Source organism: Brevundimonas sp. (assembly GCF_046299535.1).
Classification (GTDB): Bacteria; Pseudomonadota; Alphaproteobacteria; order Caulobacterales; family Caulobacteraceae; genus Brevundimonas.
Genome location: NZ_JBKBIB010000003.1, coordinates 217,604 through 271,174 on the forward strand (window position 1 = coordinate 217,604; position 53,571 = coordinate 271,174).

Sequence of the window (53,571 nt, forward strand, 5' to 3'; positions counted from 1 at the left end):
CATGCGCGGGCCAATGCGCTGGACGTGGCGGGGGTGACGCTGGAGGACGGTCGGCGGGTCACCCTGGCAGCGGACTGGGACGGCGAGGGTCCGGCCGGGCGCCAGGGCTCGGTGTTCCTGCGCCGGCTCAGCCGGGGCGCCTGTCAGGTGTTCTCGACGGTGCTGGGGCCGGAATACAACGCCGCCCACGAGGATCATCTGCATTTCGACGGGGCTGACCGGGGCTTTTGCCGCTGAAACGGGTGTGTCGTTTCCCGGTTGACCCCTTTGGACAGACAGGTGAGAAAGTTGGCGTGATCCGAGATTGCGCGTGGTCGACCGCGCGTGATCACCCGTTCACCTGAACGGGTTCTCGTGATCGGATCGCCGTGCGCTCCGTCGGGGCGTACGACTGGAAGAAGCGCCATTACGGAGTGCGCAACATGGCGACCGGCACGGTCAAGTGGTTCAACCCCACGAAGGGCTTCGGCTTCATTCAACCTGAAAACGGCGGCAACGACGTGTTCGTTCACGTCACCGCGGTGCAGAAGGCGGGGTTGCAGGGTCTCGATGAGAACGCCCGCATCGAGTACGAACTGGAGGAGCAGCGCGGCAAGACCGCCGCGGTGAACCTCAAGCTTCTCTAATCCTTCCGGCCGGAAGGCCCCGGATTTGAAGACATGACGGGCGCGGGATCCATGGATTCCGCGCCCGTTTGCCGTTCCAGGGCGGCGGGCGGGCGGCCGCGCGCCGACCAATGAGCCAGCAGCACGGCGGACAGCACCAGGGCGCCGCCGGCCATCTGGACGGCCGTCATGGTCTCGCCGAAGATCAGCCAGCCCAGGATCGCCGCCGCCACCGGCTGGATCAGGATGACCACGGCGGTCATGGCGGCCGAGACCCGGCCCAGGGCCCAGGCCACCCCGCCCTGCCCCGCCACATGCATGACCCCCAGACCCACGCAGGCGGCCCATCCGGCGAGGGTGGCGGGAATGATCTCCTCGCCCAGCACCAGACAGGCGGCCAGCATCAGGGGAATGGGTATGGCGGTGCTCCACAGCATGACCCGCACCGCGCCTGCGGTGGATCGGGCCGCTTTCACCGCCAGAAAATAGCCCGCGTACCATAGCGCCACCGACAGGGAGAGCAGGTCCCCCAGCAAGGGGTCAGTCCCCTGCCCCCCGTCCGCCCCCGCCGCCATGGCGAAGGCGCCGGTCATGGCGAAAGCGAGGGCCAGAACGAACACGGCGCGGGGCCGCCGTTTCAGCACGATCCAGGCGAACAGGGTGACGACGACGGGGGTGAGGTTGCACAGCACGGTGGCGTTGGCCACGGAGGTCATGACGATCCCGTAGTGCCAGAACGAAAGGTCCAGAAAGAAGAACAGCCCCGCCAGCGCCATCCATCTCGAGGGCCGTCCCACGCCCTCGCCGCCCGGCCGGTGGGTCAGGAGGAACAGCAGCGGCAGGGCGAAGATGAATCGCCACAGCCCCGCCGCCGCCGGCCCTGTCTCGGTCAGCCGCACCAGAATGGGCGCCAGGCTCAGCACCACCGCGGAGCAGACCAGCACGAGGAGAGGGAGAAGGGCGGAGACGCGGGGCGACATCATGGCTGGCTCATACATCTCCCTCCCCGTCTCGGGGAGGGAGAAATCCGGACCTAATCGAACCCCATCTCCGCCCTCAACCGCTTCACCGTCATGCCGCCCGCGCGCAGTTCAGCCAAGGTCTGTGACCGGTCACGCTTGGCGTAGCGTTTCCCGTCCGGCCCCATCAGCAGTCGGTGGTGGCGATAGACCGGCGCGGTCCAGCCCATGAGGGCCTGGATAAGGCGTTGGATATGGGCGGCCTCGAAGAGGTCGCGGCCCCGGATCACATGGGTGACGCCTTGCAGCGCGTCATCGTGGGTCGCCGCCAGATGATAGGCCACGCCCGCGTCCTTGCGCGCCAGCACCACGTCGCCCGCCGTCTCGGGACGCGCGCGGATGACGCCGGTCTCGCCATCGGGTCCGGCGCCCTGTTCAACGAACGCGAGGTCGTCCCAGGCCGGGCCCAGCGCCTCGCGCGCCCGGTCCAGCGACAGACGCCAGGCGAAGGGCCGGCCCTCATCCAGCAACCGCGCCTCTTCGTCCGGCGCGTGGGGTCCTGGGCGCACCGCCTCGGCCGAGCCATGGGGCGCCTGGCCGATGCCCTCCATGATCTCGCGGCGGGTGCGGAAACATCGATACAGCAGGCCCCGCGCGTTCAGGTGCTCGATGACAGCGGCATAGTCGTTCAGATGATCGGACTGGCGCCGCACCGGCGTTTCCCAGTCCAGCTCCAGCCAGATCAGATCCTCAAGAATCGCCTCCTCGTATTCCTGGCGGCAGCGGGTCTGATCGATGTCCTCGATGCGCAGGATGAACCGCCCTCCCGCTTCACGGGCGGCCTTATGTGCGGTCAAGGCGGAAAACGCGTGGCCCCGGTGGAGCAGGCCGGTGGGGGATGGCGCGAAGCGGGTGACGAAGCTCATGGGCAAAGCATAGCCGACTCGCGGTTTGCGGACCCGGTCAAACGCGGCGGCTTCCCCCTACGCTCAGGACAGGCATAGTGCCTGCATGATCCGCGCCCCCGATCCCGAAGCCATCGCCGCCGCCAGGACCGCTTTGGCCGAGACCGACCCGGCCCTGTCGCGCGCCCATGCGACGACGCCCACGTTTGAATGGCGCCTGCGGCCCGGCGGGTTCGAGGGCCTGTTCCGCATGATCGTTGAGCAGCAGGTGTCGGTGGCCGCCGCCGCCTCCATCTGGCGACGTGTGGGCGAAGGGCTGGGAGAGATTACGCCGGAAGCGGTGCTGGCCCGGAACATCGAGACGCTGCGCACCTTCGGCCTGTCCGGCCAGAAGGCGAAATACGGCCAGGAGATCGCCCGCGCCCAGGCCGAGGGCCGCATCGATCTGGAGCACATGCAGACCCTTGGCGACGACGAGGCGATCGTCGCCCTGACCGCCGTCAAGGGCGTCGGCAAATGGACGGCCGAGACCTATCTGATGTTTTGCGAAGGCCGGCTTGATGTGTTCCCTGGCGGCGATGTGGCCTTGCAGGAAGCCATGCGCTGGGCCGATGCGGCCGAGGACCGTCCGAACGAGAAGGCGGCCTATGTGCGCGCCGAAATCTGGCGGCCCCATCGGGGTGTGGCGGCGCATCTGCTGTGGGCATGGTACGGCGGGGTCAAGCGCGGCGAGATCGTGCTGGAGGACGCCGCATGACCACCCGTTCGATCCTGGGCCTGACCCCGCCCGACCTGCCCATCGCCGAGATCGCGCCCCTGGCCGCGCTGGACCTCATTGGCGTGGCGGTGTTCGCCGCCACCGGCGCCCTGGCCGCCGCGCGCGACCGGCACGATCTGGTCACCATGACCTTCTTCGCCGCCGTCACGGGCGTGGGCGGCGGCACCCTGCGCGACCTGCTGATCGGGGCCCCGGTGTTCTGGGTGGTGGACTGGCGCTACATCGCCATGTGCATCGCCGCCAGCGTGGCGGTGTGGCTTCTGGGGGCGCGGCCCTGGCGGTTCCGCCTCTTGCTGTGGCTGGACGCCTTCGGGCTGGCGGCCTACGGCGTGATCGGCGCGGCCAAGGCGGAGGCCTGGGGCGCCACGCCCCTGATCTGCATCGTCATGGGGGCCCTGACCGCCTGTTTCGGGGGCGTGGTGCGGGACCTTCTGGCGGGCCAGCCCTCGGTGCTGCTGCGTCGCGAGATCGTGGTCTCGGCAGCCATCGCCGCGGCCACGACCTATGTGGCCCTCAAGGCGCTGGACGTGGGAAACTGGCCGGCCGCCGCCATCGCCACCACAATCGGCTTCGCCCTGCGCGCAGGGGCCCTGCGCTGGGGCTGGAGCCTGCCCGCTTTCCCGCCGGCGCCGCTGCGGCCCTGACGGGCGGTGTCGTGAAATGGGAGAAATGGTGGACGCGACAGGGATTGAACCTGTGACCCCCTCGATGTCAACGAGGTGCTCTCCCGCTGAGCTACGCGTCCGCCCTGACGTCCCCGGCGCATGCCCGGGGACGGGAAGGCGCGGTCTATAACCCGTGACCGACGCCGACCGCAAGTCTCAAACCGCAGTCGGAAGCGCGCCGTCGGACCTTTAACATCTTCATCCATGCCCAGGCTGCCTAGGGCCCCTCTTCCTCCGGAGCCGTTCCGTCCGGATCCGCAGCGGCGCCGTTGGGCACGCCGGTCAGGTCCGGTCCCGTGGGCGGCAGGGCGTAGGCCACCAGATAGTCGCCTTCCTTCGTCTCGAAACGGGCGTGGCCGGTCACGGTGATGGCGATGTACTGGCGACCCTGATGCTCATAGGCCATGGGGCCGGCCTGCGCGCCGGCAGGCAGACGCGCTTCCCACACCAGTCGGCCCGTGGCCGTCTCAAAGGCCCGCAGGAAGTTGTCCTGGGCCGCGGCGATAAAGGTCAGCCCTCCGGCGGTCACCAGCGGACCGCCGAGATTGGGCGTACCCATGGCGATCTTCAGGCGCGTGGGGATGCCAAGGGGTCCCATGTCATAGCCGGTGCCCAAGGGCCTGGACCACACCAGTTCGCCGGTATCGATATGGGTGGCGGCCACATAGCCCCAGGGGGGCGCCAGGCAGGGCACCCCCAGCGCCGACAGCCACATCGGCCGCGTGACGCCAAAGGGCGTGGAAGACTGGGGCGCGATCGCCTGATCCGGCCGCGTCCCGCCCGAGCCCGCTGACCGGTCCTGCACATCCTGACGCGGATGCATGTCCACGATGTTGGGCAGGCGCGAGTGGTTCGAAATCACCAGACGCCGCTCGGGATCGAACCCGAGGCCGCCCCAATTCATGCCGCCCACGGTCCCGGGCAGCAACACCATCCCCTTCTGGTCCAGGGTGGGCGGGGTGAAGGCGCCTTCGTAGCGGCGTTGATGGAACTCAATCCGGCACAAGGCGGCGTCGATGGGCGTCAGGCCCCAGAGGTGGCGCGCGTCGATACGCTCGGGCTCGGGGCCCGGAACGCCGCTGAGGTTCGGATAGAAGACCGAGCGGGGCTGCACCGGCGACAGCCGCTCGCCGGGCAACAGCCCCCCCTGGGGCGTCGGCCGCAGCTCGACGGGGCGCAGAGGTTCGCCGGTAAGCGCGTCCAGCACGAACAGATCGCCCGCCTTGGTGCCCTGCAGGATCGCCCGCCGGCTCTGGCCGTCGATCTCCAGGTCCAGCACCATGGGCTGGGCGCCCAGGTCGTAGTCCCACAGGTCGTGCAGAACCGTGGTGAAGACCCAGCGCGTCGCGCCCGTGGCCAGGTCGACCGCCACCACCGCCGCAGTGAAGCGATCCTCGGTCTCCGTGCGGTTGCCACCCCAGTGGTCGGCGCCCGGATTTCCGGTGCCGAGGAACGCCAGTCCCAACTCCTCGTCGGCAGAGATGACATTCCAGACGTTGGGGGTGCCGCGCGGATAGATGTCGTCGGGATCGAGGGCCGCCTGCGCGTCGGGACGCAGCGCGTCCCACGCCCAGCGCAGGTCGCCGGTCATGGCGTCATAGGCGCGCACCACGCCCGACGGGGCATCGCGCCGCTGATTGTCGCTCACCTGCTGACCGACCAGAAGAAGTCCGCCGGCGACGGTGGCCCCCGAGGTGTTGGAGGCGAAGCCGGGCTCGCGGAGCCCCATGCCCAGCGTCAGGTCCACGACCCCGTCCTGGCCGAAGCCGCGGCACACGTAGCCGCCCACCGCGTCCAGCGCGATCAACCGTCCATCGGCGGTCGCCACATAGACGCGCCTTTCACATCCGCCGCCCGTGCGCGATATGGCCGGCGTGACGCCCGGTACGGCGGGAATGCTCGGAATCGAGCCGCTCACGCCGTTGTCGAAATAGGCGACCGTCCGGCAGGCGACGCTGAACAGTTGCTCCATCGCCTCGGGCGGCGTCCCGGGGTCGTGACGCCAGCGGACATAGCCGGTCGTCGGATCCAGGGCGAAGACCTGGGCGCTGCTTGTGCAGGTGAACAGGCTGTCGCCGACCTTGATGGGCGTATTCTGCGAGGAATAGAAGATCCGGCCCGGAGCGGGGCTGGCGTCCCCGCTTCGGAAGGTCCAGGCCACCTCGAGTTCGCCGACGTTTCCGGCATGCACCTGACTCAGGCCGGAGTATCGTCTTCCCCCCGCCGTGCCGCCGAAATGGGTCCATTCTTCCGCTGAATCACCGGCGACGTCTGCGCGTGCAGACGCCTGCACAAGGCCGGAAGGGTCTTCGGTTCGTTCCCAGAATCCCAGGATCAGCCCGACCGCGATCACCGCCGCGCCCCCGACGCCCGCCAGCGCCGCCAGACTTCCGCGACTGCGGATCGAGGTGCGCCAGAACAGGTACGAAAGGGCGGTCGCGCCGACCAACCCGGCGATCACCCCGACACGGCCTGCAAGGTCCAGCCCCCACGCCGGAAGCCAGCCCTTGCTCCCGACCTCGATCAGCGCCCAGATCACGGTGATGAACAGCGCCAGCGCCATGGCGCCCAGTCCCGCCAGGGGGCGCCCCAGGAAGGGCAGAACGCCCCCGGCCACGAGGAGCAGGCCCGCGCCGAGGTAATAGGGCGTTCCGCCCAGGACCAGCAACCAGCCCCCCAGCACAGCCATGGCGAGGCCCATCAGCGCTACCAGGGCAGCGAAGATCAGATAAACCCATCGCCACGCTGTGTGGCCCCGGTGCGAGTCCGTCATTGTCCGCCCTCCCTTGAACCAGCGCCTGGCGCACGCCTCCGAGCGCGCTGCCGTCTGATGCCGTTCAACACGCAACGCGCTAGCTTGGCCGGAGTTCAGGGAAATCCGGAAGGCGGCCCGGCGCAAGCGGCGCCCTCGCTCGGGGAAGCCGGATCACCCGAAGGGGAGAAAGGCGGCGCCGGGCGCGGCCCTGGTCTTCACGCTGCGACCATGCGCTCCACTTCGGCGACCAGATCGCGCAGGTGGACGGGCTTGGACAAGACCTTGGCCTGGGGGGCGGACTGGGCCGCTGTCAGGGCTACGGCGGCGAAACCGGTGATGAACATGATCCGCAGGCCCGGCTGGCGGGCGGCGGCGATACGGGCCACCTCGATGCCGTCGGCGCCGGGCATGACAATGTCGGTGAGCAGCAGGTCCCAGGGACCGTCTTCAAGCGCGTCCACGGCGTCGTCGCCGTTCTCGCACGCCGTGACCTGATGCCCCGCCCGTTCAAGGGCGCGGGTCAGGAACCCGCGCAGGGAGCCGTCGTCTTCCGCAAGAAGGATTCGCGCCATGGATGCCGCCCCGTTGTTCCTGACCGAACCTAGAACCGGGACGGTAAACCGCCCATGAAGGCCGGGGAGTCATCCACAGGCGTGTGAAATGCGGTATGGCTTGGCCATGGCGCCGCCCCCCGTGTTCACACTCGATCCTGCTGACGCCTTGGACGCGGCGCAGGCGCCCGCGTCGCCGCTGGTGTTCGCCTCGCCCCACTCGGGCGATGTGTATCCGGACGACCTGGGCGCGCGCTCCGGTCTTGCGGCCCTGTCGCTGCGCAGCGCGGAAGACGCGCTGGTGAACCGGCTGGTCGCCCCGAACCCGGAACAGGGCGTTCCCCTGATCGCCGCGCGGCTGGGCCGGGCCTATGTGGATCTGAACCGAGACCCCGGGGAGCTGGACCCCCAGGTGGTCGAGAGCGGCGGGGTGGCCTCCCCACGGGTGGTCGCAGGGTTCGGAGTCATTCCGCGCCTGACAGGCGACGGTCAGACGATCCGGGACCACGCCCTGACCCATGAGGAGGCTCTGGCCCGCCTGGCGTGGGCGCACCGGCCCTATCACGAAGCGCTGGAGCGCCTGATGCACAGGGCCCGGGATCGGTTCGGGTTCGCTGTTCTGGTGGACTGGCACTCCATGCCTTCCCGCGCCGTGGGCCGACCGGCGGGAGTGCGCGGGCCTGATGTGGTGCTGGGGGACCGACATGGCTCCGCCTGCTCTGCGGAGGTGACGCGTCTGCTGCGGGGATTGTTCGAGCGGCCGGGTTGGCGGGTGGCGCTCAACCGGCCCTATGCGGGCGGTTGGTCCACACAACTCTGGGGGCGACCGGCGGAAGGATTTCACGCTGTGCAGGTGGAACTGAACCGGGCGCTGTACCTGGATGAGGAGACGCTGGAACCGGGCCCCCACTTCGCCATGACGCAAAAGGTCATAGGGCGGGTCACAGTCGCCATGGCGGCCTATGACTGGTCCGGACTGCGGCCCCACGCACAGGCTGCGGAGTAGAAAGCCGGGCAAAAAAAACCGCGCCCGGAGGCGCGGTTTGAAAGTCTATAGGGAGGAAACGCCCAGGAAGGGCAAGACGCTCGAAAGCGTCAAAATGAAGCTACGTTGCGATGCACAATCCGTCAAGCGGCTATTTCGCACTTGCGATCACATGCCGTAACAGAAAACCGTTTCCACGACGGGACGGCCAAGCGTCGCTATTTCGCGGATGCGAGATTATTGACCCTCCGTCAACATGGCCCGGGCCTTTCGGATCGCGCGGGCGGCGGGCGAGCCCTTCTGGCGCCAGAGCAGCAGGCTGAAGGCCGCCGCCACCCCCAGCGCCAGCCATAATGGACCGAACAGCCAGGCCGTCGCCGCCAGGGCGAAGTAGTAGGCCCGCACGCCGCTGTTGAAGGCGACCATGGCGGGGTTCAGCAAGGCCCCGGCAGCCCTGGCGTAGGCGCCACGGTCCAGGGTGGTCTCACCCTCCGGGGTCGCGCCGATCAAGGCCAGGGTGTAGTTCATCTGGCGGATCGACCAGATGAAATCCAGCAGTCCCCGCGCCAGACACAGGGTGATCAACCCCAGCTTGCCTTCCAGCAACTCCAGGGAGGCGGTCTCCGCCCCGCCGATGTCGGCGCCCACGGCGGCCACGCCCCTCAGCGCCGCCTCCCCCCCGAACAGCACCCCCGCCACCGCCGCGATCAGCAGCAGATTGGCCGAGGCGAAGAAGGAGGCGGAGTTGATGGAATGGCCCATCAGCTGGCTGTCCACGAGACGCAGCTCACGCACCGCCATCTGGTTCATCCACCCCTGGCGCACGGTGAGCATGTCGTCGTTGAGCACGCTGCCCTTGCCGGCCAGCAGGTGAAGCAGCGGGCCGTAGCCCAGCCAGCAGACGAAGAAGAGCGCCAGCGCCCCCCAGTCCCAGTGTGTCATGGCCGGATCCTCTTTTCGCGAACGCATCCCATGCTGCGATGCAACGCTCATATTGTGCAAGAGCATGGTCGTTTCCGCCGGAACCGCACGCGGTTCCGGCGGAAACGTGAATCATGCTCTCGCATTAATCTGGAGCCTGAATCACGGCTTCAGCGGAATCGCGAAGCGATTCCACTTCAACCGATCAGGCTCTAGGCGCTTGCGGCGCGGACGGGCGGAGCTTATCACGCCGCCCTCCCCGAGTTTCGCCTGAAGCCCACGAAAGAGACCGTCATGAAGCTGGACGCCGTTCCCGTCGGACCCAACCCGCCTTGGGACATCAACGTCGTCATCGAGATCCCGCAGGGCGGTCTGCCTGTGAAGTATGAGATGGACAAGGCCTCCGGCGCCCTGTTCGTCGACCGCTTCCTGCACACCGCCATGTATTATCCCGGCAACTACGGCTTCGTGCCGCACACCCTGTCGGACGATGGCGATCCCTGCGATGTGCTGGTGATCAACCCGACCCCGGTGGTTCCCGGCTGCGTCATCCGCGCCCGGCCAATCGGCGCCCTGATGATGACGGACGAGGCGGGCGGGGATGAAAAAATCCTGGCCGTTCCGGTGGACAAGCTGAACCCGTTCTACTCGGACGTGGCCAGCTATCGCCAGCTGCCCTCCATCCTGATCGAGCAGATCGAGCACTTCTTCACCCGCTACAAGGATCTGGAGAAGGGCAAGACGGTCAAGGTTCACCGCTGGGCTGATGCGTCCGAGGCCGCCGAACTGATCCGTCAGGGCATGGAAGCGCACAACGCCAAGAAATAGGCTCTTGCGCGTTCCACTGTAACACCGTAGTGAAACGGGCATGGCCTATCAGGACGTGCCCAGGGACAAGGACGCCCGGACCGCGCTTTTCGACGCGATCCTGAGCCTCCGCACGCGCGAGGAAGTGGAAGCCTTCCTCGCGGATCTCTGCACGCCCTCCGAAATCCGCGCCTTCGCCGAACGGTGGGAGGTTGCGCGCCTGCTGGACGCGGGCGGCAAGTCCTATCGCGAGATCGCCGAACAGGCCCACGCCAGCCCCACCACCGTGGTGCGGGTGGCCCGCTTCCTCAGGGAAATGCCCCACCAGGGCTACCGGCTGGTGCTCGACCGCATCAAGCGCCCCCGACACTAAGGTAAAATCACATGAGTACTGCATCCGGGCGACTGCGCATCGCGGTCCAGAAATCCGGCCGTCTGGCCGACCGTTCTCTCGAGCTGATCCGCGACGCGGGCCTGCGCGTCATGAAGGGCGCAAACGATCTGCTGTACCGGGTGGAGAACCACCCCATCGATCTGCTGCGCGTGCGCGACGACGACATCCCCACCTTCGTGGCGGACGGGGTCTGCGACCTGGGCGTGGTGGGGCTGAACGTGCTGGAGGAGCAGAAAAACGGGGGGCCGAACGCCGAGATCATCATGCCCCTGGGCTTCGGCCGCTGCGAGCTGAAACTGGCCGTGCCGCCGACACTGGAGTACGCCGGGCCCGCCTCGCTGCAGGGCAAGCGCGTGGCGACTTCCTATCCCAACATCCTGCGCCGGTTTCTGGCCGAACAAGGTGTCACGGCCGACATCATCACCATGCGCGGAGCCGTCGAGGTAGCGCCGCGGCTCAAACTGGCCCACGCCATCTGCGATCTGGTGTCCACCGGCGCGACGCTGGAGGCCAACGGCTTGCTGGCCCGTGAAAGCGTGCTGAAGTCCGAAGCCGTGCTGATCCGCTCGCCCCGGGCGCCCGAACCGGAGCTGGCGGGCCTGCTGGAAAGCATCGTCGAGCGGATCTCCGGCGTGGTGGCGTCCCAGGGCGCCAAATACGTCATGCTGAACGCCCCGCGCTCGGCCCTGGCCGAGATCACCGCCATCCTGCCTGGCGCGGGCGCCCCCACCGTCACTCCGCTGGCGGGCCGCGACGACGCCGTGGCCGTCCACGCCGTATGTCAGGAGTCCGTGTTCTGGGAGACGCTGGAGAAGCTGAAGGCCGCCGGCGCCTCGGCCATTCTGGTCCTGCCCATCGAGAAGATGATGTGATGCGCACCCTCGACTGGTCATCCCTGGACGAGGCCGGGCGGCGCGCCGCCCTGGCGCGTCCCGCGCGACGGACGGACGCCGCCGTCAGCGACGCCGTGCGCCGCATCTTCGACGACATTCAGGATCGCGGCGAGGCGGCCCTGAACGACTGGTGCGTCAAGCTGGATGGCGCCCCGCCCCGGCGTGTGGCCATCACGCCCGAAGCCGTCGCAGAGGCCCGCGCCGCCGTGACGCCCGAGGACGAGGCCGCGCTCAAGACCGCCGCCGACAACGTGCGCCGCTTCCACGAGGCGACGAAACCCGCCGACAGCGACTGGATCGAGACCACGCCGGGCGTCCGGTCGCGCCGCGTCTGGCGGCCCATCGAGGCGGCGGGGCTGTATGTGCCCGCCGGCACCGCGCCCCTGTTCTCGACCCTGCTGATGCTGGCCATTCCTGCTGCGGTGGCGGGCGTGCCGGTGCGCGCCGCCGTGACGCCGCCGGGCCCGACCGGGCAGCCGCACCCCATGATGATCCTGGCCGCCGATCTGGCTGGACTGGATGCGCTGTGGATCGTCGGCGGGGCCCAGGCCATCGCCGCCCTGACCTTCGGCGTGGGGGGACTGCCCAGGGCCGACAAGCTGTTCGGCCCCGGCAACGCCTATGTGGCCGAGGCCAAGAAGCAGGCTGCGGCCCTCCCCGGCGGCCCGGGTCTGGACATGCCCGCCGGTCCGTCCGAGCTGATGGTCATCGCCGACCGGCAGACCAATCCGACCATCGCCGCCGCCGACCTGCTCAGCCAGGCCGAACACGACGCGGACGCCCAGGTGATCCTGGTCAGCGATGACGACAAGCGCATCGACTACATCCTCGAGGAAATCGACAAGCAGCTGGCCGACCTGCCCCGCGCCGCCATCGCCCGAGCCTCCCTGAACGAGGGCCGGGTCATCCGGGTGCGCGACACGGCCGAGGCCGCCGAGGTCGCCAACCTGTACGGGCCCGAGCACCTGTCCATCCAGACCACCGACGCGGACGCACTGGTCGATCGCATCACCGCCGCCGGGGCCGTGTTCGTGGGCACATACGCCGCCGAGACCCTGGGCGACTACGCCGCCGGGCCCAGCCACGTGCTGCCCACCGATGGCGCCGCACGGGCGTTCTCGGGCGTCTCCACCGGCGCCTTCATGACCGCCATGTCGGTGCAGCAGGTCAGCCGGGACGGCGCCCGCGTACTCGGCCCAGTCGCCGCCCGTCTGGCCCGGCTGGAGGGTCTGGAGGCCCACGCCCGCGCCGCCGATCTGAGGAGCGCCCTATGAGCCTTCCCGCCCCCTTCCCGCCGCTGGTCACAGGCGGTGACGGACTGGACCGCTATCCGGTCGACGCCGACGCCCTCGCCGCGCGGCTGGCCCGGATCTATGGCGTGCCCGCCGAGCGTGTCCTGCCGGTGCGCGGCGTCACCCACGGGTTGGAGCTGGTCTGGCGCATCGCTGCGAAAGACGGCGCCTCTGTGCAGGCGCCGGACGCCGAGCCCTATGCGCAGCTGGCCGCCATCTATGGCCGCGACGGCGACACCGCCGCCATGGTCGTGCGCGCGCTCGGTTCTGCGGAGGCGGGGGCTGAAATGGCCGCGCGCACCGCGCCCGCCCTGCTGGTCGTCGACGAGGGCCTGATCGAGTTCGCGCCGTTCGAGTCCGCCGCCGCCCTGACGGCCGAGCACCCCAATCTGGTCGTGCTGCGCAGCCTGTCGCTGGCCTACGGGCTGGCCGGCGCCCGCGTCGGCGCGACCATCGCGGCGCCGGAGACCCTGGCCCGGCTGGCGGCGATGCTGGAGCCCTACGCCCTGCCCGCGCCGCTGGTGCGGCTGGCCATGCAGGCGCTGGACCCCTCGCGCATGATCGAGACCGCCCAGCGCATCGACGCGGTAAAGGTCGAGCGCGCCCGCATGGTCCGTGAGCTGGAGCGGGTCACCGTCATCGAGCCCGGCTTCGGTCCCGTGATCATCGTCCGTCCCGACGACATCCCCGCCGTCCGCGCCGCGCTGGACGCCTACGGGATCGCCTCGGCCCCGGCGGGCGAGCGGCTGCGCCTGCCGGTCTCCATCAAGCCGGAGGTCAATGACCGGCTGCTGGCCGCCTTCGGCCTCAACCCGCCCCGCGCCCGCCCCGTCCGGCGGGGCGAGGCGGTGCGCGATACGAAAGAGACGCGCATCGTCTGCGCCGTCGATCTGGACGCCGCCGCGCCCGTGGCCATCGAGACCGGCGTCGGCTTCTTCGACCACATGATCGAGCAGGTGGCGGCCCACGGCGGCTTCTCGATCCGCCTGTCGTGCGCGGGCGATCTGCACATCGACCCGCACCACACCATCGAGGACTCCGCCATCGCCCTTGGTCAGGCCCTGAAACAGGCGCTCGGCGAACGGCGCGGCATCGGCCGCTATGGCTTCGTCCTGCCCATGGACGAGGCGGAGGCCAAGGTCTCCATCGATCTGTCGGGCCGTCCCTACAGCGTGTTCGAGGGCGCGTTCGCCACTCCCTTCATCGGCGAGTACCGCACCGACCTGACCGAGCACGTCTTCCGCTCGCTGGCCGAGCATCTGGGGGCGGCGATCCACGTCTCGGTGACGGGCGAGGACGACCACCACATGACCGAGGCCTGCTTCAAGGCTCTGGGCCGCGCCCTGCGGCAGGCCATCCGCGTGGAGGGCGATGCGGTGCCCTCCACCAAGGGGGTGCTGTGACCGTCGCCATCATCGCCTATGGCGCGGGCAACACGGCCTCGGTCCAGTTCGCGCTGGAACGGCTGGGCGCCGACGCGCGCGTCACCTCGGACCCGGCCGAGATCGCCGGGGCCGAGCGGGTGATCCTGCCCGGCGTGGGCGCCGCCGCCTACGCCATGGGCCGGCTGGACGCCCTGGGCCTGACCCCGGTGATCCGCGCCTTCGAGCGCCCTTTGATGGGCGTGTGTCTGGGCCAGCAGCTGCTGTTCGAACGCAGCGACGAGGGCGCGGGGGCCGACCTGCTGGGCTTCATCCCCGGCGTGGTCGCCCGGCTCGATCCCGGCCCGTCCCTGCCCGTGCCGCACATGGGCTGGAGCGCGCTGAGCATCGACCGGGACGATCCCATGCTTGAGGGCGTCGCGCCCGGCGACCACGCCTATTTCGTCCATTCCTTCCTGTGTCCCGACGGCGAAGCGACCCTGGCCCGCGCCGACTACGGCGGGCCGGTCCCGGCGGTGGTGCGGGCGGGCAACCGCTGGGGCTGCCAGTTCCACCCGGAACGCTCCGCCGCCCCCGGCGCCCGCATCCTGAAGAATTTCCTGGAGCTGCCCGCGTGATCCTGTACCCCGCCATCGATCTCAAGGACGGCGTCTGCGTCCGGCTGATGCACGGCCGTTTCGACGCGGTGACCCGCTATGAAGACGTCCCCGCCGCGCGGCTGGTGTCGTTCGTGGGCGAGGGCGCGGCCTGGGTGCACGTGGTCGATCTGGACGGCGCCGAGGCCGGCGCCGCGCGCCAGCACGCCTTGATCGGCGAAATGGCCGGTTCGGTCGATGTGAAGGTCCAGAGCGGCGGCGGCGTGCGATCCATCGACGACGTGCGCCTGCTGCTGGAGGCCGGGGTCGCCCGGGTGGTGATCGGCAGCCTCGCCGTCACCGCGCCCGAAACGGTCGCCGCCTGGCTGGCCGACTTCGGCCCCGAGCGCATCACCCTGGCCCTCGACGTGAAGCTGGAGGACGGCCTGCCCGTCCCGGCCCTCAAGGGCTGGACCCAGCGCGCGGGCGTGGACCTGTGGGCCGCCCTGTCCGCCTATGCGCCCGGGGCGCTGAACCACATCCTCGTCACCGACGTGGGCCGCGACGGCGCCCTGACGGGGCCCAATCTGGAGCTTCTGGCCGAGGTCAAGCAGCGCCGCCCCGAGCTTCAGCTGCAGGCCTCCGGCGGGGTCTCCTCGCTGGAGGATCTGGCGGCCCTCAAGGCCATCGGCTGCGACGGCGCCATCATCGGCCGGGCCCTGTACGAAGGCCGCTTCACCCTGTCCGACGCGCTGGAGGCGGTGCGATGACCGCGCGACGCATCATCCCCTGTCTGGACGTGAAGGACGGCCGGGTGGTCAAGGGCGTGCGCTTCGTCGGCCACACCGACATGGGCGACGCCGCCGAACTGGCCGCCCGCTACCGCGACGAGGGCGCCGACGAGCTGGTGTTCTACGACATCACCGCCTCGCCGCAGGGCCGCACCCTGGACTACGGCTGGGTGCGCGACATCGCCCGGCTGCTGGACATTCCCTTCTGCGTGGCCGGCGGCATCCGCTCGGTGGATCAGGCTGCCCGCTGCCTCGACAACGGTGCGGACAAGGTCTCCATCAACTCCCCCGCCCTGGAGCGCCCGGAACTGATCGCCGAAATGGCCGAACGTCTGGGCGGCCAGTGCGTGGTGGTGGGCGTGGACAGCCAGTTTCAGGACGGCGATTGGCGCGTGCACAAATACACCGGCGACCCGGACGCCCGGCGCGGCGCCGACCGCCTGACCCTGGACTGGATCACCGAGGCGCAGGGCCTCGGCGCCGGAGAGATCGTACTGAACTGCATCGATCAGGACGGGGTGCGCAACGGCTATGACGTGGTCCAGTTGAAGGCCGCGCGCGAGCGGCTGACCATCCCTCTGGTGGCCTCCGGCGGCGCCGGCTCGCCCGATCATTTTCGGCAGGTTTTCGCCGAGGCGGACGTCTCGGGGGCCCTGGCCGCCAGCGTCTTCCACTCCGGCGCCATCCGCATTCCCGACCTGAAGCGGACCCTGGACAGCGACGGCATAGAGGTGCGGCTATGAACCCCGACGAGATCGATTTCGAAAAGGGCGGCGGGCTGATCGCGGCGGTGGTGCAGGACGCCGCCACCCTGCAGGTGCTGATGCTGGCCTTTATGGACCGGGCGGCGCTGGACGAGACTCTGGACAGCGGCGAGGCCACCTTCTTTTCCCGCTCGCGCGGCGGACGGTGGAGGAAGGGCGAGACCTCCGGCGACCGGCTCAAGGTGATCTCGGTCACCCCCGACTGCGACAGCGACGCGGTGCTGGTGCGGGTCGAGCCGGTGGGCAACGCCTGCCACCTGAACCGGGTCAGCTGCTTCGGCGACGAGGACGCCCCGGGCCTTGGCCGTCTGGCCCGGCTGGAGCAGACCATCGCCGCCCGTGCGACCGCCGATCCGTCCGAAAGCTGGACCGCCAAGCTGCTGGCGTCCGGCCCCAAGCGCATCGCCCAGAAGGTGGGCGAGGAGGGCGTCGAGACCGCGCTGGCCGGGGCCGCCGGCGACGAGGCCGAACTGGCCAGCGAAGCCGCCGACCTGATCTATCACCTGCTGGTGTTGCTCAAGGCCCGCGGCCTGTCGCTTCAGGACGTTCTGGACGTGCTGGAGAGCCGGGCCAGAGCCTGATCAGTTGAGGTGGAATCGCTTCGCGATTCCGCCGATGCCGTGAATCAGGCTCTCGCTTTAAACTGGACCGAAATCCAAGCCCGGTCGGACCGCGTCCAACTGGGCCGATTTCGGTCTAGCGCCCGCCCTCGCCTGCGCCGCGCGGAACGGGCGTCCAGTTGCGCACGAACGCTTCCAGCAGGCGCACCGAATAGCCCACCGATGCGCCTGAGCCGTCCCAGGCCACGCCCGCGATGTCCAGATGCGCCCACGGTGTTTCAGGGTTCACAAAGCGGCTGATGAAATAGGCCCCCGTGCCGGCGCCTGGGCCGCCGGTTCCGCTGTTGCGCAGGTCTGCGACGTTGGACGACATCGCCTCGGCGTAGCTGGGGTGAAGCGGCAGGCGCCAGAGGGGCTCGCCCGACGCCTGACCCGCCGCCGTCAGTTGGTCGGCCAGGGCGTCGTGGCGGCTGAAAAGGCCCGCGTAATCCCGGCCGAGCGCCCCGCCGACGGCCCCGGTCAGGGTCGCCACATCCACGATGGCGGCGGGATTCAGGCGCGCTTCGGCGTAGGACAGGGCGTCCGCGAGCACCATGCGGCCTTCTGCGTCCGTATTGGTGACCTCGATGGCCAAGCCGTTCATGGCGGTGACCACGTCGCTGGGCCGGGTGGCGTTGGGTCCGGGCATGTTTTCCGCCAGGGCGGCGATGGCCACCACGTGCACCGGCGCCCCTTGCTGGGCCAGGGCCAGAGTCGCGCCCATGACGCTGGCGGCGCCGGACATGTCCATCTTCATGGCGCCCATGCCGCCGCCGGTCTTCAGGTTCAGACCACCGGAATCGAAGGTGATGCCCTTGCCTGCCAGCACGATGGGCTGGTCCGCCGAGCCGGCGCCGCGATAGCGGACGATCATCATGCGCGGCGGCCGCTCAGATCCCTGCCCGACCGAAATGATGGCGCCCATGCCCAGTTGTTCCATCTGGCGCTCGTCCAGCACCTCGATCTGGACACCGCGAACCCCGGCGAAGGCGGCGCGGGTCCGCTCAACAAAGGTCTCGGGATAGATGATGTTCGGGGGCTCGTTGGACAGGTCCCGCGCCAGCGCCATGCCGTTGATCACGCCCATGCCCTGGGCCTCAAAGACTGTTTGGGCCGCCGGGGCGATGAAGGTCAGGGCCGAGGGCTCGGTGCGTTCCGCGCTGCGGCGGCCATAGCCGGCGAAACGATAGGCGGACACGCCCGCGCCCGTGGCCACACGCGCGGTCACGGCCGGATCAAGACCCTCGGCCATGATCGACACCGGGCCGGTCTCGCCCGACAGGGCGCGGGCCAGGGTGGCGCCCAGGGTGAATTGGTCCGCCTCGCTGATGTCGCTCGGAGCGCCCACCACCACGATCTGGCTCCAGTCGCCGATGCCCCGCAGGGTCAGGCTGTCGCGGACGCCATAGCCGAAGGACGCCGACGTCAGCGCCCGGGTCACGGCCGCACGCTCCGCGTCACCCAGCGCCGCACCGCGCTGCGCCAGATCGCCCTCGGCGCCCAGCAGCAGCACCAGCCCGCCCTGATCGGCCGGCTGGGCGGCGAAGGCGATGGGCCGTTCGGCCTGGGCGGCGGGCACGGCCACCACGAGGCTGGCCAGGGCGGTGAAGACGGCGAGACGGCGCATGAGAACTCCCGGAGCTATACTGTAACAGCGGCCCACTATGGGCGGGGCGGTCTGCGGTCGCAAGCACGCCGCGGGCGCTTTCGAAGACGTGGCAATTTTTCACCGTCACAAGGGTTTGGCGGTGGCCTTCAGCGCATGAATTTTCTAGGCTTTGCGCTCCGTCGTCGCTCCCTCTCAAGGCGACGGGTGAGGTCGATGATGAACTATGTCAGCACCCGGGGCGGCGCCGCCCCGACCACCTTCCGCGATGCGCTGCTGCGGGGCATGGCGCCCGACGGCGGGCTCTACATGCCCGCTCACTGGCCGACCCTGAGCGCGGGCGACATCCGCGGCGCCGCCGCCCGGCCCTATGCCGATCTGGCCGCTGACATCCTCGGCAAGTTCGCGGGCGACTCCCTGCCCCCCGCCGCCGTGCGCGCCGCCGCCGACCGCCTGACAGAGACCTTCCATCACGCGGCGATCACGCCGCTGGTCCAGCTGGAGCCGAACCTGTGGGTGCTGGAGCTGTTCCACGGCCCCACCGCCGCCTTCAAGGATCTGGCCATGCAGATGATGGCGGTCCTGACCGACGCCGCTCTGGAAGACACGGGCCAGAGATTGCTTCTGCTGACGGCCACCAGCGGCGACACCGGCGCCGCCGCCGTGCGCGCCTTCGCCGGGGCGAAGTCGGTGGATCTGGCCGTGCTGCACCCGCTGGACCGGGTGTCGCCCGTCCAGCGCCGCCAGATGACCACGGTGGACGCGCCCAATGTGCTGAACCTGGCGGTGCGCGGCGACTTCGACGACTGCCAGCGGTTGGTGAAGGCGATCCTCGCCGACGAGACCCTGCGCGAGGGCCGCCGGGTCAGCTCGGTCAACTCCATCAACTGGGGCCGGCTGGCCGGGCAGGTCCCCTATTACGTCGCCGCCGCCTCGGCCCTGGACGCCCCGCATGTGACGCCGCGCTTCGTGGTGCCCACGGGCAATTTCGGCGACGCCTTCGCCGGCTGGGTCGCACGCGCCATGGGGGTTCCCCTGACCCTGACCGCCGCGGTCAACCGCAACGACGCCCTGGCCCGCGCCCTCAACCACGGCCGCTATGAGCGCACCGCCGCCAATCCCACCGCCAGCGTCAGCATGGACGTGCAGGCCCCCTCCAATTTCGAGCGGCTGCTGTTCGAGGCCACGGGCCGCGACGCCGACGCCACGCGCGCCGTCTTCGACGCCTTCGCCCGCGACGGCGCCGTGGATCTGGCCCCCGACCTGCTGGCCGCCCTGCGCGCCGAGGTGTCGGCGGTGTCCATCGACGAGAACCGCACCCGCGCCGAGATCGCCCATGCATGGAAAGCGTATGGCCGGGTCATCTGTCCCCACACCGCAGTGGCCCTGGCCGCCGCCCGGGACATGGCGCGGGACGGCGGGCCCGTGGTCGCCCTGTCCACTGCGCACCCGGCCAAGTTCCCGGAAAGCGTCGGGCCGGTGCTGGGCTTCGATCCCCCGATCCCGCCCGCCCTCGCCGCCATCACCGGCGGCAAGGAGCGCCTGACCGTCATCGACGCCGATCTGGATCAGGCGCTGGGGGCGGTGAAGGCGCTTTAGGCCGTCGCCAGCCCATAGTCCGCCGGGCTGGCCGCGCGGTGGAAGGCGATGCGCGCGAAGAACGGCGCGGGATCCTTGGGCATCACCAGCCACGATGGATCGTGGAACAGCTGGTCGTGCAGCCGCGTCAGGGTGAAGCGCACCGCCGAGGCCGCGCCGAGCACCGGCAGGGCCTCGACCTCCGCCCGCTCCAGCCGCCGCCCCTGCTCATAGCCGCGCAGGAACGCAGACAGCACCGCCTCATCCGGGCGCCCTTCGGCGTCAAAGCCCCAGGCGTTCAGGGCGATGGCCAGGTCCCAGACCCAAGCGCCCACATGGGCGAAATAGAAGTCGATCACGCCGCTGGGCCGGTCGCCCTCGTACAGCACATTGTCGGGAAAATAGTCCGCATGGATGGCCCCTGACGGCAGCCCGTCCGGCAGCAGCGGCTCCAGCCGGTCCAGTTCGGCGACCAGGGCCTCCAGCATCCGGCGGCTGTCGCCCGCCGCGCGGTGGTCGCATTTCTCCGCCAGCAACCGCCACTGGGCCGAGCCCACCGGATTGGCGCGCCGCCCGGCGAAGTCCGCCGCCTTCAGGTGCAGGTCCGCCAGCAGCCGCCCGCCCGCCGTGGCCTGAACCGCCGTGGGCGTCTGCAGCCCGGCGCCCTGAAGCCACTGGATCACCGCCGCCGCGCGTCCGTTCAGCCGGCCGATCCAGTCGCCGGAAACACCGCGCACCGGCCTCGGCGCCGCGAAGCCCGCGTCCGCCAGATGGTCGGTCAGGCCCAGGCAGAACGGCAGGCCCGCCTCGTCTGTGCGCCGCTCGAACAGGGTCAGCACATGGCGTCCGCCCGCCGTCTCGATGCGGTAGTTGGTGTTCTCCACCCCTTCGGCGATGGGCGCGATCTCGCTCATCGCGCCGAGCCCGTAATCCGCGATGAAGGCGCGGGCCTGATCCGGCGTGACGGGGGTGAAGACGGCCATCTAGAGACCTTGGCGAATTCGCACGATGTCGGAAAGGTCCGCCAGCACGCTTTCGGCGGTGGCCCAGCGTCCGGCGCCGCGTCCCTTGCAGGTCCAGACCCGGCCGTCCTGGCCGTAGACCTTCAGCGCGTTGCGCTCGCCCTTCAGGTCGTGGAACACCGGGTCCAGGTCGGACTCCAGCGCCACCCGCGCCTCGAGCTTGCCGCCCCGCGCCTGACAGGCGCCGATCTGGCGCACGCCGCGACGGCCCAGCGGCGCGTCGGGGGACAGGGCCTCCAGCGGCAGATCATCGGGCGCCTCGCCGAAGGCCTCATAGGCCAGCAGCCGCACCTTGGCGGCGGAATCCAGACCTTCCAGATCGGCGGACGGATCCTCTTCCGCAAAGCCCGCCGCGCGGGCCGCCGACAGGGCGTCGTCAAAGGCGTCGCCCTCGGCCAGCCGCTCCAGCATGAAATTGACCGTGCCGTTCAGCACCGCCTCGAAGCCGGCCACGGGCCCGGCCGCGCGGGCCAGACGCAGGGTCTCGATCATGGGCGATCCGCCGCCCACCGCGGCCGAATAGGCCAACCGCGCGCCGGTGCCCCAGGCCAGGTCGTTGAGGCCCGACGGGTCGATGCTGATGGCCTGCTTGTTGGCGCTGACCACGTCCAGCCCCTTGTCCAGAGCCGCGCGGATCAGGTCGTGCCCGGGCTGCCCCTCGGACATGGCCTCCAGCACCACATGGGGTTTGCTGGCCAGAAGGTCGTCCTGCGCGGCGGTGAACAGTTCGGCCGGACAGGCGAAATCGCGCGGCTTCTTCGGATCGCGCACCAGCACGCTGACCACCTCGAAGCGGGGGTCGTTCAGCAGCCGCTTGAGCAGGCCGCCGCCCACCACGCCGGCCCCGGCCACGGCAACGCGCACGGGTTGATAGGGTTTGGCGGGATGGGGCGCATCCTCGGCGTCGCCCACCACCGTGGCGGCGGCGCGGCCCAGGGCGGCCACCTCGATCTCCACGCCCCGCGCCTGGCCCAGGTCGATGGCGTCGCGCTGGACCAGCGAGCCGCCCAGCCGACGCGCCGTATCCCAGCTGGCCCGGTCATACCGCAGGGCGCCGTCGGCGTTGTTGGGGTCGCGGTCGTAGAGGCCGTCCACATCCTTGACCAGCCGCACCGTCTTCAGGCCCAGTTCGGCGGCCAGGAAGGCGGCGGTCAGGTCCGTGCCGCCCCGTCCCAGCAACACCACCCGGCCCTCGCCCGTCACCGCGCCAAAGCCGGGGACCACCACCACCTCATGGTCCTCCAGCGCCTGGCGCAGGCGCGCGTCGTCCAGCGAGCGGGGATGGGCGTGCTCCGGCTCGCCCTCGGCCACGAGGCCAAGCTCGCGCACCGTCAGGGCGACCGCGTCCAGCCCCACCCGGTCGCAGGCAAGCGCCGTCAGAGCCGCCGCCTGCTCCTCGCCCTGCACCACATAGGCCGGGGCGAGCAGGTTCTCGTGGGGCAGACCCAGTTCGCGGGCGTGGCCCAGCAGGCGGTCCGTCTCGCCGCCGAACGCCGAGACCACCGCCACCACGCGGCGGCCCTGACGCACATGGCCGTAGATCTCCGACGCCGCCGCGGGTGTGTCTTCGGGTCCGTGCAGCACCGAGCTGCCGAACTTCAGCACCACCACCTCGCGCCCTCCCGCGAGGGCGGGCCGGGGCGCGGGTTTGAGCTTGTCTTCGGGTTTGAGAAGGACGGCGACGGACATGGTGTGGACCTCGGAAATGCGAAAACCCGCCTCGGGCGACCGGGGCGGGTGGTGGGTTGTGCGAACCTTTGCCGGATGCGCGCTAACCGTTCCCCGCCCGAATGGGCATGGTGGTGGTGGTGGCCGTAATGGTCATACCGAGGCCGCCGGACACGGGTCCGCCCTGACGTCCGGAGACGGTCATGGAGGCGATCGACAGGAGCGTGGCGTAGGACACCGTGACGGGTCTTTCGAGCTTCGGTTGGCGGCGAACCTGACCGATGAGCCGCCAGGCGTCAACCCCGCTTCGGTGAAATCGTGTGCTTCGACATCACTATGCGCAATGAACGTTCCATGACATCCCGACGTGGGTTGCAAATGGGGATGATTATTTCGCTTGACGAAGCCGTGAGCTTTCCGCAGGATTTCCGGGCTCATCAAGACCGGTCGAGGGATAGGCCCTTTGACGCCGGGGCAACCTCGGGCTTCCGCCCGAAAGGTGCCAACTCCTGCGAGAGCCTTCGGGTTCGCGAGAGATGAGTGGAAGCCCTGTTCTACAGGGGCTCCACGGTCTGTCAGCAGCAGTCTCGATGAGCGGGACGATTGCGAGACGACCGATACATGACCACCGCCCTGGCCGAAAAGACGATCCTCGACACCGACCCCGTGTGTCGTCCCACGCGCAAGTCCTTTGCGCCGATCCTGCCTGCGCGCGACATCATCGTTCCCATTTCCGCTGACTTCCGGCTGGCGTCCGGCGAAGCCCTGGCCGATCCGGTCATCCGCGCCCGCCTGCAGGGCCGGCCCGGCGCACCGCTGGTGATCGTGGCCGGGGGCATCTCCAGTGGCCGGTTCGTGAACCGCACCGAGACCAACGGCTCAGGCTGGTGGTCCGGCGCCGTGACGGCGGGCGGGCCCATCGACCTGGACCGCTTCCAGGTTCTGGCCTTCGACTTCGCCCCCGACGGCCCGACCGCGCCCCCCGCGCCCCTGACTGTCACCACCGGCGATCAGGCCCGCCTGCTGGCCCTGCTGCTGGACCCTCTGGAGGCGCCGCGCGCCGCCGCCTTCGTGGGCTGTTCCTACGGCGGCATGGTCGGTCTGGCGTTCGCCGAAGCCTTCCCCGAGCGGCTGGGCCAGCTGGTGGTGATCTCCGCCGCTCACCGCCCCCATCCCCTGGCCACCGCCTGGCGCGGGATCCAGCGCCGCATCCTGCAGCTGGCGGTCGAAGCCGGGCGCCCCGAGGACGGGGTGGCCCTGGCGCGCGAACTGTCCATGACCACCTACCGCACGCCCGAGGAGCTGGACGCCCGCTTCGACACCGTGGCGCCCGAGCGCGCCGGCGGCCGCTATCCGGTGTGCGACTATCTGGGCGCGCGGGGTCGGGCCTACCCGGCGGTGATGACCGCCTCGCGCTGGCTGACCCTGTCGGACTCCATCGACCGTCACGCCGTAACGCCCGAAGCGATCACCACGCCGACGACCCTGATCGGCTTCACCAGCGACCGGCTCGTCCCCATCGACGACATCCGCGAGCTGGCCGCGCGGCTTCCCAACCTGTTCCGCCTCGTCGAGGCGCCCTCCCTCTACGGCCACGACGCCTTCCTCAAGGAAGACGCCTTCGTCGCCGACGTGCTGACCACCGCCCTGAAAGACATCGACCAATGACCCACCGTGCCACCGATCCCCGCACCATCGCCGCGCGCACCGGCGTCGATCAGGACTCGGCCCACGGCTCGGTCATGCCGCCGCTGTACCTGTCGTCGAACTACTCGTTCGCCGGGTTCGACCAGAAGCGTCAGTACGACTACAGCCGCTCGGGCAACCCGACCCGCGACGTGCTGGCCGAGACCCTGGCCGAACTGGAAGGCGGCGCGGGCGCCGTGGTGGTCTCCACCGGCATGGCCGCGGTTGATCTGGCCTTCTGTTCGCTGGAGCCGGGCGATCTGCTGATCGCGCCCCATGACTGTTACGGCGGCACCCACCGGCTGCTGTGCGCCCGCGCCCGCAAGGGCCATTTTGAGGTGGCCTTCGTCGATCAGGGCGACCCCGAGGCGCTGGAGCGGGCCCTGGCGCTGAAGCCGAAACTGGTCTTCGTGGAGACGCCCTCCAACCCGCTGATGCGGGTGGTGGACGTGGCCGACATCTGCCGTCGCGCCCACGCCGCCGGGGCCAAGGTGGTGGCGGACAACACCTTCCTGTCGCCGGCCCTGCAACAGCCCATCAAGCTGGGCGCCGACTTCGTGGTGCATTCCACCACCAAATACATCAACGGCCACTCCGACGTGGTGGGCGGAGCGGTGATCGCGGCCGACCCGGCGGACCACGAGGCCCTGTGCTGGTGGGCCAACTGCACCGGGGTGACCGGCTCGCCCTTCGACGCCTATCTGACCCTGCGCGGGGTGCGGACCCTGTTCGCCCGCATCGAGCGGCAGCAGGCCACAGCCGGCGCCGTGGCCCACTTCCTGGAAGCCCACCCGGCGGTCAAGGCCGTGCACTGGCCCGGCCTAGCGTCGCACCCCGGCCACGCCCTGGCCGCGCGCCAGCAGACCGGCCCCGGAGCCATGCTGTCGTTCGAGTTGAACGGCGACGTGGACGCGGTGCGCGCCCTGGTTGAGGAACTGGAGATCTTCACCCTGGCCGAGTCGCTGGGCGGGGTCGAAAGCCTGATCGCCCATCCGGCCACCATGACCCACGCCGCCATGACGCCGGAAGCACGCCAGACGGCGGGCATCACCGACACCCTGTTGCGGCTGTCGGTGGGTCTTGAGCATCAGGACGATCTGATCGCCGACCTGTCGCGGGTTCTGGACGCGTTGGCGCGGAGAACGGCCCAGCCGGTGCAGGCCGCCAGAGTCGCTTCCGCAGCCTGAAGGGAGTCTTATCCGCCCAGAGCGACAAAGCCGGGGTTCAGGAACCCGGCCTTGCCATAGCCCAGGGGACGCCCCTCATCCATGGTGATGACCCGGCCGCCGGCGGCCTCCAGAATGGCCTGGCCGGCGCCGGTATCCCACTCGCAAGTGGGTCCGGTGCGCGGATAGACGTCATAGCGTCCCTCGGCAATCAGGCAGAATTTGACTGAGGAATCCAGCGCCTGCCACTCGGCGCAGCCGAAGCGGGCGGCGATCCGCTCGGCCTCGTCCTCGCCCAGGGAATGACTGATCAGGGCGAAGCCGCGATCGGGCTTTTCACGCACCCGCACCTGACGCCAGGCCGGCTCACCGAAGCGGCGGGTGAAGGCGCCGGCCTTGTCGTCAGCCCCCCCCGTGCGCCAGGTCTGGCCCATGGCCGGGGCCGAAATCACGCCCGCCAGCACGCGCTCGCCGTGGGCCAGGGCGATGTTGACGGTGAAGGCCTCGCGCTCGCCCACGAAGGCCTTGGTCCCGTCCAGGGGGTCAATCAGGAAGAAGGCGCTTTCAGCGGCCGGCGTGCCGTCCATGGCGCAGGCTTCCTCGGCCACGGCCTGGACGCCGGGATAGAGCGCCGCCAGACGCTCCAGAATCAGGGCCTCCGCCCGCTGGTCGGCTTCGGTCACGGGGCTGTCGTCGGCCTTGGTGGTCACCACCGCATCGGCGCGCCAGTAGGGCAGGATCAGGGCGGACGCCTCTTCGGCGATCTCGGCCAGTTGTTCGGTGAGGCGGCCCGATTTCAGATCACGGGCCAATTTCTGGGGGAGTGCAGTCATCAGGCGGCGGTCAATAGCCCATGCGGGGCGTTTGAAGAACCGGCAAATCAGGTCAGCTTGTCGCGGCTTCGACTAATGTGGGCTGCGGGACACGATGACCACCGACTCTGACGCAATCATGGACGGCGCCGACCTGGCCACCTTCCTGACCGGCAAGCTTTGCCATGATTTCATAAGCCCGGCCGGCGCCATCGCGTCGGGGCTGGATCTGATTAACGACCCTTCGGCCCAGGACATGCGCGAGGAGGCCATGGGCCTGATCGCCGCAAGTTCGGAAAAACTGATCGCCCTGATCCGTTTCGCCCGCGTGGCCTACGGCGCCGCGACCACCGCCGAGCGGTTCAGCGCCGATGACCTGAAGCCTCTCGCTGAAAGCGTGTTCAAGGGAGCGCGCGCCTCCCTGGACTGGCGGGCGGAGGCCACAGAGTTCTCCAAGCCCCACGCCAGGGCGCTGCTCAACCTGGCCCAGTTGACAGGGGCGGCCCTGCCGGGCGGCGGAACGGCGACCGTAACGGCCCGTGAAGCCGACGGCTGGCTGACCCTGCGGGGGGAAGCTGACGGTGTTCGCGCCCGGCTAAAGCCCGAAGCGGTGACGGGCCTGGCGGGCGAACGACTGAACGAGGGGCTGGCGGGACAGTGGATCCAGCCCTACTGGCTGTGGCGCACGGTGAACGACCATGGGGGATCCCTAGGTTTCACAGTGGGCGAGAACCGCGTCACCCTGACGGCCCGCATGCCCCTGTGACCAGCATGCTGAACGTCGCTTAAGGGTGCCCGCCAACAGGTCGTTAACCGCAAGGGACGATAAGACGTCGAGGGCGCGGTCCTGCGCCCGAAAGCGTCCGGATTTCACACCGTGCAACCCCCAGTCGAGGCCAGAACCTGTCTGATCGTCGATGATAGCCGCATCATCCGCAAGGTGGCGCGCCGGATCGTCGAAGGACTGGGATTCGAGGTCGACGAGGCCGCCGACGGCGCCGAGGCCCTCGCCTATTGCGCCACCGCCACGCCGGAAGTGATCCTGCTGGACTGGAACATGCCGGTGATGGACGGCCTGACCTTTCTGCGACGCCTGCGCGCCCAGCCCGGCGGCGACCGGCCCAAGGTTCTGTTCTGCACCATCGAGACCGAGGCGGAGCGCATCGAGGAGGCTCTGGAGGCCGGCGCCGACGAATACGTCATGAAGCCTTTCGACGGCGAAATCCTGGAATCCAAGCTGGCCGAAGCGGGGATTATCTGATCTCGCATGACGCCTGAAAACCTGCATCACCTTCAGGCGCTCATGGTCAGCAGGACCGGTTTTCTGCTGACGCCCGACCGCACACATCTGGCGGAGCACCGGCTGGGACCGGTGGCGCGACGCGAGGGCTATTCCGGCGTGGATCCGTTGATGGATGCGATCAGGGGCCAGACCACTGCGGGGCTGGCCTGGTCGGCCATGGAGGCGGTGCTGAATCCCGAAACCTGGTTCCGCCGCGACCGGACCCCTTTCACCACTTTCGCCCGCGAAGTTCTGCCCGCGATCGCCCGCGTTCGCGCCGGCGGCCGTGTTCGCGTCTGGTCCGCCGGCTGTTCATCCGGCCAGGAAGCCTACGCCCTGGCGATGTCCGCCCTTGAGTCCGAAGCCAATGTGGAGATCGAGGCCACCGACCTGTCCCAGCGCGCGCTGGAGAAAGCCCGCAGCGGAATCTACACCCAGTTCGAGGTCCAGCGCGGCCTGTCGGCCCGCCAGTTGCTGGCCTGGTTCGAACAGAGCGAGGACATGTGGGAAGCCCGCCCCCGATTGCGCTCGGCCGTCCGGTTCTCGCGGAGCAATCTGCTTGACGAGGCGCCGGGAGGCGGACGTTTCGACGTGATTTTCTGTCGATATGTTCTGGGCGACATGGCGCCGGAGCGCCGCGCCCGGGCGCTGGACGTGCTGGAACAGGCGCTGGCGGACGACGGCTGTCTGTTCCTGGGACTTGATGAGACGGCGGGCGAGCGGCCTGATTCCTTCCGCCCCGTACCCGGTCGCCCGGGCGTCTTCGTCAAAGCCCCCGCCGCCCTCCGCCGCGCAGCCTGAGACACGCAGTCGATCCGGCGCTCGACGCCCGGCGTCCCGGCGCCTACTAATGGCCCCATGACACTCGGGGCTTTCATGAATCGCATCGTGCTGCTGGTCGCAGCGCTGGGGCTGGCGCTGGCGGTGGCGGTGGCTGCGTCGCATTCGCCGGACCCGGCTCCGGCCTCGGCTCCGGAGACCGCCTTCTCCGCCGCGCGGGCCATGATCGACGTCGAGGCGATCGCACAGCGGCCGCATCCTACCGGATCGGAGGAAAACGCCCGTGTGCGGGCCTATCTCACCGGCCGCATGAGCGACCTGGGCCTTTCCCCCGGAGAGCAGACCGGCCCCCTGTCAGCCTCCTCGGTCGCCCGGCTGGAGCGATGGGGCGACGCACAGGCAGCTGAACGGCGGATCACCAATCTGATCGGCGTCCTGCCGGGCCGGGACCGCGACGGGCCGGCTGTTCTGCTGATGGCTCACCACGACACGGTGTGGGATTCGCCCGGCGCGGCCGACGACTCCACCGGGGTGGCCGCGATTCTCGAGGCCGTGCGCGCCATCCAGGCGCGGGGTCCGGCCGGACGGGATCTGATCGTCCTGTTCACCGACGCCGAGGAACTGGGCCTGGACGGCATGCGCCTGTTCCTGGACGAGCACCCGCTGGCGCCGCGGGTCGGCATGGTGGTGAACCTTGAGGCGCGCGGCGGCGGCGGCCGGGCGTCCATGTTCGAGACCGGCCCCGGCAACGCCCAGACCGTGCGCGCCTTCACCCGGGCCATGGACCGCGTCGAGGGCGGCGCCAACAGCAACTCGCTGGCGGTGCTGGTCTACGAGAACATGCCCAACGCCACAGACTACACACTGGCCCGAGAGCGCGGGATCGCCGGGGTCAACCTCGCCTTCATCGGCCGGGCCCACCAGTACCACGACCCCGCCTCAACACCCGACGCTCTGGATCGGGGCAGCGTGCAGCACATCGGCGAAAAGGCGCTGGAGGCGGCCGATCATTTCATTCGCGCCGACGCCCTGCCCATGGCCTCGCGCGACGCGGTCTATTCGGACCTGTTGGGACTGTTTTTCATCCAGTACGCCCCCTGGGTCGGCTGGCTGGTGCTGGCGGGCGCGGGCGGCTTCCTTATCGTGGCGGTGCAGCGGGGCCGCAAGGCCGGCGCCGTGACTTTCGCGGGCATGGGGCTGGGGGCCCTTGGCGGGCTGTGGCTGGCCATGTCCGGGGTGATGCTGGCCACCGCCATGCGCGGTCTGGCCGGCCCGTCCATGAGCCGCGCCGGATCGCCGGAGCTGTACTACGCCATGCTGCGGCGCCTGCCCTGGCTGGAGGCTGGGGTGGTGCTGGCGCTGCTGGCGGCGGCGCTGATCCTGTTCGGCTCGGCCCAGGGGCGGCGGCGCATTGTTGCGGGCGTTCTGACGCTGGCCACGGTGGCCGCACTGACGCTCTACGAATTCAGCGGGATCACCCTCGTCCTCGGCCTGATCGTCGTGGCCGGTGCGCTCTACAGCGGCTGGATGAAGGCGGCGCGCTTCTCGGCCTGGACCGGGCTGATCGCCCTGATGCTGGTGCTCGGCGTGGTGGTTCAGGCCCTGGCGCCCACCGCCGCCTTCCTGATCGCATGGCCGGTGCTGGGGGCCGCCTTCGCCGCCGCCCTCGGCGGGCTGATCGATCCCCGCCTTGAGCGGCACATATCGCTCTGGCCGGCCGTGATCGTGACGGCGGTGATGGGCGGCTGGCTGTTCGCCCTGGGACACTGGACCTTCCTGGGCGTGGGCATGGACCTGCCGGGCGTCCTGGCCCTGATCGCCCTGATGGCCGCCATGCTGGCCCGGCCGCTGGCGCCCACCTCCCGGCGCGGACTTGAGGTGCTGGCCATATTGGCTGCCGTCGCCCTGCTCGCCGGAGCGGGTCTGGCGCTGGGCGCCCGCGTTATCGAACCCGTCCCCACAGAAGGACACGCCACATGAGCGTCACCGTCTTCCACAATCCGAAATGCGGTACGTCGCGCAAACTGCTGGCGGCGCTCGCCGAGCGAGGCGTCGAGCCGACGGTGGTGGAGTATCTGAAGGCCGGCTGGAGCGAGGATCAACTGACGGCCCTGCTGGCCAAGATGGGCGGGGCCCGTCCGCGCGACCTCCTGCGTCGCCGTGAGACCCTGGCCCAGGACATGGGCTTGCTGCCCGAGGACACGCCGGACGATCTGATCCTGCATGCCATGGTGCAGCACCCTATCCTGGTGGAGCGGCCGATCCTCGAGACGGATGGCGCCGCCGTGGTGGCGCGGCCCATCACCCGGGCCGACCCTTTGCTCTGAAGGCCGGGCCTGGGCGGGGCCCGGGTTGGCCCTACACGGTCGCCACGCCCGCCTCGCCGTCCTCGTCGGCCCAGGCCACCCGGGTTCCGTCCGCGCTCATGGCGAGGGCGGCGATGGGGGCGCCGCGGTCGGCGCGGATGTAGTTGAGGCCCTGGGCGGCGGGCTCCGCGACCCAGACCCGGCCGTCGGACAGGCCGGCGGCCAGCTTCGCATGGTCCACGGCGGCGGCGACGAGAACCACCTGGGATCCGGCGTCATAGCCGATCTCGGTGGCCTCCCTGCCCATGGGTCCGTTGGCGCCGATGAACGGCCACAGCACGCTCCCCTGGGCGCCCGAGGTGGCCAGCAGCGCCCCCCTGGACAGGAAGGCCATGGCCCGCACCCGGGACGGATAGCCGCCCATGCGCATGTCCTTTGAATCCTTCAGCCGCCAGCCGTGCAGCTGGGCGTCCTGCATGGTGGAGACGACGAAGGCGCCGTCGGGCGAGAAGGTCACGCCGGTGTGCGACCCGGCCCATTTCAGGAAGGTCGGCTTCTGCTTTTCGATGCGCGCAAACCACAGGGCGACGCCGCCGTAGGTGGAGGCGGCCAGCCGGCGCCCCTTGGGGTCGAAGGCCAGGCCCGAGACGGTGCGCTCGTGCTCGAAGGTGCGGCGGAAGGCCGGGTCTTTCACGTCCAGCACCGTCACCGTGCGTCCGGCGGAAAAGGCGATCAGGCCGGAGGCGGGGGACGCGGCCACGGCGTCGATCCAGGCGCCTTTGGCCGCCGCCAGCTGGCCCGCGTCCTCGCGCCGGCTCCACACCAGCTTGCCGTCGTCGCCGCCGGTGACGACGCCTTCGCCGGAGGGGTGGACGGCAGCCGACAGAACCGGTCCGCCGTGGGCGTCCACACGCTCGCCGGTGTCGAACCGCACCGCCCCGTCGCCGAGGGTGAAGACCGCGCCCCTGTGATCGAACAGGGCGGCGGTGGGCTGGGCGTCGAAGGAGAATGCGGTCATCGGCTCATGTCACGAAATGCGGCGCCCTTGGCAAGGGCCCGTCACCGCGCGGGAGACAATTGCGCGCCGAAGCGTTAGGATGGGCATCGCAAACAGGGAGATTGCCGATGACCTTTCGCATCACACTCGCCGGCGGCGCGCTCGCCGGCGCGGCCCTCATCGCCACCGCCGCCGCCGCCCACCACGGCTGGAGCTCCTATGACGCAGAGCGCGCCATGACCCCCACCGCCGAGGTGGTGGAGTCCCACTGGGGCAGCCCGCACGGCTCCATCGTGATCGTGGTGGATGAGCAACGCTGGGACGTGGTGCTCGCGCCGGTGTCGCGCATGCAGACACGTGGTCTGGATCGTGCCGACATCGCCGTGGGGCAGACCGTGACCGTCGAGGGCTATCCCCGCCGCGACGGCACGCGTGAGCTTCGCGCCGAGCGGATCACCGCCGGCGGTCAGACGGTGGAATTGCGCTGAGCCCGTCAGCGGGCCTGATCACGGCGGTCGAGACCTCGGGCTTCGCGCGCTGGGTCGCGGAGTCGGCGCTGGTCTATCCGATCGCCAACACGGCCCATGTGATCGGCGCAATCCTGCTGGTCGGCGGCATCGGCCTGCTGGATCTGCGAGTGCTCGGCTACGGCCGGGACATCAGCGTGTCGGCGCTGGAGCGCGCGGTGACGCCGATCGCCCTGTTCGGCTTTGCGGTGATGGTGATCAGCGGATCGATCCTGTTCGCGGCCGACGCGCGGGCCCTGGCGGGTTCGAACCTGTTCCTGGCCAAGCTGGTCCTGATCGCCCTGGCCGGCGCCAACGCCCTGGCGTTTCGTCTGGGGCGGCCCGCTCTGGCGAGCCCGGCCACGGCGTCCATGCGTGTCATGGCGGCCGCGTCCCTGGCCCTGTGGCTGGCCGTGGTCATTCTGGGGCGGTTGATCGCCTATTTCTGAGGCGGACTCAGGCCGCGCACCCCTCGAACCCGGCCTTCAGCGCCGCCTCGTCCAGATCGCGGCCGATGAAGACGGCGCGGCTCCAGCGCCGTTCCTTTTCGCCCCAGGGCTTCTGCAGGTCGCCTTCGAGGATCATGTGTACGGCCTGGAACACCAGCCGTCGGTCCTCGCCCGCCACCTCGATGATGCCCTTGGCGCGCAGGATGTCCTGACCCTTGGTGGCCAGCAGTTCGTCCAGCCAGCGGGTGAACTTGCCGCCATCGATGGGCCGGTCCAGCGACAGGCTGATCCCCCGGATGTCGTCGCCGTGGTCATGGCCACGCGGGCCATGCCCGTGGTCGTGATCATGATCATGATGATGCGCGTGATCATGGTCGTGGTCGTGGCCGCAGTGGTCGTCGTGCACGTGGCCCGGCTCGCCGTGGGCCGGGTTGGCGAAGGCGGGGCGGATGTCGGTGATGCGCTCAAGGTCGAAGCCGCCCAGCCCCAGCACCTGGTCCAGCGGCACATTGGCCCGCTCGGCCCGCATCACGGGGGCGATGGGATTCAGGGCGCGCAGGCGGGCCTCGATGGCCACAAGCTGCGCCTCGTCCACCAGATCGGTCTTGTTCAGGATGATACGGTCGGCGAAGGCGATCTGCTCGCGCGCCTCGCGGGAGTCATCCAGCCGGGCCATGACGTGCAGGGCGTCGGCCAGGGCGGTGACGCTGTCCAGCCGGGTCTTCTCGCGCACCTCGTCGTCCACGAAGAAGGTCTGGGCCACCGGACCGGGATCGGCCAGGCCGGTGGTCTCGACGATGATGGCGTCGAAGGCGGGCTTGCCGGGCCGCTGGCGCTTCATCAGGCCCGAGACCACCCGGATCAGGTCGCCGCGAACGGTGCAGCAGACGCAGCCGTTGTTCATCTCGAACACGTCCTCGTCGGCGCCGACCACCAGATCGTTGTCGATGCCGATCTCGCCGAACTCGTTGACGATCACGGCGTAGCGCTTGCCGTGGTCCTCGGTCAGGATGCGGTTGAGCAGGGTGGTCTTGCCGGCGCCGAGGTAGCCGGTCAGCACGGTCACGGGTGTCTTGTCGGTCATGAGCGCCAGATGGCGCCTGCGGAGCCCGCGATCAAGCGCCTGTCAGTCGAGCGGTGAATTCCACCACCGCTTCGGTCATGGCGAGTGGAACGGGCAGAACCAGATTCACCACCACCACAGCCAGCCCGATCCACCAGGCGGGGTGAATCCGTCCTTGCGCCAGCCGATCACGAGCCATGCCGACAATGATGAAGAACGATAGGGCCGCCAACAGCACCAGGGGCGTGGCCTGCCCCAGTTGTTCCAGTGGAAGCAGCCTCGCCCAGGCCGGAGCGGTCAATAACACCGTCGCCGATATCATCAGGCGTCGATGCCATGCCGTGTGCTTCCGCAGGATCACCGCCAGCACAACCATGACCGCGAAACTGGCCAGGGCCATGACGTTGGACGCCAGGAACATGGGGGGGGCGAAGCCGAACGGCACGGTCCCGCGGGCGATCGACGCCATGGTCACCTGAATCCCGAGACCGGCCATGCCGATCGCCAGAAGGACGCCGAACCTCCCCAGCAGGCGATGGAGGCGCACATCGCCCCGGCCGATCAGAAAGGGCTGGACGACAAGCAATCCAAGCCAGGCGAGAAAGCCCAGGGCGTGAATGTGAACCAGTGGCGGAAAGGACGCCCAGACAACTCGTCCCGTAACCGCGTGAAGTCCGAAGCCGGCGACCGTCACCACGCCGATCCCAAGGGCCAGGACCATGAAAAACAGCGGCTCGCCGCCCGATCGCACACCAGACGCCTGAACACCCACCATGATCGATGACCCCGTTACCGGGTCTTCATACCGAAGTTCGTCGAGTTCTGACAGTCCGAGGAACAGTCCTCCACGAGCTCAGCAGTCGGGGCAGTCGGCCTGGGCCGCGTCCTCGATCTGGAAGGTGGTGTGGGTGACGCCGAACCCGGCCGCCGCCTTCTGGGCGCGGGTCAGCAGGTCGGGGGGCGCGTCCCCGCTGCGCACCAGATGCGCGGTCAGGGCCGCGTCGGTGGTGGACAGGCCCCACACATGCAGATCATGCACCGCGGCCACGCCCGGCAGGGCCAGCAGCGCCTGACGTACCGCGCTGACATCCATGCCCGCCGGGGCCCCGTCCAGCGCCAGGGTCACCGAGTCCTTCAGCAGCCCCCAGGTGGCCCACAGGATCACCGCCACGATCACCAGGCTGATCATGGGGTCGATGATGGTCCAGCCGCTGAACATGATCACCAGCCCCGCCGCCACCACGCCCAGGGACACCGCCGCGTCGGCCATCATGTGCAGATAGGCGCCGCGCACGTTCAGGTCCTTGTGCTGGTCCCTCAGGAACAGCAGGGCGGTGCCCAGATTGATGAAGAAGCCGATGCCGGCCACCACGACAATGAAGCCGGACGCCACCTCCACCGGGTTCATCAGCCGCTCGACCGCCTCCCAGGTGATCCAGCCGCACGCAAGCAGCAGCAGGATGGCGTTGGCCAGGGCCGCCAGCACCGTGCCCTTGCGATAGCCGTAGGTCAGGGAATCCCGCGCGCGCTTGCGCGCCAGCCAGGCCGCGCCCCCGGCCAGGGCCAAGGCCAGCACGTCCGACAGATTGTGCCCGGCGTCGGCCATCAGGGCGGTGGAGCCGCTGATCAGCCCGGCCCAGAACTCCACGATCACGAAGCCCAGGTTCAGGGCCAGCGCGACCAGATAGCGCCAGTCGCCGGTATCCACCGGCCCATGATCATGGGCGTGGCCATGGGCGTGCCCGTGTCCATGCCCGTGATGATGAGGGTGGTCGTGCGCCATGGCGCTCAGGCTTAGAGCATGATCGTTTCGGACGGAACCGCGCAGCGGTTCCGGCTGAAGCGTGAATCAGGCGCTAGAGCGGACCGAAAGCGACGAGAAGGCCCAGAATGATCATGGCGGCGCCGAGGATCGCGCCCTCGAACCGCGCCAGACGCTCCAGCCTCAGCAGGGACGCGCCCATGAAGGCCGCGCCGGTCAGCAGCACCATGCCCAGGATAGTGCCTGCGGCGAACGACAGGGTCAGCAGGAACAGGCCGTGCAGCCCGTGCTGGGCGCCGGACAGATACAGCGGCAGCAGCACTTCGCCCGGCGACAGGGCCAGCAGGGCCATCAGGCCCAGAAAGGCGGCCCGATCAGACACCGCCCGTCCCGGCTCATCTCTCGCCGCCGACGCCCGCGCCCGGAACGCCCGCACCAGATAGTACGCCCCGAACCCGAACATCATGATCGCGGCGAGCCAGGGCAGCACCCCGGCCAGCCGCTCCTCCAGCGCCAGACCCGCCATCACGATCAGGCCGCCCACCACGGCGGTGGAGATCACATGCACCACGCCGGCCAAGGCGGCGGCGCCAAGGGTCATGCGCGCGCGCCACCCCTGCGCCCGGCCCACCAGAACGAACGGCAGCCAGTGGGTCGGCAGAGCGGCGTGCAGGAAGGCGGCGACGAACCCGCCCCAGATGAGGGGCGCCAGCAGGCTTTCGGCGGCGGCGGGGTCGGTCATGGCCGGGCCCCATAGCGCGTTATTCTGTAACGCACGACCCCTGATCCATCTGTCGTCTAGCCGCAGGGCGCGCGGGCGGCTGGATTTCCGCAGCGGTGCGGGCCACATGGGGCGTCACGCCAACCGCCAAGCCACGGACGCCGCCCTTGCAATCCCTGCGCGCCCTTCTCGCCTCCCGCCGCACCGAACAGGTCATCACCGCCCTGATCGTCCTCAACGCCATCATCCTGGGGCTGGAGACCAGCCCGACGGTCATGGCCTCATGGGGGCGCTGGCTGCACTGGGCCGACAGCATCCTGCTGACCGTGTTCGTGATCGAGATCGGCGCGCGGCTGGTGGTGCATCGCCTGGCCTTCTTCCGGGACCCGTGGAGCCTGTTCGACTTCGTGGTGGTGGGGGTGGCCCTCGTCCCGGCCACGGGCGCCTTCTCGGTGCTGCGCGCCCTGCGCGTGCTGCGGGTTCTGCGCCTGATCACCGTGGCCCCGTCGCTGAAGCGGGTGGTCTCGGCCCTGATCTCGGCCCTGCCCGGCATGGGCGCCATCGTCATGCTGCTGGCGCTGGTCTTCTATGTGTCGGCGGTGATGGCCACCATGCTGTTCGGCGCCAGCTTCCCCCAGTGGTTCGGCAGCCTCGGCGCCTCGGCCTATTCCCTGTTCCAGATCATGACTCTGGAAAGCTGGTCCATGGGCATCGTCCGCCCGGTGATGGAGGTCTATCCCTACGCCTGGGCCTTCTTCGTCCCGTTCATCCTGGCCACCGCCTTCACCATGCTGAACCTGTTCATCGGTGTGGTGGTCTCGGCCATGCAGGAAGAGCACGACGACCTGCTCAAGGCCGAACACGAGGAGGTGGAGGCTCACCTGCGTCAGGCCGCCGCCGAGCGCGAACTGGCCCGCACGGAATCAGCGGCCGAATCCCGCGCCATGACCGACGAGCTCAAGGCCCTGCGCGCCGAAATGGCCGAACTGCGTGACCTGCTGGCGCGGCAGAGCTCCTGATCTTGGGGGCCTGGTTCAGTCCGCCCAGCCCCACGGGGCGGGCGGCGCGTCGATCTCACGGGTCAGGTCGAACTCCACCCGATAGGCGCGCGGCGTGCCCACGCGCACGGCCGCATAGATGAAGCGGTGGTCCTGCACCTCCATGAACCAGACGCTGGGGTGCGAATTGGGCATGCGGTCCCAGGTGGCCTGATCCGCCGGGAACATCTTGATGCGGTCGTTGCCGGGGTTGGGGGTGAAGCCGCCGTACTGGGTGGCGTCTTCCTCTGAGCCGTCCTCGTGCCGGTGGTCGTGGCGCAGTTCGATGCGACCGTCCTCATGACGGGTCAGAACCCAGGTGCGGGACAGGTTGTCGCCCACAATGAAGGGAATGCGGATCCGCGTCGGCGAGCAGTCCCGCACATGCATGACCAGGGCCTGGCCCTCGAACGCCGTGTCGCCCTCGGGGGCCTGGATCAGGGTTCCCCCGAACGCCTTGCCGCACAGGGCGCTGAGGTTGGCCCAATAGGCGTCGACGGGATCGGCCGCGGCGGGCTGGGCGGTCATGGCCACGGCGGCGGTCGCGGCGAGGATGGAAAGGCGGCGTGACATGAAGCGCTCCTTGGTGGGCTGGCTCGCGACACCTTGCCCGGCCTGTCCACCAGAGGCCATAGTTCAGGGCGAACGGCCGCCGGACGCCGTTCTCCGATGGGAAATCCGGGCTATTTCCCCCGTTTCGCGTTGACTCAAACCGGCCTGTCCGTATATGTCGCCGCTCTTCGCCCGCAGGGTCACCTCGCGGGCGCACCTCTTTTTGCGTTCCAGCCGAGGCTTAATATGTACGCGGTGATCAAAACCGGCGGCAAGCAATACCGGGTCCAACCGGGTGACGTGATCGTGGTCGAGAAACTCGACGGCGACGCGGGCTCTGACGTCAGCTTCGGCGAAGTCATGATGCTGGGCGGCGACAAGGGCGTGACCCTGGGCGCGCCGCTCATCAAGGGCGCCTCCGTGGCGGCCACCCTGGTCGAGACCCGCAAGGGCGAGAAGATCAAGATCTTCAAGAAGATCCGTCGTCAGGGCTATCGCCGCACCAACGGTCATCGCCAGATGGAAAGCGTGCTGCGCATCACCGGCATCGAAGGCGACGGCCAGTCGGCCAAGTGGGACGGCAAGGCCGAGGTTCTGACCAAGGCCGAAATGAACGCCCGCGCCCGCGGCCTGGCCCCGCGCGTCGAGGCCGAGCCGAAGAAGGCCCCCAAGGCCAAGGCTGAAGCCGCTCCGGCCGAGACCGCCGAAGCGCCCGCCAAAAAGGCTCCGGCCAAGAAGGCTGACGCTCCCAAGGCTGAAGCCAAGACCGAAGCCAAGAAGGCGCCCGCCAAGAAGGCCGCGCCCAAGGCCGACAAGGAATAATCCGCTCGGGTGGCTCTCCCGCCGCCCGGACACTATTATAGAGACACGCGCGCAAGCAGCGAGGGACCGGGTCCCGAGCGACAGCGCCCTGAGGAATACGGAGCAGACCCATGGCTCACAAGAAATCCGGCGGCTCATCCAATAACGGTCGCGACTCTGAGTCCAAGCGCCTCGGCGTGAAGAAGTTCGGCGGCGAGCGCGTGCTTGCCGGCAACATCATCATCCGCCAGCGCGGCACCAAGTGGCACCCCGGCGACAACGTCGGCCTGGGCCGTGATCACACCATTTTCGCCCTCGTACAGGGCGCGGTGAAATTCACCACCAAGCGTGGCGGGCGTTGTTACGTCTCCGTGCTTCCGGCCGAACAGGCCGCGGCCGCCGAATAGCGCGAATCCAGGACATCCCGGATCGCGCTGGCCACAACAGCAGCGATCCGGACCAGGGAAATATTCCGCGGGGAGTCTGGATCGACAGGCTCCCCGTTTTCGTTCCCCGCCTCGAGAGACCGGTCCGAGCCCTTCAAGGCGACCGGCGTGAGTTGAGGCTTCGCCCATGTGCGTCATAGAAACCTCCCCCGTCATCGAGACGCGGCGTCTGGCCCTGCGCGCGCCCGGCGCCCATGACATCCCCCGCATCGCCCAGCTGGCCGGCGACCCGGACATCGCCCGCATGACCTGCCGCATGCCCTCGCCGTTCCGCACCGAGGACGCCGAGGCCTTCGTCATGAATGTGGCCATGCAGGATCCGCGCCGGGCCAACACCTTCGTCATCGAGCATGAGGACCACGGCCCCGTCGGGGTGCTGGGCCTGTTTCACGACAAGGACCGGGCGCCCGAGATGGGCTACTGGATCGGCAAGCCGTTCTGGGGTCGTGGCTTGGCCACCGAGGCGGCGCAGGGCGCCCTGGCCTGGGCCAGGACCCGCTGGAGCAAGAAGGCGGTCGTCGCCGGCCACTTCGCCGACAACGCCGCTTCGGGCCGCGTGCTGGAGAAGGCCGGTTTCCTCTACACCGGCGAAACCCGGCGCCAGTTCAGCCGCGCCCGTCAGGCCGAAGTGGACACCCGCATGATGCTGTGGCTGGCCTGATCCTCAGGCCGTCGCCCGCAACCGCGCCACCGCCTCGATCAACCGCGCCAGGTCCGCCGGCGTGGAGAGGCGGTGGTCGCCGTTCTGTATCAGATCCAGCCGCACGTCGGGCCCCTCGATCCGTTCGGCCAGGGTCAGGGCGTGGCGCCAGGGCACCGGCTCGTCCTGCTTGCCCTGCAGAATGTGCACCGGCGCATCCAGCCGAATCGGACCGTCCAGAAGCAGCCAGTTGCGCGCTTCCTCGAACATGGCGCGGGTCAGCACATAGGGTCCCAGCCCCTCGTCGGGCATGTCCGCCTCGCCGTCGCGCAGGATGGCCTGACGGATATGGTCGGGCAGGGACGGCCACATCAGCCGCTCGGTAAAGTCCGGCGCGGGCGCAACCAGCACCAGGCCCGCCAGCTTTTCGGGCCGCGCCAGGGCCGCCAGCAGCGCCACCCAGCCCCCCATGGATGAGCCCACCGGCAGCACCGGCCCCTCGATGGAATCGATCATGGCCACGGCGTCATCGCGCCAGCGACCGACCGTCGCCGCCTTCCAGTCGCCCGATGAGGCCCCGTGAGCGAAGTGGTCATAACGAACACAGGCCCAGCCACGCTCGCGCGCCGCCTGCTCCAGCGCCACGGCCTTGGTCCCCTCCATGTCGGACCGGAAACCGCCCACCCACAGCACCGTGGGTCCGCTCCCGTCGACGCGCCTGAAGGCGATCCGCTCGCCGTCGGGACGGTGGAGGATATGGTGGGGCATGGGCTCTCCGCAGGCTTGAAAGGCTTGTCCCGCTTGATTCTGCGGGTCTTCGAGGTCATATATCCGCTACGGAGGGAACGCGACCGTGCGGTCGTGCGCTTCCCCGTGCACCTGTTGACCACACAAGGAAACGACGCCCATTCGCCGTCCCATGCAAGCGCCGCCCGTGAAAGACGGGCCCCGTATGAACCAGGACATCCGCGCCCCGCGGGTGCTGCTGATCGACCAGAGCGGGGAAAAACAGGGCGTCATGCCCACCTCCTCCGCCATGGAGGCCGCCGAGGAGGCGGGCCTCGACCTGGTGGAGATCGTGCCGAACGCTGATCCCCCCGTCTGCAAGATCATGGACTACGGCAAATTCCGTTTCCAGGAACAGAAGAAGAAGGCTGAGGCGCGCAAGCGGCAGAAGGTCGTCGAGCTCAAGGAAATCAAGCTGCGGCCCAATATCGACACCCACGACTACGAGGTGAAGGCCAAGGCGATGCATCGCTTCTTCGACGAGGGCGACAAGGTCAAGGTGACCCTGCGCTTCCGCGGTCGCGAGATGGCCCACCCGGAACTGGGCATGAAACTGCTCAACAAGGTGCAGGCCGACTTCGACGAGATCGCCAAGGTGGAATACGCCCCCCGCATGGAGGGCCGCCAGATGATCATGATCCTGGCGCCGAAGTAGGTTTCCCACCCGCTGAATGCGAAACGCCCCGGCTGCAATGGCCGGGGCGTTTTCGTTTGTGTCTACTCGCAGAACTCCTCGTCCTCGGGGATGCGGTTGAAGGCGATCTTGGCGCCCACATAGTCAGGCAGGTTCGCGCGGGGCCCGATGCTGACCGTATCCTTGCCGAACCGGGTGTTGAGCTGATCCAGGGCCCTGGAAAGAAGTAGCGAACGGGCCTGGCCGCCCGCGTCGGGAGACCAGCCGAACAGGTCCGGCTCAAAAGCATCCAGCGTCTTCAGCCCATGCACCGCCACCCCCACATAGTTCGGCGCGCGCCGTCGCGTGTCCGCCTCCACCTCGCGCCACAGGCCCTCCAGCGCCTTCAGCAGGACAAAGCTGTCGCAAGTAGGAGCGAAAGCGCAACTGACGGAGGCGGCGCCGCGTCTGCGCGCCCTGGCGGCCGGGCCGTCCGGCATGTCCACGATCAGTGTGAGGGACGCCCCCGTCAGATTCATACGCCGTAGCCGTGCGCCGCATTTGACGGTCAGCCGCCGGGCCACCGTCCGTGCGCCTTCGGGCGTCCGCATGGCTTGGGCCAGGACATGACTATGGCTGATGGAAGCGCGAGGCCGCTCGGGGGGCTCCATGCTGTCCAGGCCATGCAGACCGCGCCAGACACGTTCGCCTTCTATGCTGTTCCAGAGGCGACGCGCCTGAGCCGGGGTAAGGGCCCACAGTCCCGCCGTATCGGTGACCCCCGCCGCCTCGAGCCGCGCCAGCATGCGCCGGCCGATGCCCGGATACCGGTCCAGCGGCAGGTCCAGAAGCGGGCCGGGCAGCCGGTCAGCCCGCAGAACCGTCAATCCGGCGGGTTTCTTCATGCCGCAGGCGGTCTTGGCCAGAAACCGGCTGGGCGCCAGGCCCACAGAAGAGCGTAGACATTCGCCCACCCGCTCCAGAATACCCGTCTGGATCCGCCTGGCCAGGGTCCTGGCGTTGGCCTCCAGCCGCTGCGGCCCGGCCAGTTCGCAGGCTGCCTCGTCGATGGAGCACACCTTCCAGATGGGCAGGTGCCGGTCGATCTCGGCCATGATCGCCTTGTGAACGGTAACATAGACATCCGGCCGGGCCTCGACCACATGCAGTCCCGGACACAGGCTTCGCGCCTCTGACACCCGTGTCCCGGTCCGAATTCCGAAAGCCTTGGCTTCATGGCTGGCGGCGATGGCGCAGGTGTGCTCGCTCGGCGCCGGCCGCACGATGACGGGGCGTTCCCGCAACTCCGGGCGAATCTGCTGCTCCACGCTGGCGAAGTAGCTGTTCAGGTCGATGAACAGCCAACGGAGGCCAGCGCCGTCCTCGAAAGCGGTCTTCATGTTCAGAACATAACATGAACATGCTTGTCTCGAAACGAAGGCCGTCATTCATATGTTCCTTGCGTTTTATCCCGCCTTGACGTATCAGCCCCGCCTTCGCGTACCGAACCGCCGGGCGAACAGGCATGCCTGGGCGGTTCTCAACGGACTGTTGTTTCTGAAGGCTCATGTGGCCGACAGGCGGTAGTCCACTCAAAAAGAGAGAGTGAAAATGCCGAAACTGAAGACGAAGTCGGGCGCCAAGAAGCGCTTCAAACTGACGGCGACGGGCAAGGTCAAAGCAGGCGTGGCAGGCAAGCGCCACCGTCTGATCAGCCACAACTCGAAGTATATCCGCCAGAACCGCGGCACCAAGGTCATGGCCGACGCGGACGCCAAGAAGATCAAGTCCTACATGCCCTACGCCTGATCGGCGTCGGCACGAACCCTCGATCATCTCCGCATCAGTTTGAAACAAGAGCCCCTCAAGCAGTGAGCCGCCGCGCGGCGAACGGTAGGGGCTTCCCGAAGGGAATAGAAATATGGCTCGCGTCAAAAGGGGCGTAACGTCCCACGCCAAGCACAAGAAGGTCCTGAAGCAGGCCAAGGGCTTCTACGGCCGCCGCAAGAATACGATCCGCACGGCCAAGGCCGCCGTGGATCGCGCCGGTCAGTACGCCTACCGCGACCGTCGCACCAAGAAGCGCTCGTTCCGCGCCCTGTGGATCCAGCGCATCAACGCCGCGGCCCGGGCCGAAGGCTTCACCTACTCGCAGTTCATGCACGGCCTGGGCAAGGCGGGCATCGAGCTGGACCGCAAGGTCCTGGCCGCCATCGCCGCCGATGAGGCCGGCTTCAAGGCCGTCGCCGAAAAGGTCCGCGCCGCCCTCGCGTAAGCCTCCGCGGCCCGTCTGTCGAAAGAGCCCTCCGGCCCGGCCGGGGGGCTCTTTTCGTTCAGGCCGCCGCCTGCATCCTGGCGCCCACGGCGCGGCGAATGGCGTTGAGCAGGACGTCGGGCTGAACCGGCTTCTGAACCACGCCGTCCATGCCGGCGGCGAGATAGGCGGCCGCGTCTCGCTCATCAGCGTTGGCGGTCAGCGCCAGGATCGGCAGCACGGCTTGCGCGCCGTCCAGCCCGCGAATGGCGCGGGTCGCGGCCACCCCGTCCATAATCGGCATCTTGATGTCCATGAGGATCAGGTCGTAGGCGCGGGTCCGCACGGCCTCGACCGCCTCTGCGCCGTTCTCGACCGCATCGTGGCTGCAGCCGAACATTTCCAGCAGTTTGCCGGCGAGGAACCGGTTGGCGGGATGATCGTCCGCCACCAGCACATGGAGCGTGTCGTGCGGAATCGGGGCCGCGACAGCCATTCGCGCAACCCCGGTTTCGGGGTTCGCCGGCTCAAGCACGAGTTCGAAGCGGAACCGCGCGCCGCCCAGCGGCGAGGCCTCGGCGGCGATGCGGCCGCCCATGCGCTCCACGATCTGACGACAGATGGCCAGACCCAGCCCGGCCCCCGCGCCCTGTCGCGTCGCATCCCCGGTGTTGAAGGGCTGAAAGACCGTCTGGGCCCGCTCCGGCGGCACGCCCGGGCCGGTGTCGTCGATACAGGCGGTCAGCGTCACGCGCCCATCCTCACGGTGCGCCGAGACCCTGGCCTCCACCCGTCCTTCGGGGGTGAATTTGATGGCGTTGCCGATCAGGTTGTTCAGTAGCTGCTTCAGCCGCGTTTCGTCCGCCTGGACCCACGCCGCGTCCCCGGCCTCACAGGCGACGAGCAGCGTCAGGCCCTTCTCCTCCGCCCGGGCCCGCCACAGGGCCTGCAGGTCCTCGGCCAGATTTGTCAGGTTCATGGGGGCCGGCTCCAGGCTCAGCATGCCCGCTTCGGCCCGCGACATGTCCAGGGCGTCGGTCAGCAGGCGCAGCAGGCTGGCGCCCGAGTCCAGGATGGTGCGCAGATGGGGCCGCAGGGATTCCTGCTCCAGTTGACGCTCCATCAGGGCGGCGACGCCCAGCACCCCGTTCAGCGGCGTGCGAATTTCATGGCTCATGACGGCCAGGAATTCGGATTTGGCGCGGCTGGAGGCCCGGGCTTCCGCTTCGGCCCGGGAGAGATTGCTGGCCAGGGCCGCCATCTCGTCGGCGCGGCGACGCGCCAGGGCGCCGGCGGCCTGAAGGACCTGGACGCCCGACCCGACGCCGGCGTAGCAACCCTGCTCGGTGACGATGAAGCCGGACAGCAGCCCACCCAGTCCCGCGGCGTCCACGGTTCGGAACAGGGCCTCGGCCTCGGTCCCGCCCTCCAGAATGAGGGGCGAAGCGTCCATAAGAGCCGAGATGGGTCGCCGGGCGTAAAGGGCGCGGCCGAACTCGGCGGCCATCTTCAGCGTGAAGGCGTTGCGCTCCACCAGCCCCAGCGGCCGCAGCCCTTCGTCCACCACCGCAATGGCCAGGGTGTCCGGTTCATTCTGGAACCGTTCGAACACGATCGACCCACTGACGTCCGGCCCGACGGGGGCGGCGCTCACGACAAAATCCCGGATGCGGGCCATGCACAACTCCTACTGAGCGAGGAGCGACTTAGGCGCGGAGCGATTAATGACAGCTTTGCCGTTTTAGAAGATTTTACAACACGTTCATATAGTTAGCTCAGTAAGCGGATCATTTTTCACCCAGAGCCTGGACCGGAACGTCCGAAATGGTGACCGGCCGCGCAGCATGGGGTTCACGCTCGCGCGCTCAAAGGCTAGAGGGTCGCGGTCATGACCGACCTGAACCAACTGGAACTGGACCTGATCAACGCCATCGGCGCGGCCGAGAGCGTGACGGGCCTCGAGGACATCCGCGTCGCCGCCCTGGGCAAATCCGGCTCGATATCGGGCCTGCTCAAGGGCATGGGCGCCATGAGCCCGGACGAGCGTCGCGAGCAGGGCCCGCGGCTCAATGGTCTGCGCGACCGGGTCAGCGCGGCCCTGGCCTCCCGCAAGGCAGAACTGGAGGCGGCCGAGCTGGACGCGCGGCTGCTGGCGGAACGCATTGATCTGACCCTGTCGGCCCGTCCGCGCCGCAAGGGCGGGGTGCATCCCACCATGCAGGCTATGGACGAGATCATCGCCATCTTCGCCGAAATGGGCTTCGCGGTGGCCGAAGGGCCGGACATCGAGGACGATTTCCACAACTTCACCGCCCTGAACTTCCCGCCCAGGCATCCGGCCCGCGAACTGCACGACACCTTCTTCCTCAAGGCTGATCCGGAAACCGGCGAGCGAAAGGTGCTGCGCACCCACACCAGCCCGGTTCAGGTACGCACCATGATGAGCGAAAAGCCGCCCATCCGCATCATCGCTCCGGGGCGCACCTTCCGGAAGGATTCCGACGCCACGCACACCCCCATGTTCCATCAGGTGGAGGGGCTGGTGATCGACCGCGCCATTCACATGGGCCACCTGAAATGGACGCTGGAAACCTTCGTGGCGCGCTACTTCGAGCTGTCGGGCGTCCACGCCCGGTTCCGCCCGCACCACTTCCCCTTCACCGAGCCGTCGGCCGAGATGGACATCCGCTGCGACCGCTCGGGCGGTTCGCTGAAGCTGAACGAGGGCGACGACTGGATGGAGATCCTGGGCTGCGGGATGGTGCATCCCAACGTGCTCAGGAATTGCGGCCTCGATCCTGAAGAATGGCAGGGCTTCGCCTTCGGCATGGGGGTCGATCGCCTGGCCATGCTGAAATACGGCATCACCGACCTGCGCCCCATGTTCGAGGCCGACACCCGGTGGCTGGCCCACTACGGCTTCTCGCCGTTCGTGGCGCCCAACGCGGCCTCTGGCTTGAGCTGAGAATTCATCATGACTGCGACCGCACAACCCATGACCCTCCCGCCGCTCGGCGACGGTCCTGACTATACGGACCAGCAGATCTGGCTGCCCCAGTTGATCGCAAGGTCGATGTCGGCGGGCTCGGCCGTGATCAAGGACAGGACGTTCACCCGCTGCCGCCTTGAGGGCCCTGCGGTCATTCTGGCTGCAGGCGGGGTAAACTTCGACGCCTGCGACATGGGTTACTCGGGAGGCGACATTCGCAACCTGCTGCTCAGACCCGTCGGACCCGAGAAGGTGATCGGGGCGATCGCCTTCCAGGATTGCGCCTTCCGCGAGTGCTCCTTCTACGCCGTCGGCTTCACAGGCAGCCCGGCCTTTATCGACAACTTCCTTCAGGTGCTGGGCGGTAGCGGCTCATGAAATTCACCCTCTCCTGGCTCAAGGAGCATCTTGAAACCGACGCCTCCATCAGCGCCCTGGCCGACGCCATGACCATGGCCGGGCTGGAGGTGGAGAAGGTGCTGGATTCCGCCGCCGCCCTGGAGCCGTTCAGCGTGGCGCGCATCGTCTCGGCCGAGCGCCACCCCAACGCGGACCGTCTGCAGGTCTGCCAGGTCGAGACCGTCGACGGGATCAAGGAAATCGTCTGCGGCGCGCCCAATGCGCGGACGGGTCTGGTAACCATCTATGCGCCCATCGGCGCCTGGGTGCCCGGCCTGGGCGTGACTCTGGTGGAGAAGCCGGTACGCGGCGTGATCTCCAACGGCATGCTGTGTTCGGCCTCCGAGCTGGAACAGGCAGGCGACAACCACGGCATTCTGGACCTGCCCGAAACCTGGGCCGTGGGCACGCCGGCGGCCGAGGTGTTCGCCGCCGAGCCGGTGATCGATTTCGAGGTGACCCCGAACCGCCCCGACTGGCTTGGGGTGTCAGGCATCGCCCGCGACCTGGCGGCCACCGGCATCGGCCGCTTCATCGATCGCACGCCCGCGCCGGTGAAGGGCGCCTTCCCCTGCCCCGTCTCCATCCGCCTCGAGGCGCCCGAGCTGTGCCCCGTCTTCGCAGGACGCGTGATCCGGGGCGTGAAGAACGGCCCCTCTCCCCGGTGGCTGCAGGACCGCCTCAAGGCCATAGGTCTGCGTCCCATCAACGCCCTGGTGGATGTCACCAATCTGATCACCCATGACCGGGCGCGGCCGCTGCACGTCTATGATATGGCCAAGCTGTCGGGCGATGTGATCGTGGCGCGTCACGGCCAGGCGGCGAAAGAGTCGGGCGAGCCCGAGCATCTGATCGCGCTGGACGGCAAGACCTACGCGGCGGCGCAAGGCATGTGCGTCATCGCCGACGCGGGCGGCGAGCGGCCCATCGGTCTGGGCGGCGTCATGGGCGGGGAGTCCACCGGCTGCGACGAGGCGACCACCGACGTCTTCATCGAAAGCGCCTGGTTCGACCCCCTGGCGACGGCCCAGACCGGGCGGGTCCTGACCATCAACTCCGACGCCCAGTATCGTTTCGCGCGGGGCGTGGACCCGGCCTTCATGGTCCCGGGACTGGAGCTGGCCACGGGCCTGATTCTGGACATGTGCGGCGGTGAGGCGTCGGAGATCACCGTGACCGGCGAGGCGCCCGCCGGGCCCGCCGCTTTCGACTTCGACCCCGAACAGGTCTGCCGCCTGTCGGGTCTGGCCATCGGCCGCGAGGGCGTGGTCGATGTGCTCTGCCGCCTTGGTTTCGAGGTGGAAGGACACGGCGTCACCGTGCGCGTCACGCCGCCGTCCTGGCGCCGGGATGTGGAAGGCCCCGCCGATCTGGTGGAGGAAGTGGCCCGCATCGTCGGCTATGACCAGCTTCCGACAACCCCCCTCCCCGACGTCGCCCGCGCGGCCTCCGGCGTGCTGGATACGCGCCAGAAGCGGGTGCGGGTCGCCCGCCGGGCGCTGGCCGCCATGGGCTATGCGGAGGCCCTGACCTGGTCCTTCACCCGCCGGGACAAGGCCGCCCTGTTCGGCGGGGGTGATGAGCGTCTCGTGCTGGAGAACCCCATCGCCTCGGATCTGGACTGCATGCGGCCCGCGATCCTTCCCAATCTGATCGAGGCGGCGGCGCGCAACGCCGCGCGCGGCCATCCGGATGTGGCCCTGTTCGAGATCGGCCCGATCTATCAGGGCGACGGTCCCGGGGACCAGCGGACAGTCATCGCCGGCCTGATCGCGCCTCACGGTCCCCGCCACTGGTCGGGCGCCTCCGAGGACGCCCTGATGATGCTCAAGGCCGACCTGCTGGCCCTGCTGGATGAACTGGGCGCCCCGGTCGCCTCAATGCAACTGGTTCAGGGCCAGAACCCCGAGTGGTGGCACCCCGGACGCTCGGCCCGTCTGCAACTGGGCCCGAAGACCATGATCGCCCACTTCGGCGCCCTGCACCCTCGCGTGCTCAAGGTGCTGGACGCCGACGGTCCCATGATCGGCTTCGAGATCGTGCTGGAGTCCGTACCCGAGCCGCGCGCCGCGAAGACGACGGGCAAGTCCCGCGGCCCGGCCGATCTTCCGGCGCTGATGCGCCTGACCCGGGATTTCGCCTTCGTGGTGGACGAGGCCGTGGCGGCGGGCGACCTGACCCGCGCGGTGGCCGGCGCCGACAAGACCCTGATCCAGGATGTGCGCGTGTTCGACGTCTATCGTGGCCAGGGTGTCGGCGAGGGCCACAAGTCCGTGGCCATTGAGGTTGTCATCCAGCCCCGCGAAACGACCCTGACCGACAAGGACATCGAGGCCCTGTCCGCCAGGGTGGTGGCGGCCGCGGCGAAGCTCGGGGCGAACCTCAGGAGCTGAGGGCGTCAGGCGGAAAGTGCACCAATTGCACTAATTAGACCGTGCACTTTCGTACTGGGCCACGACGGGCGGGGATTGCACCAATTGCACTGATTGCACCGTGCACGCAGCAGACTCCGAACCCGATCAGCCCCGGTCCATGGCGTTCAGGATGACGGCCGCCGCGTCGTCCGGCGCCAGGTCATGGGTCAGGGCGCGGCGGAACTGGCCATCCGGCCCCATCAGATAGACCGTCAGGGTGTGGTTCATGGTGTACCCGGGCCCGTCCCCCACCTTCTCGAAGAAGGCGCGATAGGCCCGCGCGGCCTGGGCCACCTGCTCGGGCGTGCCGGTCAGACCGGTGACGCCTTCGGGAAAGCTGCTGGTCTGGAGATAATCGCCCAGGAATTCCGGCGTGTCCCGTTCCGGGTCCACCGAGATGAACACGATCTCCAGATCGTCCCCCCGCTCGCCCATGGCCGCCCGGGTCGCCTTCAGCGACTGCAGGGTGGTCGGGCAATAGTCCGGGCAGCGGGTGAAGCCGAAGAAGACGGCGGTCCATTGCCCCTCCAGCATCGATTCATCCACGGCCTGGCCCGTCTGATCCACCAATTGGAACGGCCCGCCCACATCGGCCTGACCGGTGGAAACGGCTTCAGATTGCTGGCGGCCGTTCACCACCACCACCGTGACGACCGCCAGGGCCGCGGCGATGGCGATGCAGGCGCCGGCGAACAGAAGGATGGACTTGCGCGGCATTATGCGTGGGCTCCTGACGAGACGAAGGCTGTGCCCCGGTCTATAGAGGGGAGGTGAGCCAGTCCCAAGCCGACCCGTCGCCGCAGCCCGACCCGCCGGACGCCGCCGCCCTGCCGCGGCTGGTGCGCGGGCTGGAGCTGCGCACCCTGATCATCCTGCGCTGGCTGGCGGTGGCCGGCCAGACGGTGGCGGTGCTGACCGCCTCTCTGGTGCTGGACCTGGGCCTGCCCATCGGCGCCTGTCTGGTGGTGATCCTGGCCAGCGCCCTGATGAACATGACCGCCATGGCGCGGCTCCAGACCATTGAAGGCCGCCGCTCGGCCGGGCGGGAAACCACCGCCCAGCTGGGCTTCGACATCGTCCAGTTGGCGGTGCTTCTGGGTCTGACGGGCGGGCTGGAGAATCCGTTCTGTCTGCTGCTGGTGGCCCCGGTGACCGTCGCCGCCGCTGCCCTGCCGTCGCGTAACGCCATGATGCTGGGGGGGCTGGCCCTGCTGTGCACCATGGCGCTGTTCCTGTGGTCCATGCCGCTGCCGTGGAGCGAGGGCACGACCCTGAGCCTGCCGCCGCTCTACAAGGTGGGCATGGGACTGGCCGTGGGCGTTGGCGTGATCTTCACCGCCGGCTACGCCTGGCGCGTGGCGGAGGACGCCGACCGTCTGGCGCTGGCGCTGGCGGCGACCCAGCAGGTGCTGGAGCGCGAGCAACGGCTGGCGGCTCTGGGCGGGCTGGCCGCCGCCGCCGCCCACGAACTGGGCACGCCGCTGGCCACCATCCAGGTGGTGGCCAAGGAGATGCTGCGCGCCGCAAGCCGAAAATCGGGTGATCCCGCCGTGGCCGAGGATGCGCGTCTGCTGATCCAGCAGGCCGACCGCTGCCGGGAGATCCTGAAGCGGCTGTCGCAACGCCCCGAGGACGGCGACGCCATTTACGCCGAGGTCGGCCTGAAGGCCCTTCTGGAGGAGGTGGTCCAGCCCCACCGGGGCATCGATCTGGACATGGATTGCCGCATCGAGGGGGTGGCGGAGACCGATGCTCCTCACGTGCGCCGCCTGCCGGAAATCGTCCACGGCCTGTCAGCCATCGTTGAGAACGCCGCCGATTTCGCAGCCGAACGGGTGGAGGTGATCGCTCGGGTCGACGCCCGCCACGTTGAGGTGATCGTCGCCGACGACGGCCCCGGTTTCTCGCCGGAAATCCTGGCCCGTCTGGGCGAACCCTATGTGACCAGCCGGCCGCTGGGCCGATCGCGCAAGGGCAAGCAGGCGGCGGGCGCCGGCATGGGCGGCGGCATGGGGCTGGGTTTTTTCATCGCCCGGACCCTGCTGGAGCGGACCGGCGCCCGGGTATCTGCGGGAACCGGCGAAACGGGCGGCGCGCGGGTCACGGTGCGCTGGCCCCGCGCGGCGCTGGAAGCCGATCCGTCTTGACCTTGGCCGCCCAGCATCCGACTTGAAGAACAGGGAGTATCTAGAATCATGGCCAGTCTGGAAGACCGCATCGCCGCCCTTGAGGACAAGTCCCTGCTGCTGCTGGATGACGACCAGGCGCTGAGGACACGCCTTGGCCGGGCGCTGGAGTCGCGTGGCTTCGAGGTGACGACCGCCAGTTCCATCGCCGAGGCGCAGGACGCCCTGCGAGCCGGTCTGCCCGCGTTCGCGGTGCTGGATATGCGGCTGGAGGACGGGAACGGCCTGAAAATCGTCGAGGCCATCCGCGCCCGCCGCGACGACGCCCGCATGGTCATGCTGACCGGCTATGGCGCCATCGCCACCGCCGTGGCGGCGGTCAAGGCGGGGGCCGTGGACTATCTGTCCAAGCCCGCCGACGCCGACGATGTGGTCAAGGCCCTGATGAGCGAGGAAGGCGACGCGCCCGAGCCCCCCGACAATCCCATGTCCGCCGACCGGGTCCGCTGGGAACACATCCAGCGGGTCTATGAGCTGTGCGACCACAACGTCTCGGAAACCGCCCGCCGGCTGGGCATGCACCGCCGGACGCTGCAGCGGATCCTGGCCAAGCGCGCGCCGAGGTAGGGTTAGTCCCTGAGGCTTCTCATCGCGCCCAACCGGGCGAACGCCAGCGTGAGAGCCTTGCGCCGCGCCCCGGCCAAAGTCGCTATTGGCGCCTCGCGCACCACCGCGCCGCCGAAGCTGTCGGCAACGATCAGGCCGGGTTGCTCGGGCAGGATTCCATCGGGAAACTCCGGCGAAACGGCGAAATAGAAGGCGTCGCAGAAGGGCGCGTATTCGTGCCATTTGCGGTCCACCCGGTAATCCTCGACGCCGGACTTCACCTCGCAGATGGCGATCTCGCCGCGCGGGCCAAGCGCCATGACGTCGGCCCGGCGACCATTGGGCAGGCAGACCTCAAGCAGGGGCGCATAGCCCATGTCCGCCATCAGCCGCGCGGCGCCCCGCGTCACGGACTGGGTGGTCTCGGGCCGGCTGAAGACCAGCTCGATATGGACGGCGGCGGCGGGCATGCCGCCATATGTTCCGCATGTGTTCCAGTCGTCAAGACGTCATCAGCCGGGCGTGCTGATCACCTCGGAAGTGTCGAAGCCCAGGGCGCGGGCGCGGGCCAGCGCCGCAAGACGCACATCAGCCGAGGGGTTTTCCCGCCTCGACCAGATCCAGAAATGGCTCTTGTCCGGCAGTCCCATGATGGCCCAGCTGTAGTCCGGCGCGCGGTGCCAGACCCAGTAGCTCTGGCTGGCGAGGCCGCCAAACGATGGGATTCCGGCCAGAGACATGCGGAATTTGGCATTGGCATCCGTCACCCGAGCATTGGCGGTCAGCGTCTCCTGATTGCCGTCGGCGCGGCGGACGCAGGTGTGGACCACGCGATATCGGCCCGGCTGATCCTGACCGGTGAAATCCACAGACAAACGCGTACAGTCTCGCTGAAACCGGTTGGGGTTGCGGGCGATCTCGTACCAGCGGCCCGAGAACCGATCCAGATCAAGGTCCGCGACCTGGGTTGAAGCGGTTTGAGGCCACATCAGGTTCGTCGCCACAACAAGCGCAGCAATGGCCGGTGTGATCTTCATGAACGAGCTCCCTCTCATGTCGTGCAGAGCTACGAGCCGTCAGGGGGGCCGGTTTCAAGCAAACAATAAACCAATCGGTTGACTTTTCCTGACAGCCGCGCATTCTCAACCACATGGTTGAACATAATTTTCCCGAACTCAATGGCGTGTTTCACGCGCTCAGCGACCCTACACGGCGCGGCATGCTGGCTGATCTCGCCGTGGGCGAGCGGACAGTAAGCCAGCTCGCCGCGCCCTATCCCATCTCACTGGCCGCCGCTTCCAAGCACATCAGGACGCTGGAGACCGCCGGCCTGATCCGGCGCGAGGTCCTGGGCCGCGTGCATCTGTGCCGGCTTGACCCCGGCCCCCTCGCCGACGCCCACCAATGGCTGGGCGTCTACGAGCGCTTCTGGACCGCGCGACTGGATGACCTGGAGCGGATCCTCCGCGACCCCGCCGTCAAAACCCCCAAGCAAGGAGACGACCAATGAGCGACACAGCCACCCTCGACGCCTATGCCGATCTGATCGAACCGACGACCCTGAGAATCCAGCGTCTCCTGCCCGGTCCCGTCGACCGGGTGTGGGCCTACCTGACCGAGAGCGAACTGCGCCGCCAGTGGCTCGCATCCGGCGACATGGAGATGAAGGTCGGCTCGGCCTTTGAACTGGAATGGCGAAACAATGAACTGACGGATCCTCCCGGGCGTCCGCCCGAAGGCTTCGACGGCCGCCACACCCTGGCCAGCCGGATCACCGAACTGGTCCCTCTTCAGCGCCTCGGCATCGAATGGGGCGCGTCCGCCGGGGTCATCTTCGATCTTGAGCCCATGGGGGACGAGGTCATGCTGACCATCACCCACAA

60 protein-coding genes, 1 tRNA gene and 1 riboswitch (2 of these 62 only partly in view) are annotated in these 53,571 nt (G+C 68.9%); of the genes, 38 read left to right on the plus strand and 23 right to left on the minus strand.

The features are described 5' to 3' along the window. Both ACK4FB_RS03830 and ACK4FB_RS03835 read left to right on the plus strand, forming a co-directional pair. Positions 1–237, plus strand: partial view of an extensin family protein gene (locus tag ACK4FB_RS03830; protein ID WP_409748012.1) — the 3' end only. It extends 525 nt beyond the left edge of the window; the window shows 237 of its 762 coding nt (coding positions 526–762); the start codon falls outside the window, past its left edge; the stop codon is at positions 235–237. Positions 238–422: 185 nt separating this feature from the next. Continuing rightward, on the plus strand, positions 423–626 hold the full coding sequence (locus ACK4FB_RS03835; RefSeq protein WP_021697934.1) for a cold-shock protein: 204 nt from the start codon (positions 423–425) through the stop codon (positions 624–626). Here ACK4FB_RS03835 and ACK4FB_RS03840 read toward each other — a convergent pair. Continuing rightward, positions 623–1,588, minus strand: a complete 966-nt coding sequence (locus ACK4FB_RS03840; protein WP_409748014.1) for a DMT family transporter — start codon at positions 1,586–1,588, stop codon at positions 623–625. The two genes, ACK4FB_RS03835 and ACK4FB_RS03840, sit on opposite strands and share 4 nt — an antisense overlap. 50 nt (positions 1,589–1,638) lie before the next feature. After that, complete coding sequence (gene gluQRS / locus ACK4FB_RS03845; RefSeq protein ID WP_409748016.1) at positions 1,639–2,490, minus strand: tRNA glutamyl-Q(34) synthetase GluQRS; 852 nt, start codon at positions 2,488–2,490, stop codon at positions 1,639–1,641. Positions 2,491–2,575: 85 nt separating this feature from the next. On the opposite strand from gluQRS, the gene ACK4FB_RS03850 reads away from it, so the two are divergent. Both ACK4FB_RS03850 and ACK4FB_RS03855 read left to right on the plus strand, forming a co-directional pair. Continuing rightward, positions 2,576–3,226, plus strand: a complete 651-nt coding sequence (locus tag ACK4FB_RS03850) for a DNA-3-methyladenine glycosylase family protein (RefSeq protein WP_409748018.1) — start codon at positions 2,576–2,578, stop codon at positions 3,224–3,226. Continuing rightward, positions 3,223–3,891, plus strand: coding sequence for a trimeric intracellular cation channel family protein (locus tag ACK4FB_RS03855; RefSeq protein WP_409748020.1), 669 nt, complete (start codon positions 3,223–3,225; stop codon positions 3,889–3,891). Before ACK4FB_RS03850 ends, ACK4FB_RS03855 begins: the two co-directional genes overlap by 4 nt. A gap of 26 nt (positions 3,892–3,917) precedes the next feature. Here the strand turns inward: ACK4FB_RS03855 and ACK4FB_RS03860 are convergent. The 3 genes from ACK4FB_RS03860 to cpdR all read right to left on the minus strand — a co-directional run bounded on the left by ACK4FB_RS03860 (position 3,918) and on the right by cpdR (position 7,239). Continuing rightward, positions 3,918–3,992: transfer RNA gene (locus ACK4FB_RS03860), tRNA-Val, on the minus strand. 137 nt (positions 3,993–4,129) lie between these two features. Next, positions 4,130–6,685, minus strand: coding sequence for a PQQ-binding-like beta-propeller repeat protein (locus tag ACK4FB_RS03865; protein WP_409748021.1), 2,556 nt, complete (start codon positions 6,683–6,685; stop codon positions 4,130–4,132). A 197-nt stretch (positions 6,686–6,882) separates the two neighbouring features. Then, positions 6,883–7,239, minus strand: a complete 357-nt coding sequence (gene cpdR / locus ACK4FB_RS03870) for a cell cycle two-component system response regulator CpdR (RefSeq protein ID WP_409748023.1) — start codon at positions 7,237–7,239, stop codon at positions 6,883–6,885. Positions 7,240–7,345: 106 nt separating this feature from the next. Between cpdR and ACK4FB_RS03875 the strand changes: the two genes are divergently transcribed. Next, positions 7,346–8,224 carry an N-formylglutamate amidohydrolase gene (locus ACK4FB_RS03875; RefSeq protein WP_409748025.1) on the plus strand — a complete coding sequence of 293 codons (879 nt, stop codon included), beginning with the start codon at positions 7,346–7,348 and terminating at the stop codon, positions 8,222–8,224. A 216-nt stretch (positions 8,225–8,440) separates the two neighbouring features. Here the strand turns inward: ACK4FB_RS03875 and ACK4FB_RS03880 are convergent, their stop codons facing one another. Then, the gene (locus ACK4FB_RS03880) at positions 8,441–9,145 is read right to left on the minus strand and encodes a DUF599 domain-containing protein (RefSeq protein WP_409748027.1); all 705 of its coding nucleotides are present in this window, start codon (positions 9,143–9,145) and stop codon (positions 8,441–8,443) included. Positions 9,146–9,418: 273 nt separating this feature from the next. Between ACK4FB_RS03880 and ppa the strand changes: the two genes are divergently transcribed. Genes ppa through hisIE form a run of 9 tightly spaced genes read left to right on the plus strand, consistent with a single transcriptional unit; the run spans position 9,419 to position 16,603 of the window. Next, positions 9,419–9,952 carry an inorganic diphosphatase gene (gene ppa, locus ACK4FB_RS03885; RefSeq protein ID WP_409748029.1) on the plus strand — a complete coding sequence of 178 codons (534 nt, stop codon included), beginning with the start codon at positions 9,419–9,421 and terminating at the stop codon, positions 9,950–9,952. Positions 9,953–9,992: 40 nt separating this feature from the next. After that, on the plus strand, positions 9,993–10,304 hold the full coding sequence (locus ACK4FB_RS03890) for a YerC/YecD family TrpR-related protein (RefSeq protein ID WP_409748031.1): 312 nt from the start codon (positions 9,993–9,995) through the stop codon (positions 10,302–10,304). An 11-nt stretch (positions 10,305–10,315) separates the two neighbouring features. Continuing rightward, positions 10,316–11,197, plus strand: coding sequence for an ATP phosphoribosyltransferase (hisG, locus tag ACK4FB_RS03895; RefSeq protein WP_409748032.1), 882 nt, complete (start codon positions 10,316–10,318; stop codon positions 11,195–11,197). Next, the gene (hisD, locus tag ACK4FB_RS03900) at positions 11,197–12,492 is read left to right on the plus strand and encodes a histidinol dehydrogenase (protein WP_409748034.1); all 1,296 of its coding nucleotides are present in this window, start codon (positions 11,197–11,199) and stop codon (positions 12,490–12,492) included. The genes hisG and hisD overlap by 1 nt, the downstream gene beginning before the upstream one ends. Further along, entirely contained in the window at positions 12,489–13,913 is a 1,425-nt protein-coding gene (gene hisB, locus ACK4FB_RS03905) for an imidazoleglycerol-phosphate dehydratase HisB (protein WP_409748036.1), read from the plus strand. The genes hisD and hisB overlap by 4 nt, the downstream gene beginning before the upstream one ends. Continuing rightward, positions 13,910–14,509 carry an imidazole glycerol phosphate synthase subunit HisH gene (gene hisH, locus ACK4FB_RS03910; protein WP_409748038.1) on the plus strand — a complete coding sequence of 200 codons (600 nt, stop codon included), beginning with the start codon at positions 13,910–13,912 and terminating at the stop codon, positions 14,507–14,509. Before hisB ends, hisH begins: the two co-directional genes overlap by 4 nt. Next, complete coding sequence (gene hisA / locus ACK4FB_RS03915) at positions 14,506–15,237, plus strand: 1-(5-phosphoribosyl)-5-[(5-phosphoribosylamino)methylideneamino]imidazole-4-carboxamide isomerase (RefSeq protein WP_409748040.1); 732 nt, start codon at positions 14,506–14,508, stop codon at positions 15,235–15,237. Before hisH ends, hisA begins: the two co-directional genes overlap by 4 nt. Further along, positions 15,234–16,001, plus strand: a complete 768-nt coding sequence (hisF, locus tag ACK4FB_RS03920; protein ID WP_409748042.1) for an imidazole glycerol phosphate synthase subunit HisF — start codon at positions 15,234–15,236, stop codon at positions 15,999–16,001. Before hisA ends, hisF begins: the two co-directional genes overlap by 4 nt. Next, entirely contained in the window at positions 15,998–16,603 is a 606-nt protein-coding gene (gene hisIE / locus ACK4FB_RS03925; RefSeq protein WP_409748044.1) for a bifunctional phosphoribosyl-AMP cyclohydrolase/phosphoribosyl-ATP diphosphatase HisIE, read from the plus strand. The genes hisF and hisIE overlap by 4 nt, the downstream gene beginning before the upstream one ends. 115 nt (positions 16,604–16,718) lie before the next feature. Here the strand turns inward: hisIE and ACK4FB_RS03930 are convergent, their stop codons facing one another. Beyond that, on the minus strand, positions 16,719–18,248 hold the full coding sequence (locus ACK4FB_RS03930) for a leucyl aminopeptidase family protein (protein ID WP_409748046.1): 1,530 nt from the start codon (positions 18,246–18,248) through the stop codon (positions 16,719–16,721). Positions 18,249–18,443: 195 nt separating this feature from the next. Between ACK4FB_RS03930 and thrC the strand changes: the two genes are divergently transcribed. After that, positions 18,444–19,826, plus strand: a complete 1,383-nt coding sequence (gene thrC / locus ACK4FB_RS03935; protein WP_409748048.1) for a threonine synthase — start codon at positions 18,444–18,446, stop codon at positions 19,824–19,826. Here thrC and thrB read toward each other — a convergent pair. The 3 genes from thrB to ACK4FB_RS03950 form a co-directional block, all read right to left on the minus strand. After that, positions 19,823–20,788 carry a homoserine kinase gene (gene thrB, locus ACK4FB_RS03940; RefSeq protein ID WP_409748050.1) on the minus strand — a complete coding sequence of 322 codons (966 nt, stop codon included), beginning with the start codon at positions 20,786–20,788 and terminating at the stop codon, positions 19,823–19,825. The two genes, thrC and thrB, sit on opposite strands and share 4 nt — an antisense overlap. Further along, positions 20,789–22,516 (minus strand): homoserine dehydrogenase, encoded by a 1,728-nt coding sequence (locus ACK4FB_RS03945; RefSeq protein ID WP_409748052.1) that lies wholly within the window; start codon positions 22,514–22,516, stop codon positions 20,789–20,791. Between the two features lie 82 nt (positions 22,517–22,598). Further along, complete coding sequence (locus ACK4FB_RS03950) at positions 22,599–22,733, minus strand: hypothetical protein (RefSeq protein WP_409748054.1); 135 nt, start codon at positions 22,731–22,733, stop codon at positions 22,599–22,601. Between the two features lie 193 nt (positions 22,734–22,926). Beyond that, positions 22,927–23,038: riboswitch (SAM riboswitch) on the plus strand. 60 nt (positions 23,039–23,098) lie between these two features. Here ACK4FB_RS03950 and ACK4FB_RS03955 point away from each other — a divergent pair. Both ACK4FB_RS03955 and metB read left to right on the plus strand, forming a co-directional pair. After that, positions 23,099–24,163, plus strand: a complete 1,065-nt coding sequence (locus ACK4FB_RS03955) for a homoserine O-succinyltransferase (protein WP_409748056.1) — start codon at positions 23,099–23,101, stop codon at positions 24,161–24,163. Next, complete coding sequence (metB, locus tag ACK4FB_RS03960) at positions 24,160–25,368, plus strand: cystathionine gamma-synthase (protein WP_409748058.1); 1,209 nt, start codon at positions 24,160–24,162, stop codon at positions 25,366–25,368. Before ACK4FB_RS03955 ends, metB begins: the two co-directional genes overlap by 4 nt. A gap of 8 nt (positions 25,369–25,376) precedes the next feature. Here the strand turns inward: metB and cysQ are convergent, their stop codons facing one another. Then, the gene (gene cysQ, locus ACK4FB_RS03965; RefSeq protein WP_409748060.1) at positions 25,377–26,180 is read right to left on the minus strand and encodes a 3'(2'),5'-bisphosphate nucleotidase CysQ; all 804 of its coding nucleotides are present in this window, start codon (positions 26,178–26,180) and stop codon (positions 25,377–25,379) included. Positions 26,181–26,274: 94 nt separating this feature from the next. On the opposite strand from cysQ, the gene chpT reads away from it, so the two are divergent. The 5 genes from chpT to arsC all read left to right on the plus strand — a co-directional run bounded on the left by chpT (position 26,275) and on the right by arsC (position 30,548). Beyond that, complete coding sequence (gene chpT, locus ACK4FB_RS03970) at positions 26,275–26,925, plus strand: histidine phosphotransferase ChpT (RefSeq protein WP_409748062.1); 651 nt, start codon at positions 26,275–26,277, stop codon at positions 26,923–26,925. Positions 26,926–27,036: 111 nt separating this feature from the next. Further along, on the plus strand, positions 27,037–27,420 hold the full coding sequence (locus ACK4FB_RS03975; protein WP_409748064.1) for a response regulator: 384 nt from the start codon (positions 27,037–27,039) through the stop codon (positions 27,418–27,420). Positions 27,421–27,426: 6 nt separating this feature from the next. Further along, complete coding sequence (locus ACK4FB_RS03980) at positions 27,427–28,242, plus strand: CheR family methyltransferase (protein ID WP_409748066.1); 816 nt, start codon at positions 27,427–27,429, stop codon at positions 28,240–28,242. 75 nt (positions 28,243–28,317) lie between these two features. After that, positions 28,318–30,201 (plus strand): M20/M25/M40 family metallo-hydrolase, encoded by a 1,884-nt coding sequence (locus ACK4FB_RS03985; protein WP_409748068.1) that lies wholly within the window; start codon positions 28,318–28,320, stop codon positions 30,199–30,201. After that, positions 30,198–30,548, plus strand: coding sequence for an arsenate reductase (glutaredoxin) (gene arsC, locus ACK4FB_RS03990; RefSeq protein ID WP_409748070.1), 351 nt, complete (start codon positions 30,198–30,200; stop codon positions 30,546–30,548). Before ACK4FB_RS03985 ends, arsC begins: the two co-directional genes overlap by 4 nt. 31 nt (positions 30,549–30,579) lie before the next feature. On the opposite strand, the gene ACK4FB_RS03995 is transcribed toward arsC, so the two are convergent. Then, positions 30,580–31,545, minus strand: a complete 966-nt coding sequence (locus tag ACK4FB_RS03995; RefSeq protein ID WP_409748072.1) for a WD40 repeat domain-containing protein — start codon at positions 31,543–31,545, stop codon at positions 30,580–30,582. Between the two features lie 107 nt (positions 31,546–31,652). On the opposite strand from ACK4FB_RS03995, the gene ACK4FB_RS04000 reads away from it, so the two are divergent. Then, positions 31,653–32,012, plus strand: coding sequence for a DUF6152 family protein (locus ACK4FB_RS04000; protein WP_409748074.1), 360 nt, complete (start codon positions 31,653–31,655; stop codon positions 32,010–32,012). Positions 32,013–32,110: 98 nt separating this feature from the next. Further along, the gene (locus ACK4FB_RS04005) at positions 32,111–32,479 is read left to right on the plus strand and encodes a hypothetical protein (RefSeq protein ID WP_409748076.1); all 369 of its coding nucleotides are present in this window, start codon (positions 32,111–32,113) and stop codon (positions 32,477–32,479) included. A gap of 7 nt (positions 32,480–32,486) precedes the next feature. Here ACK4FB_RS04005 and ACK4FB_RS04010 read toward each other — a convergent pair whose 3' ends face one another. From ACK4FB_RS04010 to ACK4FB_RS04025, 4 genes are all read right to left on the minus strand, one after another. Beyond that, positions 32,487–33,563 carry a CobW family GTP-binding protein gene (locus ACK4FB_RS04010; RefSeq protein ID WP_409748078.1) on the minus strand — a complete coding sequence of 359 codons (1,077 nt, stop codon included), beginning with the start codon at positions 33,561–33,563 and terminating at the stop codon, positions 32,487–32,489. Between the two features lie 31 nt (positions 33,564–33,594). Beyond that, positions 33,595–34,263: a hypothetical protein gene (locus tag ACK4FB_RS04015; RefSeq protein ID WP_409748080.1), complete on the minus strand. Its 669-nt coding sequence runs from the start codon at positions 34,261–34,263 to the stop codon at positions 33,595–33,597. A gap of 132 nt (positions 34,264–34,395) precedes the next feature. Next, positions 34,396–35,325: a cation diffusion facilitator family transporter gene (locus ACK4FB_RS04020; RefSeq protein WP_409748082.1), complete on the minus strand. Its 930-nt coding sequence runs from the start codon at positions 35,323–35,325 to the stop codon at positions 34,396–34,398. A 73-nt stretch (positions 35,326–35,398) separates the two neighbouring features. Beyond that, entirely contained in the window at positions 35,399–36,046 is a 648-nt protein-coding gene (locus ACK4FB_RS04025; RefSeq protein WP_409748084.1) for a hypothetical protein, read from the minus strand. Between the two features lie 146 nt (positions 36,047–36,192). Here ACK4FB_RS04025 and ACK4FB_RS04030 point away from each other — a divergent pair, with 146 nt between their 5' ends. Continuing rightward, positions 36,193–37,044, plus strand: a complete 852-nt coding sequence (locus tag ACK4FB_RS04030; RefSeq protein ID WP_409748086.1) for an ion transporter — start codon at positions 36,193–36,195, stop codon at positions 37,042–37,044. Positions 37,045–37,059: 15 nt separating this feature from the next. Here ACK4FB_RS04030 and ACK4FB_RS04035 read toward each other — a convergent pair whose 3' ends face one another. Beyond that, positions 37,060–37,635: a hypothetical protein gene (locus ACK4FB_RS04035; RefSeq protein WP_409748087.1), complete on the minus strand. Its 576-nt coding sequence runs from the start codon at positions 37,633–37,635 to the stop codon at positions 37,060–37,062. A gap of 225 nt (positions 37,636–37,860) precedes the next feature. Between ACK4FB_RS04035 and rplU the strand changes: the two genes are divergently transcribed. The 3 genes from rplU to ACK4FB_RS04050 all read left to right on the plus strand — a co-directional run bounded on the left by rplU (position 37,861) and on the right by ACK4FB_RS04050 (position 39,522). Beyond that, the gene (gene rplU, locus ACK4FB_RS04040; protein WP_409748089.1) at positions 37,861–38,436 is read left to right on the plus strand and encodes a 50S ribosomal protein L21; all 576 of its coding nucleotides are present in this window, start codon (positions 37,861–37,863) and stop codon (positions 38,434–38,436) included. 110 nt (positions 38,437–38,546) lie between these two features. After that, entirely contained in the window at positions 38,547–38,822 is a 276-nt protein-coding gene (gene rpmA, locus ACK4FB_RS04045; RefSeq protein ID WP_292106590.1) for a 50S ribosomal protein L27, read from the plus strand. A 166-nt stretch (positions 38,823–38,988) separates the two neighbouring features. Further along, entirely contained in the window at positions 38,989–39,522 is a 534-nt protein-coding gene (locus ACK4FB_RS04050) for a GNAT family N-acetyltransferase (RefSeq protein WP_409748092.1), read from the plus strand. Between the two features lie 3 nt (positions 39,523–39,525). On the opposite strand, the gene ACK4FB_RS04055 is transcribed toward ACK4FB_RS04050, so the two are convergent. Then, entirely contained in the window at positions 39,526–40,269 is a 744-nt protein-coding gene (locus tag ACK4FB_RS04055; protein WP_409748094.1) for an alpha/beta fold hydrolase, read from the minus strand. Positions 40,270–40,420: 151 nt separating this feature from the next. On the opposite strand from ACK4FB_RS04055, the gene infC reads away from it, so the two are divergent. Further along, positions 40,421–40,942 (plus strand): translation initiation factor IF-3, encoded by a 522-nt coding sequence (gene infC / locus ACK4FB_RS04060; RefSeq protein ID WP_409748096.1) that lies wholly within the window; start codon positions 40,421–40,423, stop codon positions 40,940–40,942. Positions 40,943–41,004: 62 nt separating this feature from the next. Here the strand turns inward: infC and ACK4FB_RS04065 are convergent, their stop codons facing one another. Beyond that, positions 41,005–42,300, minus strand: a complete 1,296-nt coding sequence (locus ACK4FB_RS04065) for a Y-family DNA polymerase (RefSeq protein ID WP_409748098.1) — start codon at positions 42,298–42,300, stop codon at positions 41,005–41,007. A 211-nt stretch (positions 42,301–42,511) separates the two neighbouring features. Here ACK4FB_RS04065 and rpmI point away from each other — a divergent pair, with 211 nt between their 5' ends. Together rpmI and rplT are read left to right on the plus strand one after the other, a co-directional pair. Continuing rightward, positions 42,512–42,709 (plus strand): 50S ribosomal protein L35, encoded by a 198-nt coding sequence (rpmI, locus tag ACK4FB_RS04070; protein WP_021697750.1) that lies wholly within the window; start codon positions 42,512–42,514, stop codon positions 42,707–42,709. Positions 42,710–42,821: 112 nt separating this feature from the next. Then, positions 42,822–43,175 carry a 50S ribosomal protein L20 gene (gene rplT / locus ACK4FB_RS04075; RefSeq protein WP_021697751.1) on the plus strand — a complete coding sequence of 118 codons (354 nt, stop codon included), beginning with the start codon at positions 42,822–42,824 and terminating at the stop codon, positions 43,173–43,175. A gap of 58 nt (positions 43,176–43,233) precedes the next feature. Here the strand turns inward: rplT and ACK4FB_RS04080 are convergent, their stop codons facing one another. Further along, positions 43,234–44,832, minus strand: coding sequence for an ATP-binding protein (locus ACK4FB_RS04080; RefSeq protein WP_409748101.1), 1,599 nt, complete (start codon positions 44,830–44,832; stop codon positions 43,234–43,236). A gap of 210 nt (positions 44,833–45,042) precedes the next feature. On the opposite strand from ACK4FB_RS04080, the gene pheS reads away from it, so the two are divergent. Genes pheS through pheT form a run of 3 tightly spaced genes read left to right on the plus strand, consistent with a single transcriptional unit; the run spans position 45,043 to position 48,935 of the window. Then, positions 45,043–46,119, plus strand: coding sequence for a phenylalanine--tRNA ligase subunit alpha (gene pheS, locus ACK4FB_RS04085; protein ID WP_409748103.1), 1,077 nt, complete (start codon positions 45,043–45,045; stop codon positions 46,117–46,119). Positions 46,120–46,128: 9 nt separating this feature from the next. Continuing rightward, positions 46,129–46,521: a hypothetical protein gene (locus ACK4FB_RS04090; RefSeq protein ID WP_409748105.1), complete on the plus strand. Its 393-nt coding sequence runs from the start codon at positions 46,129–46,131 to the stop codon at positions 46,519–46,521. Beyond that, positions 46,518–48,935 carry a phenylalanine--tRNA ligase subunit beta gene (pheT, locus tag ACK4FB_RS04095; protein WP_409748107.1) on the plus strand — a complete coding sequence of 806 codons (2,418 nt, stop codon included), beginning with the start codon at positions 46,518–46,520 and terminating at the stop codon, positions 48,933–48,935. Before ACK4FB_RS04090 ends, pheT begins: the two co-directional genes overlap by 4 nt. A gap of 126 nt (positions 48,936–49,061) precedes the next feature. Here the strand turns inward: pheT and ACK4FB_RS04100 are convergent, their stop codons facing one another. Next, positions 49,062–49,673 carry an SCO family protein gene (locus ACK4FB_RS04100; RefSeq protein ID WP_409748109.1) on the minus strand — a complete coding sequence of 204 codons (612 nt, stop codon included), beginning with the start codon at positions 49,671–49,673 and terminating at the stop codon, positions 49,062–49,064. A gap of 53 nt (positions 49,674–49,726) precedes the next feature. On the opposite strand from ACK4FB_RS04100, the gene ACK4FB_RS04105 reads away from it, so the two are divergent. Together ACK4FB_RS04105 and ACK4FB_RS04110 are read left to right on the plus strand one after the other, a co-directional pair. After that, on the plus strand, positions 49,727–51,103 hold the full coding sequence (locus ACK4FB_RS04105; RefSeq protein WP_409748111.1) for an ActS/PrrB/RegB family redox-sensitive histidine kinase: 1,377 nt from the start codon (positions 49,727–49,729) through the stop codon (positions 51,101–51,103). Positions 51,104–51,151: 48 nt separating this feature from the next. After that, entirely contained in the window at positions 51,152–51,709 is a 558-nt protein-coding gene (locus ACK4FB_RS04110) for an ActR/PrrA/RegA family redox response regulator transcription factor (RefSeq protein ID WP_409691659.1), read from the plus strand. Positions 51,710–51,711: 2 nt separating this feature from the next. On the opposite strand, the gene mmcB is transcribed toward ACK4FB_RS04110, so the two are convergent. Together mmcB and ACK4FB_RS04120 are read right to left on the minus strand one after the other, a co-directional pair. Next, entirely contained in the window at positions 51,712–52,158 is a 447-nt protein-coding gene (mmcB, locus tag ACK4FB_RS04115) for a DNA repair putative endonuclease MmcB (protein ID WP_409748113.1), read from the minus strand. Positions 52,159–52,200: 42 nt separating this feature from the next. Further along, the gene (locus tag ACK4FB_RS04120; RefSeq protein WP_409748115.1) at positions 52,201–52,725 is read right to left on the minus strand and encodes a lipocalin family protein; all 525 of its coding nucleotides are present in this window, start codon (positions 52,723–52,725) and stop codon (positions 52,201–52,203) included. Between the two features lie 113 nt (positions 52,726–52,838). On the opposite strand from ACK4FB_RS04120, the gene ACK4FB_RS04125 reads away from it, so the two are divergent. After that, on the plus strand, positions 52,839–53,198 hold the full coding sequence (locus ACK4FB_RS04125) for an ArsR/SmtB family transcription factor (RefSeq protein ID WP_409748117.1): 360 nt from the start codon (positions 52,839–52,841) through the stop codon (positions 53,196–53,198). Further along, positions 53,195–53,571, plus strand: partial view of an SRPBCC family protein gene (locus tag ACK4FB_RS04130; RefSeq protein ID WP_409748119.1) — the 5' portion only. It continues 157 nt past the right edge of the window; only the first 377 of its 534 coding nucleotides appear in the window; it begins with the start codon at positions 53,195–53,197; its stop codon lies beyond the right edge, outside the window. The genes ACK4FB_RS04125 and ACK4FB_RS04130 overlap by 4 nt, the downstream gene beginning before the upstream one ends.

Bases quoted from the DNA above. Each gene is read 5' to 3' on its own strand.
- ACK4FB_RS04025 (WP_409748084.1), bottom strand. From the start codon at position 36,046: ATGACCGACCCCGCCGCCGCCGAAAGCCTGCTGGCGCCCCTCATCTGG.
- ACK4FB_RS04035 (WP_409748087.1), bottom strand. From the start codon at position 37,635: ATGTCACGCCGCCTTTCCATCCTCGCCGCGACCGCCGCCGTGGCCATG.
- ACK4FB_RS03980 (WP_409748066.1), top strand. From the start codon at position 27,427: ATGACGCCTGAAAACCTGCATCACCTTCAGGCGCTCATGGTCAGCAGG.
- ACK4FB_RS04120 (WP_409748115.1), bottom strand. From the start codon at position 52,725: ATGAAGATCACACCGGCCATTGCTGCGCTTGTTGTGGCGACGAACCTG.
- hisIE (WP_409748044.1), top strand. From the start codon at position 15,998: ATGAACCCCGACGAGATCGATTTCGAAAAGGGCGGCGGGCTGATCGCG.
- ACK4FB_RS03995 (WP_409748072.1), bottom strand. From the start codon at position 31,545: ATGACCGCATTCTCCTTCGACGCCCAGCCCACCGCCGCCCTGTTCGAT.
- arsC (WP_409748070.1), top strand. From the start codon at position 30,198: ATGAGCGTCACCGTCTTCCACAATCCGAAATGCGGTACGTCGCGCAAA.
- ACK4FB_RS03865 (WP_409748021.1), bottom strand. From the start codon at position 6,685: ATGACGGACTCGCACCGGGGCCACACAGCGTGGCGATGGGTTTATCTG.
- ACK4FB_RS03855 (WP_409748020.1), top strand. From the start codon at position 3,223: ATGACCACCCGTTCGATCCTGGGCCTGACCCCGCCCGACCTGCCCATC.
- rpmA (WP_292106590.1), top strand. From the start codon at position 38,547: ATGGCTCACAAGAAATCCGGCGGCTCATCCAATAACGGTCGCGACTCT.
- ACK4FB_RS03850 (WP_409748018.1), top strand. From the start codon at position 2,576: ATGATCCGCGCCCCCGATCCCGAAGCCATCGCCGCCGCCAGGACCGCT.
- infC (WP_409748096.1), top strand. From the start codon at position 40,421: ATGCAAGCGCCGCCCGTGAAAGACGGGCCCCGTATGAACCAGGACATC.
- hisG (WP_409748032.1), top strand. From the start codon at position 10,316: ATGAGTACTGCATCCGGGCGACTGCGCATCGCGGTCCAGAAATCCGGC.
- cysQ (WP_409748060.1), bottom strand. From the start codon at position 26,180: ATGACTGCACTCCCCCAGAAATTGGCCCGTGATCTGAAATCGGGCCGC.
- ACK4FB_RS04015 (WP_409748080.1), bottom strand. From the start codon at position 34,263: ATGGTCCTGGCCCTTGGGATCGGCGTGGTGACGGTCGCCGGCTTCGGA.
- rplU (WP_409748089.1), top strand. From the start codon at position 37,861: ATGTACGCGGTGATCAAAACCGGCGGCAAGCAATACCGGGTCCAACCG.
- ACK4FB_RS04050 (WP_409748092.1), top strand. From the start codon at position 38,989: ATGTGCGTCATAGAAACCTCCCCCGTCATCGAGACGCGGCGTCTGGCC.
- ACK4FB_RS04100 (WP_409748109.1), bottom strand. From the start codon at position 49,673: ATGCCGCGCAAGTCCATCCTTCTGTTCGCCGGCGCCTGCATCGCCATC.
- ACK4FB_RS03945 (WP_409748052.1), bottom strand. From the start codon at position 22,516: ATGTCCGTCGCCGTCCTTCTCAAACCCGAAGACAAGCTCAAACCCGCG.
- ACK4FB_RS04055 (WP_409748094.1), bottom strand. From the start codon at position 40,269: ATGCCCCACCATATCCTCCACCGTCCCGACGGCGAGCGGATCGCCTTC.
- ACK4FB_RS03875 (WP_409748025.1), top strand. From the start codon at position 7,346: ATGGCGCCGCCCCCCGTGTTCACACTCGATCCTGCTGACGCCTTGGAC.
- metB (WP_409748058.1), top strand. From the start codon at position 24,160: ATGACCCACCGTGCCACCGATCCCCGCACCATCGCCGCGCGCACCGGC.
- hisD (WP_409748034.1), top strand. From the start codon at position 11,197: ATGCGCACCCTCGACTGGTCATCCCTGGACGAGGCCGGGCGGCGCGCC.
- pheT (WP_409748107.1), top strand. From the start codon at position 46,518: ATGAAATTCACCCTCTCCTGGCTCAAGGAGCATCTTGAAACCGACGCC.
- ACK4FB_RS03890 (WP_409748031.1), top strand. From the start codon at position 9,993: ATGGCCTATCAGGACGTGCCCAGGGACAAGGACGCCCGGACCGCGCTT.
- ACK4FB_RS03985 (WP_409748068.1), top strand. From the start codon at position 28,318: ATGAATCGCATCGTGCTGCTGGTCGCAGCGCTGGGGCTGGCGCTGGCG.
- pheS (WP_409748103.1), top strand. From the start codon at position 45,043: ATGACCGACCTGAACCAACTGGAACTGGACCTGATCAACGCCATCGGC.
- ACK4FB_RS03880 (WP_409748027.1), bottom strand. From the start codon at position 9,145: ATGACACACTGGGACTGGGGGGCGCTGGCGCTCTTCTTCGTCTGCTGG.
- ACK4FB_RS04010 (WP_409748078.1), bottom strand. From the start codon at position 33,563: ATGACCGACAAGACACCCGTGACCGTGCTGACCGGCTACCTCGGCGCC.
- gluQRS (WP_409748016.1), bottom strand. From the start codon at position 2,490: ATGAGCTTCGTCACCCGCTTCGCGCCATCCCCCACCGGCCTGCTCCAC.
- ACK4FB_RS04110 (WP_409691659.1), top strand. From the start codon at position 51,152: ATGGCCAGTCTGGAAGACCGCATCGCCGCCCTTGAGGACAAGTCCCTG.
- rpmI (WP_021697750.1), top strand. From the start codon at position 42,512: ATGCCGAAACTGAAGACGAAGTCGGGCGCCAAGAAGCGCTTCAAACTG.
- cpdR (WP_409748023.1), bottom strand. From the start codon at position 7,239: ATGGCGCGAATCCTTCTTGCGGAAGACGACGGCTCCCTGCGCGGGTTC.
- ACK4FB_RS04090 (WP_409748105.1), top strand. From the start codon at position 46,129: ATGACTGCGACCGCACAACCCATGACCCTCCCGCCGCTCGGCGACGGT.
- ACK4FB_RS03835 (WP_021697934.1), top strand. From the start codon at position 423: ATGGCGACCGGCACGGTCAAGTGGTTCAACCCCACGAAGGGCTTCGGC.
- thrC (WP_409748048.1), top strand. From the start codon at position 18,444: ATGATGAACTATGTCAGCACCCGGGGCGGCGCCGCCCCGACCACCTTC.
- ACK4FB_RS03930 (WP_409748046.1), bottom strand. From the start codon at position 18,248: ATGCGCCGTCTCGCCGTCTTCACCGCCCTGGCCAGCCTCGTGGTGGCC.
- hisB (WP_409748036.1), top strand. From the start codon at position 12,489: ATGAGCCTTCCCGCCCCCTTCCCGCCGCTGGTCACAGGCGGTGACGGA.
- ppa (WP_409748029.1), top strand. From the start codon at position 9,419: ATGAAGCTGGACGCCGTTCCCGTCGGACCCAACCCGCCTTGGGACATC.
- ACK4FB_RS04125 (WP_409748117.1), top strand. From the start codon at position 52,839: ATGGTTGAACATAATTTTCCCGAACTCAATGGCGTGTTTCACGCGCTC.
- ACK4FB_RS04020 (WP_409748082.1), bottom strand. From the start codon at position 35,325: ATGGCGCACGACCACCCTCATCATCACGGGCATGGACACGGGCACGCC.
- ACK4FB_RS04080 (WP_409748101.1), bottom strand. From the start codon at position 44,832: ATGGCCCGCATCCGGGATTTTGTCGTGAGCGCCGCCCCCGTCGGGCCG.
- thrB (WP_409748050.1), bottom strand. From the start codon at position 20,788: ATGGCCGTCTTCACCCCCGTCACGCCGGATCAGGCCCGCGCCTTCATC.
- rplT (WP_021697751.1), top strand. From the start codon at position 42,822: ATGGCTCGCGTCAAAAGGGGCGTAACGTCCCACGCCAAGCACAAGAAG.
- mmcB (WP_409748113.1), bottom strand. From the start codon at position 52,158: ATGCCCGCCGCCGCCGTCCATATCGAGCTGGTCTTCAGCCGGCCCGAG.
- ACK4FB_RS04065 (WP_409748098.1), bottom strand. From the start codon at position 42,300: ATGAAGACCGCTTTCGAGGACGGCGCTGGCCTCCGTTGGCTGTTCATC.
- ACK4FB_RS04000 (WP_409748074.1), top strand. From the start codon at position 31,653: ATGACCTTTCGCATCACACTCGCCGGCGGCGCGCTCGCCGGCGCGGCC.
- ACK4FB_RS03840 (WP_409748014.1), bottom strand. From the start codon at position 1,588: ATGATGTCGCCCCGCGTCTCCGCCCTTCTCCCTCTCCTCGTGCTGGTC.
- chpT (WP_409748062.1), top strand. From the start codon at position 26,275: ATGACCACCGACTCTGACGCAATCATGGACGGCGCCGACCTGGCCACC.
- hisF (WP_409748042.1), top strand. From the start codon at position 15,234: ATGACCGCGCGACGCATCATCCCCTGTCTGGACGTGAAGGACGGCCGG.